Here is a 57,274-nt window from a genome sequence, read left to right on the forward strand (position 1 = left end):
CCACCACATCGACCCCACCAAGACCTACTGGCGCAACACACAAAGAACCCCGGGCCGATGGCCCGGGGCTCCTCAGTGACCCATGTCGCGACTCAGGCGAGACCCATGTCGCGACTCATCACACGGTGGAGCTGAGGGGATTCGAACCCCTGACCTTCTCATTGCGAACGAGACGCGCTACCAACTGCGCCACAGCCCCAACGCGCCGTCGTACGACGCGAGTGGAAAAGATAGCACCCGACCAGCGGGCGCTTCGAATCAGGAGCCGACGGCCTGCTGCTGCTCGCCCTCGTCGCGGTCGGCGCGGGCGGTGGCCTCGGCCTCGCGTGCGATCGACGCGGACTCCGCGGTGTGGCCGGAGGTCCAGGCACCGGGCTCGCCGAGCTCGATCGTGCGGACGGTACGGCGCGCGGCCGGGGCCTTGGTCACGTAGGTCGGGAGGGTCACCGGGAGCGGGTCCCAGAGCGCTCCGACCGCCGGCATCGTCGACGTCTCCGCGGCGGGCGCGACCTCGTCGAAGCCCTGCTCGTTGCGCTCGACGTCGTAGCCCTCGGGCGCCCTGTCGGTGTGGCCGGTGTGGCCCTTGTGGTCGTCCTGCACGGCGCTCACCAGCAGGTCCGGAGCGACGAGGCGGTCCAGGGCGGCGTGCTCGCCGCGCACCATCACCCGGCAGAGCACCAGCCAGACCACGACCAGGCCGGCCGGCACCGACTGCCAGATCCAGTCGATCGTGCCGGCCGCGGCGAGCCCGGCGACGACCGCGTTCGCGAGCATCAGGGTCCCGAGCACGTTGCGACGCCGGCCGGTGGCGCGTCGGGTGGCCTCGCGCCGCGCGCGGAGCTGGTCCGCTGTCGGGCGGGGCCCCTTGACGGTCACCTCGGAGGGGGTCGGACCCCGACCCGGGGTGAGGACCAGCCGGGCGTCGCCGCCGGAGACCGGCTCGCGGCGGGCGAGCACCCGCATCGTGGCGGAGAACCTGTCGACGGATCGGTTGCGGGCCACCTCGTCGTGGTGGCGCAGCGCCTTGGGCACGAGGTAGACGGCCCACGCGATGGCGAGGGCGACGAAGATGATTCCGGACAGGTCCACGTCTCAGAGGTTAGGAGCGCTAGCGCAGGTTGGGACGGATGTCCATAGGTGTGTCGCAGATGAACTCATGTGACTGATGAGATTTCGAGCTCGCCGACACAAGCGACGGGTCGGCGATCCCTGGGCCGACACAAGCGACGGGTCGGCGAACCGTGCGCCGACACAAACGACGGGTCGGGGTCAGGGCGGCGGGGGCAGGCGCCTCATCATGCCGCCGGGGGCCTGCTCGGTGGTGATCGCGAAGAGGGTGTGGTCGCGCCAGGCGCCGTCGATGTGCAGGAAGTACGGCGCGTGCCCGATCTCGGGGATCGCGAGCTTCTCCATCACCCGCAGGGAGTTGGTGTTCTCTGGCCGGATCGCGACCTCGATCCGGTGCAGGCCGGCGTTGGCGAAGCAGTGGTCGATCACCAGCGCCACCGCGAGCGGCATCACCCCGCGACCGGCGAAGCGCTGGTCCAGCCAGTAGCCGAGGGAGGCGAACTGCGCGGAGCCCCGGACGATGTTGTTGACCGTCACCTGGCCCGCGAACTCACCGTCGACGAGCAGCGCGAACGGCATCGCCTGGTCGTCGCGCGCCAGCCGGGAGAGCCGCTTGACCAGCCCCCGGAACGTCGCCGGACGGCCCGACGAGTGCGGCGGCACGGTCGCGTCCCACGGGCCGAGCCACGCCGAGTTCCGGATCCGGGCGTCGCGCCAGTCGCCGGCGTCGGAGAGCTCGAGCGGTCGTAGCGTGACCGAACCGTGCCGCAGCGTGACCGGCCACGAGGTCAATGGTCGCTCCCCACGATCTGCTCGACCGCGTGCCGGACCAGCGGCTCCAGCACCGCCAGTCCGTCCTTCACCCCGCCCTTGGAGCCGGGCAGGTTGACCACCAGGCAGGACCCGGACACCCCGGCCAGCCCGCGGGACAGGGCCGCGGTCGGGATCCCCTTCGCGACGCCGTGCGCGCGGATCGACTCCGCCACCCCCGGCACCTCCCGGTCCAGCAGCGGCCGGGTCGCCTCGGGGGTGAGGTCGGTCGGGGTCAGCCCGGTGCCACCGGTGGTCAGCACCACCCGGGCGCCGCCGTCCACGGCGTCGGCGATCGCGCGCCCGACCGGGTCGCCGTCGGGCACCACGACCGGCGCCTCGACCGCGAAGCCCCACGCGGTGAGCGCCTCGACGATCACCGGCCCGGTCGCGTCGTCGTACACCCCGGCGGCCGCCCGGTTGGAGGCGACCACGACCACCGCCCTCACCGGCGCCACTCCCCCGACCGGCCACCGGACTTCGCCTCGACCCGGACGTCGGTGATCACCGCGCCCTTGTCGACCGCCTTGACCATGTCGACCACGGTGAGGCCGGCGACGGCGACCGCGGTGAGCGCCTCCATCTCCACGCCGGTGCGGTCGGTGGTGCGCACGGTGGCGGTGATCTCGACCGCGTCGTCGGCGACCGCGAGGTCGACCGTGACGCCGGAGATCGCCAGCGGGTGGCAGAGCGGGATCAGCGCCGGGGTCTGCTTGGCACCCATGATCCCGGCCAGCCGGGCCACGGCCAGCGCGTCGCCCTTCGGCACCCCCTCGCCGCGCAGCAGCGCGACCACCTCGGGCGCGACCAGCACCCGGCCGGTGGCGGTGGCGGAGCGGGCCGTGACCGCCTTCTCGGAGACGTCGACCATCCGGGCCGCGCCGGTCTCGTCGACGTGGGTGAGCCGGTCCATCACACGTCCTCGTCGAGCAGCACCACGTGCACGGAGTCGCCGGGGGCCACCCGGGTGACCTCCCGCGGCAGCACGATGAAGGCGTTGGACTCGGCCAGGTCGCCGATCAGGTGCGACCCGTGCCCCCCGACCGGGGTGGCCACGGAGGCGTCGTACGACGCCCGCACGAACTGGGTCTTCCCCTCGATCGAGGTGAGGCCGTGGGTGATCCGGGCGGTCCGCGCCGGCCGGATGAACGGACGCCGTCCGGCGAGCTTGCGGATCGCCGGGAGCACGAACGTCATGAACGAGACGTACGCCGAGACCGGGTTGCCCGGCAGCGTGAAGATCGGGGTCTCGTCGTCACCGACCACGCCGAAGCCCTGGGGCTTGCCCGGCTGCATGGCGACGCCCCCGAACCAGACCGTGCCCAGCTTGGACAGCGCCTCCTTGACCACGTCGTAGTCGCCGGCGCTGACCCCGCCGCTGGTCACCACGATGTCGGCGCGCACCAGCTGGTCGCCGAGCGCCTCGACGAAGCTGTGCGCGTCGTCGGGCACGGAGGCGACCCGGTAGGCGATGCCGCCCGCGGCCTTGACGGCGGCGGCCAGCATGAAGGAGTTCGCGTCGTAGACCGAGTCGTGGCCCAGGGCGACACCGGGGTCGCGCAGCTCGGACCCGGTGGACATGACCACGACGCGGGGGCGGGGCCGCGACATCACGCCGGCCTTGCCGACGGCGGCCAGCAGGCCCAGGTGACGGGGACCGATGACCGTGCCCTCCGAGACCACCAGGTCACCGGTCTGCACGTCCTCGCCGGCCCGGCGGATGTGCTGGCCCGGCTTCGGGGCCTGGGTGATCCGCACCTGGGCGACCCCGCGGTCGGTCCACTCGTAGGGCACCACCGCGGTGCATCCCTGCGGGACCGGGGCGCCGGTCATGATCTTGACCGCGGTGCCGGGCGACATGGCCAGCAGGCGGGCCTGCCCGGCGCCGATCTCGCCGACCACCGGGAGGTGGATCGGCTGGTCCTCGCTCGCGGTCGCGACGTCCTGGGCGTCCACGGCGTAGCCGTCCATCGCGGAGTTGTCGAAGGCCGGCAGCGGCATCGGGGCCGCGACGTCCTCGGCGGCGGTGAGCCCGAGGGTCTCGATCAGTGCCTGCTCGTAGACGGGCAGCGGCTCGATCGCGTCCAGGATCCGGGCCAGGTGGTCGGAGACCGAGACGAGCTCGCTCATGCAAGCACCGTTCCGGCGGCGATCCGCTGCGCCGAGGACTGCTTCGCCAGGGTCACGTCGCCCTCGACCTTCACACCGTGCTGGAAGGTCCAGTCGCCCTCGACGGTCAGCGACGTCGCCTCCCGCAGCGACGGGGCGCCCTCGGGGAAGCGCTTGTCGAACTCGCGGACGGACCGGTAGACCTTCGGGTCCAGCGAGATCAGCGGCACCTGCTCGCTGGCCTGGTCGAGCACGAAGTCCGAGCCCAGGTCGTAGATGTCCGAGCGCAGCACGAGCAGGTCGTCGGTGGTCTTCACCGGCACGAACCGGTCCCGGCCGACCTCGATCGTGCGGGCGTCCTCGAACACCTCGATCGCCGCGCCCATGGCGGTCTCGATCTGGATCACCTCCGGCGAGGTGGGGTCGGCGGGGTCGACCGTCTTGGTGTTGCGGATCAGCGGGAGCCCGAGCACGCCCTCGCGCGCGACCAGCGTCTGCTTCATCGCCGCCAGGTCGAACCACAGGTTGTTGGTGGAGGTGTACTTGTGCCGGTCCAGGTCGGCCAGCGAGGCCTTGTCGGCGTCGAGGGTCTGCGCGGACTCACGGAGCACGATCCGGCCGTCGTTGGCCCGCCGGGCGAAGTGGCCGCCCTTGCGGTCGCTGGCGGTGCGCCGCACCGCCTCGATCGCGAACGGGGCGCCGGTGCCGGCGAACCAGCCGGCGACCCGGGCGTCGGGGACCGCGCCCAGGTTGTCGGAGTTGGACACGAACACCCGCGTGTAGCCCTGCTCGAGCAGCAGGTCGATCAGGCCGGTGCCGAGCATCGCCGTGTAGAGGTCGCCGTGCCCGGGCGGGCACCACTCCAGGTCCGGGTCCTTCGGCCACAGCACCGGGGAGAGGTCCTTGGCGAGGAGCTTGGGCTCCTTGTTCTGCAGGAACTCCAGCGGCAGGCCCTCGACCGGCAGGTCCTCGTAGCGGGCGAGCGCCGCCATCGTGTCGGCGGACGTGCGAAAGCTGTTCATGAAGATCAGCGGCAACCGCGCGTCGTACCGCTTCCGCATGTCCAGCACCTGGCGGGCGATGATGTCGAGGAAGGAGAGTCCGCGTCGCACGCAGAGCAGGGACTTGGCGCGGTCCATGCCCATCGAGGTGCCGAGGCCGCCGTTGAGCTTGATGACGGCGGTGGTCGCGATCGCCTCCGCGGCGGCGTCGTCGTCGACACTGACGTCGGCGAGGGCCTCCATGTCGAGCGGCTCGATCGCCGACTCGGGGATCATTCCGGTCTCGCCGTGCTCGAGCAGCCGGAAGTAGTGGGCGAAGACGTCGACGGCCACCGGGTCCACCCCGGCGTCGGTCATCTTGGCACGAGCCCGTTTGAGTGCGTCACTGGCCATGTCTCGATCGTAGGCCGCATCCGGTGCCAGGCGTGCACCCCCCACCCGGGCCGCCTAGCCTGATCCCCATGTCGGAGGCCAAGACCGCGCTGCGCGACCAGCTCCTCACCGCGCGCAACCGGCGCTCCCTGCTCGAGATCGGCGAGGCGGCGCGGGCGATCTCGGGCCACCTGCTCGCGCACGGGCCGGTACGCCGGGCGGCCACCGTGGCGGCGTACGTCTCGGTCGGCGGCGAGCCCGGCACCGGGGCACTGCTGGACGGGCTGCGGGCCGCCGGCAAGCGGGTGATCCTGCCGGTCCTACGCCCCGACCACGACCTGGACTGGGCAGTCCACGACGGCGACCTGCGACCGGCCGGTCGCGGGCTGCTGGAGCCGGCCGGGCCGCGGCTCGGCGTCGACGCGGTGGCTGGCGCGGACGTGGTGCTGGTGCCCGGGCTGGCGGTCGCCGCGGACGGCGTCCGCCTCGGCCGCGGCGGCGGCTCCTACGACCGGGCGCTGGCCAGGGTGCCGGCCGGCACCCCGGTGCTGGTGCTGCTCTACGACGACGAGCTGCTCCCCGGCGTCCCGCACGAGCCGCACGACCTCCCGGTCACCGCCGCCGTCACCCCCTCCGCCGGCCTCACCCCCTTCGCCCCCTCTCGATAGTCCACGAAGTTCGAGTCGCGTGAACGGCCGATCGACGACTCGAACTTCGTGGACTATCCGGAGCGGGGGGGAGAACAGGGAGTCTTGGGGGTCAGTCGGAGGGGACGAGGGTGAGGGTGTCCTCGGCGGCCTCGTCGACGGCCTCGCGGGAGAACGGCCAGGCGAGGGTGCGACCCTCGACGAACAGGTCGGTCTGGTCGGTGAAGTGGTCGTCGAAGGCGTGCCCGGAGACACCGCTGAGGTTCACCCAGCGGGACTCGTCGAGGTCGGCCATGGAGACCACCATCCGCATCGACGGTGCCGCGGTGACCTCGTACCCCTGCGCGGCATCCCACGAGGTGGCGTTGACGATCGAGCCGCCCCCACCGATCCGGTAGCCGTCCCGGTTGAAGAGCCACTCGACGGCACCGACGCCGGACTCGCCCAGGGTCTGGCTGCGCAGGTCCATCCGGTGCAGGCGGCCCCACGACCAGTCGCCCGGGTCGAGGGACTGCCGTCGCACCAGCTCGTCCCGGGCGTCCATCAGCGCCGTGCGCAGCACCTGGTCCCGGGTCTCGATGTTGGAGGTGCGCCGGTCGTCCCACCAGGTGCCGGCGGGCTCCCGGAGCAGCCCCGTGACCGCCAGCCACCACCGGTCGCCGCCGTCGGGCCACAGCGACTCCCGGATCTCGTCGTGGAAGGTCAGCCGCAGCAGGTTGCTCCAGACGACGTTGAAGTACGCCGCGGCCGCGGAGTCGGCGCCCTGGCGGAAGTCCCAGTCCGCAAGCAGCTCCTGGCCGGCGCTGTAGTAGCCGCGCGGCAGCCGGATGTCGAGCAGGTAGGGCACCAGCTCCTCGGCGAGCGAGTTGTGGTCGTCGAGCTGGAGCTCGAGCATCTCGTCCAGGGAGACGTCGGCCTCCGCCTGGATCAGCTCACGGATCCGCTGCGCGCGGTAGCCGGAGTCCCAGTCGTCGGTGAGGAAGTACGGGTAGTCCCGGCCGACCACTGCCTGGTTGGCGGTGACGATGAACCCCTCGTCGGGGTCGAGCACCATCGGGAGCGCGTCGAAGGGCACGTCCCGGTCGCTCCAGTCGTTCTCGGGCAGCCAGCCCGCGGACGGCACCGTCCCGTCGTTGCCGGACTTGCGGATCGGCACCCGTCCCGGCGCCTGGTAGCCGATGTGGCCCTCCCGGTCGGCGTAGACGAGGTTCTGCGCGGGCACCGAGAAGTCGGCCGCCGCGGCCCGGAACTCGTCCCAGTCCCCCGCCCGGTTGAGGGCGAGGATCGCGTCGGCGGTGGGCGCCGGGTCCAGCGCCGTCCACCGGAGCGCGACCGCGAACCCGTTGCCACGGTCCGGCGCCTTGGTGACCTCGGCGTTGGCGCCCACGGTGCTCAGCTCGGCCGACACGTCCGAGAGCAGCGGCCCGTGGTCGGTCTCGCGGATCGTCAGCTCGAAGTCCTCACCGTCGCGGACCTCGATCGTCTCGGTGCGGACCTTCAGCGGGCGGTACCGGTCGTCGTAGAGCCACTTGCCGTCCTCGACCCGCTCCAGGAACAGGTCGGTGACGTCCGGCCCGAGGTTCGTGAAGCCCCAGGCGATGTCCTGGTTGTGTCCGATCACGACCCCCGGGACCCCGGAGAACGAGAAGCCGGAGACGTCGTAGGGGCACTCGGCGGAGACGGTGGTGCAGTGCAGCCCGACCTGGTACCAGATGCCGGGCAGGCTGGTGCCGAGGTGCGGGTCGTTGGCGAGCAGCGGCTGGCCGGTCGCGGAGTGCTCGGGGCCGACCACCCAGCTGTTGCTGCCGATGCCGGAGCCCCGGCCGACCAGCTCGGGCATCCGCTCCAGCCCGCGCTGGAGGCCCTCGAGCGCCTCCACCACCTCGGCGCCGTACGCCGGTCGCGCGGGGTTGCGTGACCCGGGACCGCTGGCGTCGGGCTCGAACCGCCCGTCCACCACCGCACCGCGGCGCACGATCGGCGCGTGCCGGTCGTAGGGATAGCCCGGGTAGAGCGCGGCGACGTCCTGCTCGGGGTGGTTGACCGCGAGCAGCACCCGGGCGATCTCGTCCTCCATGTTGCCGCGCAGGTCCCAGGCCATCGCCTTGAGCCAGGCCAGCGAGTCGACGGGGGTCCACTCCTCGGGCTCGTACTCGAGACCGGTGAGCCCCAGGACGGTGTACTCCAGCGACAGCTGGGACAGCGACCGCTCGCCGAGGTAGGCGTTGACGCCCTCGCTGTAGGCCTCCATCGCGGCCCGGGTGTCCGACTCGAGCAGGGCCAGCTCCTGCTCGGCGACCCGGCGCCACCCCATGGTGCGGACGAACTTGTCCGTCTCCAGGGCCGGCTCACCGAACAGCTCGGCCATCCGGCCGGCCGTGATGTGCCGGCGGACGTCCATCTCGAAGAACCGGTCCTGCGCGTGCACGTACCCCTGGGCCCGCATCAGGTCGTCGGTGCTGTCGGCGTAGATCTGGGCGATCCCGTTCTCGTCGCGCAGCACCTGCACCTCGGCGTCCAGCCCGGCGAGGGTCTGCTCGCCGGAGGTCTGCGGCATCGAGCGGCGGACCACCACCACCGCGGTGACGGAGGCCGCGACCAGCACGAGCACCAGGCCGGCCGCGACGTACGACGCCCACCGGGCGACCCAGGGCCAGGACCGGAACGATCTCCACATCGCGCTCACCGGGTCATTGTGCAGGGCCGGCTCAGGACCCCGACGAGCCGGTGGACGAGGACGTGCCGGAGGAGCCCGACCCCGAGGAGCCCGAGCCCGACGACGTCGAGGGAGGCGTGGATGACGTGGAGGAGGACGACGTGGAGCCCGAGGAGGAGTCGGCCGTGGACGAGGAGGAGCCGGAGTCGCCCGACGAGCCCGAGTCGCCCGTGCCCCCGGAGCCCTTCGCGCCGGCGCGTGCGTCGCTGCGGGAGTCGGTGCGGTAGAAGCCGGAGCCCTTGAAGACGACGCCGACCGCGTTGAACACCTTGCGCAGCCGCCCGGAGCACACCGGGCAGGTGGTGAGGGCGTCGTCGCTGAAGCTCTGCACCTGCTCGAAGGCGTGGTGGCACTGGGTGCAGGCGTACTGGTAGGTGGGCACGGTCGGATCCTCCGGACGGGGCGGTTGAACGGCGGCTGGCACTCGGGCCTGCCGATTGCCAAGGATAGGGCACGGCCCGCGGCCGGCGGCCCCCTGTGGAGGACGCCCCCGCCGGTCGCCCGCACGGGCCTAGCCTCGGGTCGTGAGCCACGCCGACCCGCACCCCGACCGGGGGCCCGGCCCCTACCCCGACCCGGACCCCTACCCCGGCCCCGACCCGGGGACTTCCGGTCCCGGGTGGCCCGGTGCACCCGGCCGCTCGGCCACGGTCTCGGCACGGCTGGACCGGGCCCGCACGACGGTGCGCCGGGCCGTGCTGCGCCGCCGCCGACTGCTGGCCGCCCTCTGCCTGGCCGGGGCGGTGCTCACCGGCCTGCGGACGGTGGCTCCGGCACCTCCCGAGACGGTCCGGGTGCTGACCGCGGCCCGGGACCTGCCGGCCGGCACGGTCCTCGCCCCCGAGCACCTCGCCGAGTCGGGGTTCGCCGAGGGCACGGCACCCGAGGGCGGCACGTCGCGGGCCGAGGCCGTGGGCCGGACCCTGGCCGCGCCGCTGCGCCGAGGTGAGCCGTTGACCGACGTGCGGCTGGTCGGCCCCGGGCTGCTGGAGGGCTACCCGGGGCTGGTGGCCGCACCGGTGCCCGTCCCGGACGGCGCCGCGGTGTCTCTGCTGCGGGTGGGCGACCGGGTGGACCTGCTCGCCGCGGACCCGCGCGGCGGCGAGACGCTCACGCTGGCGGCCGCCGCCCCGGTCGTCGCGCTGCCACCGCCGGTCGAGTCCCTGGGCGCTGCGGGCGGGCGCCTCGCGGTGCTCGCGGTGCCGCGCGGGACCGCTGCCGAGATCGCGGCGGCCGCGGTGCAGCGCTATCTCAGTGTGACGATTTCACGCTAGCGTGACTCGCATCCGGGTGCCCGGAGGTCGTTCGGGGGCACCCACGTCGAGAGTGAGTGGAGCCATGCAGGGATTCAAGGAGTTCGTCCTCAAGGGGAACCTGGTCGAGCTCGCGGTCGCCTTCATCATGGGCACCGCGTTCGCGGCCGTCGTCACCGAGTTCGCGGCCGTGCTGATGGGCTTCGTGGGCAAGGCCGGTGGCCAGCCGGACTTCGCCGACGCCACGCTGGCCGAGGTGAACGTCGGCCTGTTCATCAACGCGCTGATCGCCTTCCTGGTGATCGCGGCCGTCATCTACTTCTTCGTCGTCACGCCGTACAACAAGGCGCTCGAGCACTTCAAGTCCCAGGACGAGGAGGAGGTCGTCAAGACCGACGACGTCCTGCTGCTCGAGGAGATCCGCGACCTGCTCGCGAGGCGCCCCCAGGTCTGACCGGCCGGCTCACCCGTGGTGCGGCGGCACCTGTCGCCGCAGCCACTCCTCCGCGCCGTCCCGCTCCTCCTCCGGGGCCCGCTCGTCCGCGGTCGTGTCGGGGAGGACGTCCCCGAAGACCGCCGCCAGTCGGCGCCGCCGCACCCAGTCCGGCTCCGCAGACGGCCCGCCGGGCTCCGGGACGCGCCCGGCGTCCTCGGGCTGCCCCTCTGCGGGCTCCGGCCGTACGTCGTCCTCGGCGCCGCTCATGCGCTCAGGCACACAGCCCGTTCTCGGCCGCGACCTTCGCGGGGTCCACGGGTGAGGCCGACGGCTCGTCGGACGGCTCCGGCGTGGGCGAGCTGGTGTCCTTCGGGTCCGGCGAGGCGGTGGACCCGGGTCGGCGGGCCGCGGTGATCACCTCGCTGCTGAGCTTGCTCCCCAGCGGCCGGTCGAAGCGGATGTTCTTCCACAGCTGGTTTGCGTCCTCGGCCCAGACGAGCCGGTTCGGGTCCGGCTCGTAGAAGTCGAACGGCACGGTGATGAACTTGATGTTGTCCAGGCCGATCCCCTGGAACTGCTGCGCCAGGTCGGCGACCTTCTTGACCGAGTCCAGCTCCTCGTCGAGGGTGAGCGACTTGGTCGCGGCGTTGAGGAAGCCCAGCAGCCGGTCGGGGCGGCCCAGCGTGTCCGCCGAGAGGACCTTGCCCGCCATCGACGCGATGAACGACTGCTGCCGCTTCATGCGCCCGATGTCGCCGTTGTTGGAGATGCCGTACCGCACCCGCACGTAGTCGAGGGCCTCCTGGCCCTGCACCTCGCGGGTGCCGGCCTCCAGGGTGATGTTCCCGGTCTCGTCGTCGACGTCCTCGGGGATGCACACCTCGACGCCGTCGATGGCGTCGACCATGTCCTTGAAGCCGTTGAAGTCCAGGACCACGAAGTGGTCGATGGCGACCCCGGTCAGCTGCTCGGCCTGGCGGATCGTGCACGCCGGGCCGCCCAGCGAGAAGGCCGCGTTCCACATGTCGAAGCCGCCGGCGATCTCGTCACCGTCGTCGTCGAAGCAGGTCGGCCGCTGCACCATCGCGTCGCGCGGCAGGCTCACGCCGTACGCGTTCTTCCGGTCGGCGGAGAGGTGGAAGAGGATCGTCGTGTCCGAGCGCTGACCTCCGCCGGCGAGGCCGTCGATGTTGTTGCCCTCGCCGTCGCGGCTGTCCGAGCCCATGACCAGCACGTTGAGCGGCTCGGCGGGGCCCTCGACGTCCATCTTGTCGGGGCGGTCCTTGCCGAGCTGCTGGGTCAGGTTGACGACGGTCAGGTTCTCGTTGAGGTGCCGGTAGGTGTAGGCCGCGAACAGGCCGAGGGCCACCGTGAGGGTGAGGATGCCGAAGCCGAAGCCCCGCAGGACCCGGTGCCGGTGCACCGACTCACCGCGGTGACGGCCGGTTGTTGCGTCACTCACGTGGACTCGCTGGTTGTCGTCGTCGAACAGAGGGCGGACATCGCCTCAGAAGGGTACGCGAGGCCTCCACATTGTCACCGGCGAGCACACTCGGCCCAAATCGGACCCCCGGCCGTAGTCACTTCGGGCCATTTCCCCAGACATGACCCCAGGGAAACCGTCGGTCGCCAACACTCCTCGGCATGGGAGAAGGTAACGGGAGGTCCACAAACCGCCCACGACCAGGACACGTGGCCGCACTGGCCACCGCCCTCGTCGTGGCGCTCTCCCTGCTCGGCGCGCCGGTCTCCGCGGCTCCTGGCCGGATCAGCGCCGAGTGGCCGGCGGCCACCGTCGAGCGCGGCGCCCGGGTCGCGGTCACCGGTGTCGCGACCGGGCTCGACGCCGACGCGACGGTCCAGCTCCAGCAGCGGGTGCTGGGCGGGTGGCGCACGGTGAAGCAGCGGCCCCTCGACAGCGAGGGCGGGTTCCGGGTGCGGATCCCCACCTGGTGGGTCGGCGAACGGTCCTACCGGGTGGCGGCGAGCGAGCCCGGCTCGACGGCGCTGCGGGCGACCACGGCCGAGTGGGCCGTCCGGGTCACCCCCGCCTACCGGCCGCCCGGAGCCGCGGACCAGCACAAGTACAGCCTCTCCTCGCCGACCCGGTGGAACCCGTGCCAGGTGATCGGCTACCGGGTCAACGCCCGCCAGGCCCGCCGCGGGTGGAAGAAGGACGTCCGGAAGGCGTTCAACAAGGTCGCGCGCGCGACCGGATACCGCTTCGCCTACCGCGGACGGTCCAGCCGGGTCCCGCAGAGCGGCACGAACGACTGGTTCCCCCGCGACACCGACATCGTGATCGCCTGGGCCAAGCCGTCCCAGTCCAGCCTGCTGCGCAAGTACCCGGGCGCCGCCGGCGTCGGCGCGGCGCTGTCCACCAGCGGATGGTTCAACGGGGACGGCAGCAGCACCTACCGGATCAAGCGCGGGATGGTCGTCATCGACTCCCGCATGCGGCGGCCGGGCGGCTTCGGCAAGGGCGTCACCCGCGGGGACGTCCTGCTGCACGAGATCGGGCACACGCTCGGGCTGACCCACGTCCCCAGCGACCGGCAGATCATGCACGCCTACCTGACCCGCCGGAAGGCGCAGCTCGGCAAGGGCGACCTGCGGGGCATGGAGAAGCGGGGCGCCGGCCTCGGCTGCCTGACCCAGACCCCACCCACCTCGGCCCGCGGCCGGCGCCTCGCGCCCGGAGCGGATCGGCTGTTCACGAGCGACTGACGCCCCGCTCCTGACACTGGCTGACACGGGGCTGCCAGGAACCGGCACCGGCCCGCCGCGTGCGAGGATGTACGCCGTCCACGGCGGCGTCGCCGTCGGGCACGCCCCAGTAGCTCAGCGGATAGAGCAGCCGCCTCCTAAGCGAAAGGTCGCAGGTTCGACTCCTGCCTGGGGCACTCGTCGCCCGGGGCACCCGCCGCCCGGGGAACCCGCCGCGGATCCGGGCACCGGGCGCGTGACCCGGCTCCGGGGTGACCTAGTCACAACGGGTCAGGGCCCCCGGGGCCGAACCCGCCTAGGCTTGCTGGATGGAGGCCGCCCGCAGGCACAACGTCGTGCTCTCCGGTCCTCCCGACCGGCGACCGATGGTCTTCGCCCACGGTTTCGGCTGCGACCAGAACATGTGGCGCTTCGTGGCCCCGGAGTTCGCCGACGACTTCCGGGTGGTCTGCTTCGACCACGCCGGCGCCGGCGGCGCGCACCCGGCGGCGTACGACCCGGAGCGACACGCGTCGCTGCAGGGGTACGCCGACGACGTGGTCGCCCTCTGTCGCGAGCTCGGACTCGAGGACGCGGTGTTCGTGGGCCACTCGGTCTCCGCGATGATCGGCGTGCTGGCCCACTTGGCGGCTCCCGGGCTGTTCTCGCAGATCGTGATGGTCTGCCCCTCGCCGCGCTACATCGACGACGACGACTACACCGGTGGCTTCGCCGAGGCGGAGATCCACGAGCTGCTGGACTCCCTCGACAGCAACTACCTCGGCTGGTCGAGCGCGATGGCGCCGGTGATCATGGGCAACCCGGACCGACCGCAGCTCGGGCACGAGCTCACCGCGAGCTTCTGCCGCACCGACCCCGACGTCGCCCGGCGCTTCGCCCGGGCCACGTTCCTCTCCGACCACCGCGCCGAGCTGCCGCGGGTCACCGTGCCCACGCTGGTGCTCCAGTGCACGCAGGACGCCATCGCACCCGTGGCCGTCGGCGAGTACGTCGCCCGGTCGCTGCCCGACGGCCGGCTGGCGATGCTCGACGCCAGCGGGCACTGCCCCAACCTCAGCGCCCCCGACGCGACCGTGCGGGCGATGCGGAGGTTCGTCGCGTGAGCGAGCGGCGGGTCGCCGTCCACCCCCGGCGCCCGGTCGAGGAGGACCAGGCGGCGGCCGCGGCCCGCGAGGCGAGCACCCTGTTCGAGCGGGCACCGTGCGGCTTCGTGCTGACCTCCCCCGACGGCGTGATCGGCCGGGTGAACCAGACCTTCGAGCGGTGGACCGGGCACCGCGGCTCGGCCCTCGTCGGGCAGACCCGGTTCGCGGACCTTCTCTCGGTCGGGGGGCGCATCTACTACGAGACCCACCTGGCGCCGCTCCTGCGGATGCAGGGCAGCGCCCGGGAGATCGCGCTGGAGCTCGTGCGCGCCGACGGGCAGCGGCTTCCGGTGCTCGCCAACCTCGAGCTGGACTCCGGGCACGGTCGCCCGGACACCGTGCAGATCGCACTCATGGACGCCACCGAGCGGCGCCAGTACGAGCGCGAGCTGATGCTCGAGAAGACCCGGGCCGAGGAGTCCGAGCGCCGCGCCCGGGAGCTGGCCCGCACGCTGCAGCGCACCCTGATCCCCCCGACTCCGGCGGAGATCCCGGGCCTCGACGTCGCCGCGGTCTACCGCCCGGCGGGTCTCGGCGACGAGGTCGGCGGGGACTTCTACGACGTCTTCCAGGTCGGCCCCGGCGACTGGATCGTGGCGCTGGGCGACATCTGCGGCAAGGGCGTGGAGGCGGCGGTCGTCTCCTCGTTCGTCCGGTTCACGCTGCGGGCCTCGGCGGCCCGGTTGCTCGACCCCGCCGAGATCCTCGCCGAGCTGAACCGCGCGCTGCTGGTGCACGAGTCCGAGCGGTTCGCCACCGTGCTCGTCGTCCGGCTGACCCGCTCCGGGGACGCGTGGGAGGTGACGACCGGCATCGGCGGCCACCCGCTGCCCGTCCTGCGCCCCGCCGAGGGGCCGGCTCGCACGTTCGGCACGCCGGGCACCCTGATCGGGGCCTTCGAGGGCCCCGACCTCGTCGACAGCCGGTCCAGGCTCGGGCCGGGCGACTCGATCGTGCTCTACACCGACGGGGTCACCGAGGGTCGTCGCGGTCGGACGATGTACGGCGACGAGCGGCTGCTGCGGCTGCTGGACCTACACCGGGACTCCGCGGCCGAGACCGCGCAGGGGCTCCTCGACGACGTGCTCGACTTCCAGGACGGGCGGCCCCGCGACGACATCGCCGTGGTCGCGCTCCGAGGCACCTCCTGAGCGGAGCGCCGCAGGGCCGGTTCAGTCCGCGACGACCTCGAACCTCATCCCGGCCTTCTGCAGCCGGGTCAGCAGGTTCTCGCCCATCGCCTGCGCCGTGGTGACCGACCCGCCGACCGCCGGGTTGGTGTCGAAGGCCAGGCACAGCGCCGACTCGGCGAGCATCTTCGCGGTCTCCGAGTAGCCGGGGTCACCGCCCGAGACCCGGGTCCGGACCGTCTCGCCACCGGCCTCGGCGACGAAGTCCACGGTGAACCAGGAGCGGCGACGCTTGGCCTCGTCCGGTCCGTCGCCCTGCTTGACCCGGTCCTTCAGCAGCCGGCGCAACGGACCCACCTGCGCGGCCACCGCCAGCGCCCCCGTGCCGGCGGCGCCGCCCACGGCGTACCGGAGCGTCTTGGTGCCGGCGTAGTGGCTGTAGCGGAAGTCCGGGCCGTAGGACTCAAGCGCGGCACCGCTGCGCTGCACCACCTGCGGGTCGATCGTCGGCAGCGGCAGCAGCCAGTAGCCCAGCACCGGGTCCCGGTGCGGCTTCCCGGCGACCGCCCTGCTGGACCGGCCCTCCGGCCGGCCCTCCGCGCTCCGCCTCGCCCCCAGGGCCTGCTTCATCTGCCGGGCCCGCGACATCGCGCCGAGCGCGGAGTGGAAGGTGCCGCCGGAGAACATGCCGTTGCTGCGGGCGACGCCGCGCACCGTCACCGGGCCGGAGGTGTCGACGTGCTTGAGCGTGTAGAACACGCCGAGGTCGTGCGGCACCGAGTCGAAGCCGCAGGCGTGGACGATCCGGGCACCGGTCTCGACCGCGGTCCGGTGGTGCGCGGTCCACATCCGGTCGACGAACTCAGGCTCCCCGGTCAGGTCGACGTAGTCGGTGCCCTCGGCGGCGCAGGCGGCCACCAGCGGCGCCCCGTGCTCGAGATAGGGGCCGACGGTGCTGGCGACGACCCGCGTGCGCGACGCCACGCCCCGCAGCGCGGCCTCGTGGGCGGCGTCGACGACCACGATCTCCATGACCTCCAGGCGGGGGTCGATCCCGGAGAGCCGGCTGCGGGTGGCCTCCAGCTTCGCCCGGTTCCGTCCGGCCAGCGCCCAGCGCATCCGGGCCGGCGCGTTCCGGGCGAGGTACTCCGCCGTGAGGCCGCCGGTGAAGCCGGTGGCGCCGAAGAGGACGAGGTCGAGATCGCGGTCAGCCATGGGCCCACTCTGCCCCACGACCGCGCACCCGGGAACCGATCCCGCCCCGTGGTCGTCCCACCCCCATGACCACACCGCACCGGCTCCTGCGCACTCCCCTGGGTCGCCTCGGCATCGGCGCCCTCTCCCTGCTCGCGCTCGGGGGCGCCTTCGCCGCCGGCCAGGCCTGGCCGGAGCAGGCCGCCACCTCGGGCCGCCTGCTCGCGGCCCCGCACCGGGATCCGATCCCCCCGGACGAGGGGTCCGGCCTGAGCCCGGCGGGCTCCTGCGACCAGCTGCTCGACCACTACGTCGACCACAGCCTCGACCAGGTCACGCCCTGGGGCTGGGACCACGGGCCGTGGTACGGCGTGCGTCGCGACCTCGGCATGCTCGACGGGGTCACCGAGCTGAAGGCCGCCGACTCCGCGCGCGCGAGCGGTCCGGCCTCCCCGCAGTCGGTCACCTCGAGCCCCACCGGCACCAACGTGCAGGAGGCCGGCGTCGACGAGCCGGACGTCGTGAAGACGAACGGCACGCTGCTGGTCCGGCTCGACGGCGACGACCTCACGACGTACGACGTCAGCGGCGCGCGGGTGCGTGAGCTGAGCCGACTGGACCTGCCCGGCCGGCCCCGCGGTGACAGCGAGCTGCTGCTGGTCGGCAACGAGGTCGTGGTGCTGAGCCCCGGCGGCGTGCTGCCGGCCGACGACTCTCCTGCGACCCTGGTCCGCCGGGTCGACCTCTCCGACCCGGCCGAGCCCGAGCTCCTCGATGAGCAGGAGTACTCCGCCACCCTGCTCTCGGCCCGGGCCCACGGCACCACGATCCGGCTGGTGCTCGGCACCGGGCTGCCCGCGCTCGACTTCGTGCAGCCGGGCGGGCGGTTCGGGGAGCAGCAGGCGCTGCGGGCCAACCGGGAGGTGGTCCGGCGCAGCAGCATCGAGGACTGGCTGCTCTCGGTCCGCGACGACGGCGGCGAGCCCGGTCAGCTGGCCGGCTGCGAGGCCATGCACCTGCCGGAGGACTTCTCCGGCGCCGGCAGCGTGAGCGTCGTGGGCTACGACGTCTCCTCCCCGTCGTCCCGCGACGTGGTGGGGGTGGCCGCGCAGACCTCGACCGCCTACTCCGCCACCGACCGGCTCTACCTCGCCACGTGGGCGGGCTGGGGCGGCTGGGGCGGCGGCTGGGACGGCTGGCCGGTCCCCGACCTCTGGGACCGCCCCTGCTGCCCGGGGATCGGCGGGCCGGTGGCCGAGCTCGGCGACGGGGTGAGCGACCTGCACGCGTTCGCGCTCTCCGGCACCGACGCCTCCTACGTCGGCTCCGGCGAGGTCGAGGGGGCGGTCGCGGACCGGTGGTCCATGGACTCCGCCGACGGGGTGCTCCGGGTCGCGGTCGGGCCGACGGCCGAGACCGGCAACTTCAACTCCGTGGTCACCTTCGCGGAGGAGGACGGAAGGCTCGTCGAGCGGGGCCGGGTCGACCGGCTCGGCGTCGACGAGGACATCAAGTCCGTCCGCTGGTTCGACGACCTGGCGATCGTGGTGACCTTCCGGCAGATCGACCCGCTGTACGCCATCGACCTCACCGACCCGCTGCGGCCGCGGCTGCTGGGCGAGCTCAAGATCCCGGGCTTCTCGGAGTACCTGCACCCGATCGGCGACGACCAGCTCCTCGGGCTGGGCACCGACGCCGACCGCCGCGGCCGGTCGCGGGGCGGCCAGGCGGCGGTCTTCGACATCTCCGACCTGTCCGCCCCGGAGCGGGTCTCGCAGCTCGGCTACGGCCGCACCCGGACGGCGCTGGCCGCCCAGGACCCGCGCCAGTTCACCTGGCTCGCCGACCGGCGCACCGCCCTCACCGTGGTCTCGTCCTGGGGCGGGCGCGGCGGGGGCACCGGCTGGGTGTCGGTGCTGGAGGTCGGCCCCGCGGGCGGGCTGAGCAACACGATGGTGCGGGCGGCGTACGGCTCGGGCGACATCGGCAGCGTGCGGACGCTGCCCCTCCCCGACGGCCGGGTGGTCCTCTCCGCCGAGGGCGACGCCCGGTTCCTCACCTGGTGACCGGGGTGGGCGGGGGTACTTTGGACGGCATGTGCCGCAACATCCGCCAGCTCCACAACTTCGAGCCGCCGGCCACCGGCGACGAGATCACCTCCGCAGCGCTGCAGTACGTCCGCAAGGTGAGCGGCTCGACCCGCCCCTCCCAGGCCAACCAGGCGGCGTTCGACCGGGCGGTCGCCGAGGTCGCCGAGGCGACCCGCACGCTGCTCGACCACCTGGTCACCACGGCGCCGCCACGCGACCGCGAGGTCGAGGCGGCCAAGGCGCGGGCCCGGGCCGCCGTCCGGTACGGGACGTGACCCTGACCCCACCGGCACACCGGGTGCCGGAGCACCCCGTGCCGCGGGCCACCCCGGCGGCGACCGCCGGGCCGGCGCCGGTGGCCGAGAGCGCAGCGGCCGAGGTGCTGGCGTTCCTCGCCGACCGGCCGATGGTCCTGCTCACCGGGGCCGGGCTGTCCACCGACTCCGGGATCCCGGACTACCGCGGCCCGGACGCACCCCCGCGCACCCCGATGACCTACGCCGAGTTCGTCTCGGGGCCCGCCGCCCGGCAGCGCTACTGGGCCCGCAGCCACGTCGGCTGGACCCGCATGGGCGACGCCCGGCCGAACCCCGGTCACCACGCGGCCGCGGCGCTCGAGGTCCGCGGCCGGATCGACCTGCTGATCACCCAGAACGTCGACGGCCTGCACGAGGCCGCCGGCGCCGACGCCCTCGCCCTGCACGGCCGGATCGCCGAGGTCGTCTGCCTCGGCTGCCGCGCGGTGTCCTCGCGGCGGGCACTGCAGGAGCGGCTGACCGACCTCAACCCCGGGTACGCCGCGGCGCACGGCGCGGCGCAGGTCCGCCCGGACGGGGACGTCGATCTCGACGACGTCGCCGGCTTCCGGGTGCCCGACTGCGACTGCGGCGGCGTGCTGAAGCCGCACGTGGTGTTCTTCGGGGAGAACGTGCCCGCTCCCCGGGTGCAGCGCTGCTACGACGCGGTGGAGGCGCTGGCCGACCGCGCCGGCGCGCTGGTGGTGGCGGGCTCGTCGCTGACGGTGATGTCCGGGCTGCGGTTCGTGAAGAGGGCGGCCCGGCTCGGCGTGCCCGTGGTGATCGCGAACCGCGGCGCCACCCGCGGCGACCCGCACGCGACGTACCGGCTCACCACCGGCTGCAGCGAGTTCCTCACCGCCCTCGCCGCCCACCCCGCCTGACGCGGGGCGCCGGCTCAGGCGCGGGTGACGAAGATGTGGCCGGCCGCCTCGGGGACGATCTCGGCGGTCTCGCCGCCGGAGCCGACCAGCACGCCGTCGTCGGTGACGGCCACCATCACCGACTTGCCGGGCAGGGCGCCGACCCGGCGGAGCGCGCCCATGAGGTGCTCGTCCTTCTGCATCTCCTCGGAGATCCTCCGCACGTGCACCAGGCCCTCCGCGCGCCCGGCGACCTCGGAGAGCTGCTCGACGCCGGACATGAACCGCTCCCCGACCTCGGACTCGCCCAGCTCGTCGAGGCCCGGGATCGGGTTCCCGTACGGCGACTCGGTGGGGTGGTCGAGCAGCTCGACCAGTCGACGCTCCACGGTCTCGGAGATCACGTGCTCCCACCGGCATGCCTCCGCGTGCACCAGCTCCCAGTCGAGGCCGATGACGTCGGTCAGGAGCCGCTCCGCGAGCCGGTGCTTGCGCATCACCCGGGTCGCGAGCCGCAGGCCCTCCGCGCTGAGCTGCAGGTGCCGGTCGCCCTCGACCGTGAGCAGGCCGTCGCGCTCCATGCGGGCCACGGTCTGCGAGACCGTCGGGCCGCTCTGGTGCAGCCGCTCCGCGATCCGGGCGCGCAGCGGGACGATGCCCTCCTCCTCGAGCTCGTAGATCGTGCGGAGGTACATCTCGGTGGTGTCGATCAGGTCGCTCACCGCGCCATTCTTACGCATCGTTGGTGCCGCTGGCAGAGTGGACGTCGATGACCCCGCCGACCCGCACCGTGATGTGGTTCCGCCGCGACCTGCGGCTGGCCGACAACCCCGCCCTCCTCGACGCCTGCGCCGCCGACGGCGTGCTGCCGCTGTACGTGCTCGACCCGGCCCTGTGGGACCCCGCCGGGCCGAGCCGGCGCGGCTACCTCGCCGCCTCGCTCCGGTCGCTGGACGCGGCGTTCCGGCAGCGGCAGACCCGGCTCAGCGTCCTGCGTGGCGACCCGGTCCGGCAGGTGCTCCGCGCCGCCCGGGCGGTGCGGGCCGAGCGGGTGCACGTCGCCGCCGACTTCGGGCCCTACGGCAGCCGACGCGACCGCGCGGTCGCCGAGGCGCTGGCCGAGCACGACATCGAGCTGGTGCGCACCGGGTCGCCCTACGCGGTCGCCCCCGGCCGGGTGCGCAACGGCTCGGGCGACCCCTACAAGGTCTACACGCCGTTCTCCAAGGCCTGGTCCGAGCACGGCTGGCGGGACCCGGTCGAGGCCCCCACCGGGGTCGGCTGGCTGGGCCCGGAGGACCTGGCGCAGGGGCCGCAGGGGGTCGAGGGGGTCGAGATCCCCGACCCGGCCCTGCCGGAGGGGCTCACGCTCCCCGAGGCCGGCGAGCGGGCCGCCCGGTCCCGCTGGCAGGAGTACCTCGACGAGGGGCTCGCCGACTACCGCGACCACCGCGACCGGCCCGACCTCGACGCCACCTCGCACATGTCCGTGCACCTGAAGTGGGGCGAGATCCATCCCCGCACGATGCTGGCCGACCTGCGCGACCGCGGCGGCCCCGGCACCGCGACGTACCGCAAGGAGCTGGCCTGGCGCGAGTTCTACGCCGACGTGCTGCACCACCGGCCCGAGACCGCACGGGAGTACCTCCGCCCGGAGTTCGCGGCCATGGAGTACGACGAGCCCGGCGCCGCGCTCACGGCCTGGCAGGAGGGCCGGACCGGCTACCCGGTCGTCGACGCCGGCATGCGCCAGCTGCGGGCCACCGGCTGGATGCACAACCGGGTCCGGATGATCGTGGCCAGCTTCCTGGTCAAGGACCTGCACGTGGAGTGGCAGCACGGCGCCCGGCACTTCATGCACTGGCTGGTCGACGGCGACCTCGCCTCCAACCAGCACGGCTGGCAGTGGGTGGCGGGCTCCGGCACCGACGCGTCGCCGTACTTCCGGGTCTTCAACCCGACCACGCAGGGCCGCAAGTTCGACCCCGACGGCGTCTACGTCCGCCGCTGGCTGCCGGAGCTCGCCGACCTCGGCCCCGACGTGGACCCGCACGAGCCCGGCGACGTGCCGGGATATCCTGCCCCGATCATCGACCACGCCACCGAACGGCGCGAGGCCCTCGCCCGCCTGGAGAAGATCAAGCAATGACGCGCTTCCCCGCCACCTCCCTCACCGTCTCCGAGCGGTTCTGCGGCCCACCGGACTCCGGCAACGGCGGCTGGACGGCGGGCGCCCTGGCCGGGCTCGCCGCGGCCACGCCGGAGGACCGCTGCCGGGCCTGGCCGACGATCGAGGCGACCCTGCGGATGCCGCCGCCGCTGGGGACGCCGCTGTCGGTCTCGCACCCGGACACCGCCGCCCCCGACGCGGCACCTGACTCGGCCGACACCGCCGCTCGGGCCCCGGGTGCGCGGCTGCACCGCGGCGAGGACCTGGTCGCGGAGGTGCGGGTGGTCGAGGAGGAGATCGCCCCGGTCGAGCCGGTGTCGGCCGAGGAGGCCCGGGCCGCGGTGGCGGGGTACCCGGGGCTGCGCTCGCACCCGTTCCCGACCTGCTTCGTGTGCGGGACCGCCCGCGAGGAGGGGGACGGTCTGCGGATCTTCCCCGGACCGGTCGCGCCGGCGGCCGACGGCTCGGTGCGGGTGGCGGCGCCCTGGACACCGCACCCGAGCACCGGCGAGGACTTCCACGAGTACGTCGACGAGGTGCCGCGGGCCAGCCTCGCGGTGACCTGGGCGGCGCTGGACTGCACCGGGGGCTGGGCCGGGGACCTCGAGGAGCGGCTGATGGTGCTGGGCCGGATGACGGCGGAGGTGGACGACCTGCCGGTCATCGGGGAGCCGCACGTCGTGGTCGGGCAGCGGCTCGGCTCGCAGGGCCGCAAGACCTTTACCGCGACCACCCTCTACGACGCCGACGACCGGGTCGTGGGCCGGGCCCGGCAGATCTGGATCGCGATCGACCCCACGACTTTCGGTTGAGCGGCCGCTTCTGGAACCATGTCCGGCATGGCTGATTTTATCGATCCAAAGAGCGAGTGGTGGCGCCAGGCCGTCTGCTACGAGGTCTACGTGCGCTCCTTCGCCGACGGCGACGGCGACGGCGTCGGCGACCTGCCCGGCATCACCGCCCGGCTCCCCTACCTGCGCGACCTCGGGGTCGACGCCCTCTGGATCACCCCCTTCTACCCCTCACCGCAGCACGACCACGGCTACGACGTGGCCGACTACACCGGGGTCGACCCGCTGTTCGGCGACCTGGCCGCGGCCGACGACCTCCTGGCAGGCGCCCACGAGCTCGGTCTGCGGGTGATCGTCGACCTGGTCCCCAACCACACCTCCTCCGAGCACGCCTGGTTCGCCGCCGCACTCGCGGCCGGCCCCGGCAGCCCCGAGCGGGCGCGGTACCTCTTCCGCCAGGGGCGTGGCCCGGAGGGCGACCTGCCGCCCAACAACTGGCAGTCGGTCTTCGGCGGCCCGGCCTGGACCCGGGTCGAGGACGGCGAGTGGTACCTCCACCTCTTCGACCCCACGCAGCCCGACCTCGACTGGCGCCACCCCGACGTCGGTGACCTGTTCGAGGACGTGCTCCGGTTCTGGCTGGACCGGGGCGTCGACGGCTTCCGGATCGACGTCGCGCACGGCCTCTACAAGGTCGAGGACCTGCGCGACCAGGTCGTCGGGCAGGACGAGCAGGCCGGCAGCGGCGCGGTGAACTCCACCCAGACCATGGTCGAGCGGGACGCGCTGCGCGACGAGCCGATGTGGGACCAGCCCGAGGTGCACGAGGTGTACCGCCGCTGGCGCAAGGTCCTGGACTTCTACGACGGGGACCGGATGGCCGTCGCCGAGGCCTGGACCCAGACCTCGGACTCGATGGCCCGCTTCGTGCGGTCCGACGAGCTGCACCAGTCCTTCAACTTCCACTGGCTGACCGCGCCGTGGTCGGCGGCCGCCTTCGCCGAGGTCGTCGAGCAGACCCTGTCGGCCATGGCGCTGGTCGACGCGTCGGCGACGTGGGTGCTGAGCAACCACGACGTCGAGCGGCACCCCAGCCGGTACGGCGGCGGCGAGCGTGGGCTGGCCCGCGCCCGGGCGGCGACGCTGGCGATGCTGGCACTGCCCGGCTCCGCCTACCTCTACCAGGGCGAGGAGCTCGGCCTGGAGCAGGTGGACGTGGCCCCCGAGCACCGGCAGGACCCGTCCTACCTGCGCACCGGCGAGCCCGGCCGCGACGGCTGCCGGGTCCCGATCCCATGGTCGGGCGACCACGCGCCGTACGGCTTCGGGCCGGGCAGCGGCCAGCCCTGGATCCCCCAGCCCGAGGGGTGGGGACCGCAGTCGGTGGCCGCCCAGACCGGCAACCAGGACTCGACGCTCGAGTTCTACCGCCGGGCCCTGGCCCTGCGCCGCTCGGTCGCGACCACCGCCGGCGACGAGGTGGCCGTCGAGGTCGTCGACACCGACCTGCTCGTGCTGCGCCGCGGCGACCTGACCGTCGTCGTCAACACCGGGTCCACACCGCGGGCGCTCCCCGCCGGCGAGGTCCTGATCGCAAGCGCCCCACTGCCGGACGACCCCGACGGCGACCCGGACGCCCCAGGCACCCCTGGCACCGGCACCCCTGGCACCGCTGGCACCGCTGGCACCCGACTGCTGCCGCCCGACACCGCCGCCTGGCTCGCCGACCCGTCGTGAGTGTCGGCCTCACACCCCTCGACCCGTCGTGAGTGTCGGCCTCACACCCCTCGACCCGTCGTGAGTGTCGGGCCGGCCCCGACACAAGCGACGGGTCGGCGGTGCGGGGGGCGACACAAGCGACGGGTCGGCGGGTCAGCGGTCGGGGGTCAGCGGTCGAGATCGCGGTTGTAGCGGGTCATCGCGGCGACGAGGGCCGAGAGCTCGTCGTCGCTCCACCCGGCCAGCCGGTCGACGTACGTCGCACGACGGGTCTCGGCGACCACCCGCAACCGGCGTCGGCCGGCCTCGGTGAGCGCCAGCTGGCGGGCGCGCCCGTCGGTGGGGTCCGCCAGCCGCTCGACGAGGCCGAGGTCGAGCAGCTGCTGCACCGACCGGGACACGGCGCCCTTGTCCGCCTGCAGCGAGCCCGCCAGGTCGACCTGACGGCACGAGCCCCCGTCGAGCAGCGACTGCAGGACGACGTACCCGATCGCCGGCAGCGAGGGGTCGATCGCGGTCGCCCGCTCCTGCACCGAGCGGCGCATGCGCCGACCCGCCACCCGCATCTGCTCCTCCAGCCGCGCCAGCACGGCGGGGTCCCCAGCGGCTGCGGCTCTCATGCCCGCCGCGCCTCCGGGTCGGGCGCCACGTCGTCGATCGACGTCCGCAGCGGCACCTCCTCGATCAGCACCACGCAGACCAGCGCGACGACCGCGAAGGGGACGGCGACCAGGAAGAGGTGACCGGTGGCGTCACCGTAGGCGGCCTCGAAGACCGCACGCACCGGGCCCGGCAGCGCGCCCATATCGGGGATCGAGCCGCTGCCACCGCCGCCGGAGACGCCGAGCCGGGCCAGACCGGTCGCGACGCTGTCCGAGGCCTGGTGGGCCAGGATCGCGCCCAGCACCGAGACGCCGATAGAGCCACCCATAGAGCGGAAGAAGGCGACGACCGAGCTGGCCGCCCCCATGTCGCGCTGGGCGGTGTTGTTCTGGACGGCCAGGATCAGGTTCTGAATGCTCATGCCCAGGCCGACGCCCAGCACCGCCATGAAGAGCCCCACCGCCACCAGTGAGGTCGTGGCGTCGATCGTGCCGAGGAGCGCGAGACCGACGACGACCAGCACCAGCCCGACGACGAGGTACTTCTTCCAGAAGCCGTGGGTGGTGATCCGTCGCCCGGAGACGATGCTCGACACGAGCAGGCCACCGACCATGGCGATCGACATCAGGCCGGCCTGGGTCGGGGTCATGCCGCGGGCGATCTGGAAGTACTGCGAGAGGTACACCGTCGACCCGAACATCGCCAGGCCCACCATCACCGAGGCCAGGGTCGCCAGCCGGGTGGTCCGGTCGGCGAAGAGACGCAGCGGGATCACCGGCTCCTCGGCGACCCGCGCCTCGACGTACACCGCGGCCACGAGCATGAGCACACCGCCCGCGACGGCGGCGGCTGTCACCCACGAGAGCCACGGGAACTGGTTGCCGGCCAGCGAGACCCAGGCCAGCAGCACCGAGACGCCTCCGGTCAGCAGCAGCGCGCCCAGGTAGTCGATCCGGACGTCGCGTCGTACGACGGGCAGGTGCAACGTCCTCTGCAGGACGACGAGCGCGACCACCGCGATCGGGATCGCGAGGAAGAAGGTCCAGCGCCAGCCGAGGCCGGGAGTGTCGACGATGACGCCGCCGATGAGCGGGCCGCTGACGGTGGCCATGGCGAAGACGGCGCCGATGTAGCCGGCGTACCGGCCGCGCTCCCGGGGGGAGACCATCGAGGCGATCACCACTTGGACCAGCGCGGTGATCCCGCCGACGCCCAGGCCCTGGACGGCGCGGGCGCCGATCAGGGCCTCCATGCTGGGGGCGAAGCCGGCCGCGAGCGAGCCGAGGACGTAGATGCCGAGCGAGGTCTGCACCAGCATCTTCTTGCTGAACAGGTCCGCCAGCTTGCCCCAGATCGGAGTGGAGGCGGTCATGGTGAGCAGCGTCGCCACGACCACCCACGTGTACCCGGAGGCGCTGCCGTCGAGATCGGCGACGATCCGCGGCAGGGCGTTGGTGACCACGGTCGAGGAGAGCATCGCGACGAACAGGGCGAGCAGCAGGCCGGACAGCGCCTCGAGCACCTCGCGGTGGGTCATGGGGGCGCCCGGATCCGACGGCCGGGCCGGGGCGGCGGCCGGGGCGGCGGATGTGGCGGCAGGCGGGGTCGGGCCTGGAGCGGAGCTGGTCGCGGACACGGGTTCCTTCGGCGGTGAGATTGATTGCGCATGCCAACCTTCTCAAAGAAGGTTGTCTTTTGCAACTACTGGGTCCCGCCCAGAAACAGGGTGGCCCGGCCGGCGTCGGCGACGTAGCGTGGTGGCACACGGGAAAGGAGGTGGTCCGAACAGTGAATTCTTTCGGGACTCGTGAGGTGGCTGCCCGCTAGCAGCACGCTGCCCTCGCTTGCGGCACGCGCTGTGAGCGAATCCACCGGCAGTCACCCGACCCGCAGGCGCTCCGGATCTCGTCCCCCGGAGGCGCGCCACCGAGGCGCACGCCTGCGGGTCGCCCCATTTCCCGCAGTACGCCCCCCCCCCGGCCGCGATAGTCCCGGACGTTCGGACCCCCGACACGCCGCCCACAGGGGCTCGAACGTCCGGGACTATCCCCCGACACAAGCGACGGGTCGAGGGTCTGGGGCCCGACACGAGCGACGGGTCAGGGGGCCAGGCGGGTGACGGTCCAGCTCTCCGGAGGCGGTCCCGACCGGTCCGCGGACGGGGTTCCGTCGGGGCGGCGGTAGCACCAGCGGTCGTGCATCCGGTTGCGGCGGCCCTGCCAGAACTCGACGACCTCGGGCGCCACGACGTACCCGCCCCAGAACTCCGGCACCGGCACCTCGGCCGGCATCCGGGCCTCGGCCGCGGCGTACCGGGCGGCCAGCTCCTCGGCGGTGATCGGCTCCGACTGCGGCGAGGCCCAGGCCCCGAGCTGCGAGCCCCGCGGCCGGGACCCGAAGTACGCCGCCACCTCGTCGCGGGGCAGCTCGGAGGCGGTCCCCTCGACCCGGACCTGACGCTCGAGGGCGTACCAGCCGAACAGCAGGGCGCAGGCCGGGGTCGCGGCCAGCTCCCTGCCCTTGCGCGAGCCGAGGTTGGTGAAGAACACGAAGCCGCGCTCGTCGAGGCCCTTCAGCAGGACCGTCCGGGAGGACGGGCGGCCGTCGGCCGAGACCGTGGAGAGCACCATCGCGTTCGGCTCCCGCACCGCTCGGGCCTGCTCCAGCCACCGGTCGAACAGGTCGAGCGGGTCGGCGGTCAGGTCGTTCTCGGCCAGGCCGGCGTCGGCGTACTCCTCCCGGAGGCGGGCCAGCTCGTCGCGCATGCGTGCGACCCTAGCCCGCCGCCCGCCCGTGGGCCTCGCGTGCACTCCGGGCCGTGGCGGGGCACAATGCCCGAGATCAGTCCCACGAGCCGAGGAGCGGCACCCATGAGCGAGGTCCACCACGGACTGGAAGGCGTCGTCGCCTTCGAGACGGAGATCGCCGAGCCCGACAAGGAAGGGTCCGCCCTCCGCTACCGCGGTGTCGACATCGAGGAGATCGTCGGCCGGGTGCCGTTCGAGAACGTCTGGGGCCTGCTCATCGACGGCGCCTACACCCCCGGCCTGGCGCCGGCCGAGCCCTTCAACCTGCCCGTGCACACGGGTGACGTCCGGGTCGACGTGCAGGCCGCGGTGGCGATGCTCGCCCCCGCCTTCGGGTTCGGGCAGACCTACGACATCAGCGACGAGCAGGCCCGCGAGGACATCGGCCGGCTCGCCGTCATGGTGCTCTCGTACGCCGCCCAGTCGGCGCGCGGACTCCGGCAGGCCATCGTGCCCCAGAAGGAGGTCGACGAGGGCTCGACCCTGGCGGAGAAGTTCCTGATCCGCTGGAAGGGCGAGGCGGATCCCAAGCACGTCAAGGCGATCGACGCCTACTGGTCCAGCGCGGCCGAGCACGGCATGAACGCCTCCACGTTCACCGCCCGGGTGATCACCTCCACCGGCGCCGACGTGGCCGCCGCGTTCTCGGGAGCCATCGGCGCGATGAGCGGCCCGCTGCACGGCGGCGCCCCCAGCCGGGTGCTGGGCATGATCGCCGACGTGGAGAGCTCGGGCGACGCGACGGCGTACGTCAAGGGCCTGCTCGACCGCGGCAAGCGGCTCATGGGGTTCGGCCACCGCGTCTACCGCGCCGAGGACCCGCGGGCCCGGGTGCTGCGGCGCACCGCCCGCGAGCTGGACGCCCCCCGCTACCAGGTCGCCGAGGCCCTGGAGCAGGCAGCGCTCAAGGAGCTTCGGGAGCGTCGGCCGGACCGGGTGCTGGAGACCAACGTCGAGTTCTGGGCCGCGATCGTGCTCGACTTCGCGGAGGTGCCGGCGCACATGTTCACCTCGATGTTCACCTGCGCCCGGACCGGCGGCTGGTCGGCCCACATCCTCGAGCAGAAGCGCACCGGCCGGCTGATCCGTCCGTCGGCGGTCTACGCGGGGCCGCCCGAGCGGCCGGCCACCGAGATCGCCGGCTGGGACGACGCCTGGTCCGCCTGAGGAGGCCGAAGGCAGACCCGGGCCGCCCTCACCACATCGTCGTGGTGTCGTCGGCCGCGAGCGCCGGCGGGTCGTAGGTCGGCTGGAAGAGCATGAGGCTGCCCGCACCGGGCACCACCAGTCGCACTGTGGACCCCCACGGCTGCTCGTCGACGTCGCCGTCGAAGGTGGCGCCGCGCCCCGACAGCTCGGCCATCGTGGCGGCAAGGTCGTCGCACATCAACGAGACGTCGAACCGCTGGTCGGTGCCGCCGGCCCGACCCTCGTGCTCCCAGGAGGAGGGGTGCACGCCGAGCTCGCTGGGCCCGGAGCGGAAGATCAGCCACCCGCCGCCGGTGTCGACCCCGGGCAGCCCGACCACGTCCCGCAGGAACGCCCGGGCGGCGTCCGGGTCCTCGGCGTAGAGCAGCAGGTGCGCAGCGGTGATCATCCTCCGACCCTAGACCTCGCGGCCGGCCCGGTCGACGGTCCGAGCGGCCTCAGGCGCGACCGACGACGAGGTAGCGCTCGTCGTCGATCGGGCGGCCCCAGTACACCGGATCCGGCAGCGGCCGGACCTCCGCGGTGCCGCCGGCCAGCTCCACCAGCCGCCGGCACTCCCCGGGCCCGATGCCGGCGCCGGTGCCCCACCGGCCCTCGACCAGCACGAGCCGACCGCCGGGTGCGAGCAGGTCGAACCACCCGCGCAGCGCCGCCACCGGATCCGGAAGCGCCCACAGGACGTGCCGGCACAGCACCGCGTCGTACGCCGCGGGCTCGAGGCCGGGCGCGGCGGCGTCCGCCACGGTGAGGTCGACGTCGAGGCCGGCGTCCTGCGCCTTGCGGCGGGCCCGCTCGACCATGGCCGGGGCGAAGTCGACGCCGTGCACCCGGTGCCCCTCCTCGGCCAGCAGCACCGTGAGCGTCCCGGTGCCGCAGCCGAGGTCGGCGATCCTGGCCGGGGCCGCCGGCAGCGCGGCCCGCAGGAGCGAGCGCCACGCCTCCCGGGTCGCGGGATCGGTGAGCCCATGGTCGGGCTCGTCGTCGAACGTCGACGCCTCGGCGTCCCAGTCGGCGGGATGGTGGCTCATGCGCCCACGGTAGGCGGCGGTCAGTCGCCGCTCCGGGCGAGGTACCAGCTGGTCTTCCCCCGGCCGCCCTTGCGACTCAGGGAGATGTGCATGTGGTCGCGGTGCCGCAGCGACTTCGAGCAGGTCCGCTTCCGGCGGCAGCTGGAGCTGAGGTAGTCGTCCTTCTCGAACTCCCGGTACGAGCGGTACATGTGGTCGTTCCAGATGATGTACATGATCCCCATCCGGCGGGCCTTGGCGTGCGGCTCCCCGGCGCCGTTGGTGCGGAAGAGCAGGTTCAGGAGCTTCTTCGCCTTCTCCCGCTGCCGCGGCTTGGTGGCGTCCAGGACCCAGTCGAAGGCGCGCCCCTCCTTGTGCTCGGAGACCCCGCCGGAGCTGCAGACGCGCGAGATCGGGCCACGGGCGCCGCCGCGCTTGTTGACCAGCCAGCGGGCCAGCATCTTGGTGCCGGGCTTGGCCTTGGGCCGGCAGTTCTCCTGCGGGTCGTACGACGCGTACCCCTCGATCGGCACCGCCTGGGCGGGGGCGACGGTGGTCACGAGCAGGGCGCAGAGGAGCGCGACCAGCAGGGCGGTCGCGCGCGGGATCAGTGGAAGTCGTCCGAGCATCCGTCGAGGGTAGGCGTCCGTCCCGCCCCCTGTCCCGGGAACGGGTCTAGTCCACCCGATCGACGAGGCGCACCGCGAGGCAGCGGGAGAGCTCGGAGTCCCGGTAGTGGCCGAAGCCGGGGATCGGCCGGTAGCCCGACGAGGCGTACAGCGCCAGGGCCTCCGGCTGCCGCGCCCCGGTCTCCAGGACCATCACCTCGGCGCCGTGGGATCGGGCCACCGCTTCGAGGTGGGCCAGCATGCGGCGGGCCAGACCGGCGCCCCGCGCCGACGGGACGACGTACATCCGCTTGATCTCGGCGGTGGCCCGGCTCCCCCAGACCTCGAGGTCCGCGCGGAACCGGAGCCCGCCGGTCGCGACCGGCGCGCTGCCGCGGTAGCCCACGAAGAAGGCGCCGGCCGGCGGCTCGAACATGGCCGGGTCGACCGGGGTGTCGTCGCGGCCGCCGTAGCGCGCGACGTACTCCTGCTGGACCTCCTCGACGAGTCGCCGCGCGTCCGGGTGCCCGAGCCCGCGGCGTACGACGTGCAGCGCGGCGCCGGTCGGGTCAGGCAAGGCCCTGGCCGCACCCGTCGCAGAAGCGGGCGTCGGTGTCGTTCCGGGTGCCGCAACCGCGGCAGTAGGGGCCGTCGGCGGGCTCGGCCCGGCCGAGGTTGCCCAGCCCCTGCCCGCGGGTGAGGTACTCCATCGAGTCGCGTGCCACGGGCATGGTCTCCCCGGCCGCGAAGCGGCTGGCCGCGCCGAGGAACCCCGCCTGCAGGCAGGCCGCCCCCGCCACGAAGAACGGCAGGGCGAGGAAGAACATCCAGAACTTCGTGGGCTCGGCGGACATGGCCTCGTCCGAGAACGGGTCGGCGAAGCCGCTGTCGAAGGTGAAGAAGTCGAGCAGCGCGATCGTGGTCAGGGCCAGGGCGATCGTCATGGCGACCACGCCCACGACCCGCAGGACGAGGCGCTTGCTGCGCTGGTCGGCGTACCCGGGATTCGCCACCATGGCTCGGACTCCGTTCGTGCGGACTGTTGTCGGGTGACACAATAGGTCTCCGCTGACAGCGCCGTCAGGGAACGCGCCCGCCCCCTCGAGAAGGTTGCCCATGACCGACGCCGCGCCCGCCCCGATCACGATCCCGGCGGACCTCCTGCCCGCCGACGGCCGGTTCGGCGCCGGCCCGTCCAAGATCCAGACCGGGCACCTCGACGCGCTCGCCGCGACCGGCTCGTCGCTGCTCGGCACCTCGCACCGGCAGGCCCCGGTCCGCGACACGGTGGGGCGGGTCCGCGAGGGGCTGGCCGAGCTGTTCTCGCTCCCGGAGGGGCACGAGATCGTGCTCGGCAACGGCGGCGCCACCGCGTTCTGGGACGTCGCGACCTACGGGCTGGTCCGGGTGCGCAGCCAGCACCTGTCCTTCGGGGAGTTCTCCGCGAAGTTCGCGCAGGCCGCGGCCGCCGCTCCGTGGCTGGAGGAGCCGTCGGTGATCGCCAGCGACCCCGGCTCGCGGCCGGACCCGGTCGCCGAGGACGGCGTGGACACCTACGCCTGGGCGCACAACGAGACCTCGACCGCGGTGATGGCACCGGTGCGCCGCCCGTCCGGGATCGACGACGACGCGCTGGTGCTGGTCGACGCCACCTCCGGCGCCGGCGGGCTGCCGGTCGACCTCGCCGAGGTCGACGCCTACTACTTCGCGCCCCAGAAGTGCTTCGCCTCGGACGGCGGGCTGTGGCTGGCGGCGATGTCGCCGCGGGCGCTCGCCAGGGTGGACGAGATCGCCGCCTCGGGGCGGCACGTTCCGGCGTTCTTCGACCTGCCGACCGCGATCGACAACTCCCGCAAGAACCAGACCTACAACACCCCGTCGGTCGCCACGCTGTTCCTCATGGCCGAGCAGCTGGACTGGATGAACGCCCACGGCCGGCTGGCCGGGATGGTGGAGCGGACCACCGCGTCCTCGGAGGTGCTGTACGGCTGGGCGGAGCGGACGCCCTTCACCGCGCCGTACGTCGTGGAGCCGGGGCACCGGTCGCTGGTCATCGGCACCATCGACTTCGACGACGCGGTCGACGCCTCCGTCGTGGCGAAGGTGCTCCGCGCGAACGGCATCGTCGACACCGAGCCGTACCGCAAGCTGGGCCGCAACCAGCTGCGGATCGCGATGTACCCCGCGATCGACCCCGCCGACGTCGAGGCCCTCACCGCCTGCATCGACCACGTGGTCGAGCGGCTCTGAGCCGGGGCCCGGGTCAGGACCCGGGCCGACCGGACAGGGCTGCGCCGATCTCGGCGTGCGCAGCGGCGTCGAAGGCGACCAGCCGGGCCTCGACCACCGACGTGGGGGTCGAGCCCAGCGCCTCGAGCGCGGCGGCGATCGCGTCCGCGCGCGGCCAGCCGTAAACGCCGGCGCTGACCAGCGGGAAGGCCACGGTGCCCGCACCCAGCTCGTCGGCGACCGCGAGCGCACCGGAGTAGCAGGAGAGCAGCAGCGACCGGTCGGTCTCACCGGCCCGGTGGTTCGGGCCGACGACGTGGATGACCCACCGGGCCGGCATCAGCCCCGCGGTGGTCCAGCCGGCGGCCCCGGTGGCGAGGCCGTGGGGGAACCGGCGGACGCAGTCGGCCAGCACCTCGGGGCCGCCGGCGGCGTGGATCGCGCCGTCGACGCCGCCCCCGCCGCGCATCCCCCGGTTCGCCGCGTTCACCACCGCATCGACCCGCTGCTCTGTGATGTCCCCCTGCACGACCGTGATCCGGATCCCCATCCCCCCATCCTCCCCGATAGTCCACGAAGTTCGAGTCGCGGATCTGGCCCCAGGACGACTCGAACTTCGTGGACTATCCAGAAGGCGCGGGGGTCAGCGGGGGCGGAGGGAGAGGATCAGGAGGAGAAAGGCGACGACGAAGACCAGGCCACCGGCGGCCCACTGCCAGGGGTCGCGCTGGAAGTCCGAGGCGGAGGTCGGGGGCACCGGCGGGCCGGGCTCGGGCTCCGGGGAGGCGGTCGGCGGCGTCGGCGGTGCCGCCGCGGCCGCCATCGCCTCGCGTACGTCGTCGGGCAGGGCGAGCCGCAGGATCGGCGACCGGGCGCCCTCGGAGGAGAGGTAGAGCCGCTCGTCCGCTCCCACGGCGAGCCCCTCCCCCTGCTCCTGGTCGGGCAGCCGGAAGTCGCCGACCGACTCCAGCTCCGGGAAGGTCAGCACGAACGCCTGGCTGTAGTTGCGCAGCACCAGGTGCTCCCCGTCGGGCAGGAAGGCGCCGTCGGTGACCAGCCCCGGCGCCGGGCCGAGCAGGTCCATCCGGTTCGTGCCCTCCGGCCGCAGGTCGCTGGGGGCGGCGTAGACGCTGCCCCCGACCACCCCCTTGGTGACCACGTACAGCCGACCCGTGACCGGATGCCGCAGCAGGGCCTCGGCGTCGGCCGCCCGCCCGCCCGGATAGGTGAGCGTGAACGCGTCGTCCGGGGCGCTGGAGGAACCGGTGCCGTAGGGCACCCGGGTGACCGTCACCGCGTCCCGGGCCCGGCGGTTGTCGCCGATGTCGGCGACCCACACCCGGTCCGGGCCGGCCGGCGCCAGCGCCTCGTTGTCGACCGACTCCCCCGGCCAGGTCGTGGTGCCGACGGTCTCGCCGGTCCCCAGGTCGACGGTGAAGATCCGGGAGCCGTCGCCGGAGTCGTTCACGGTCACCGCCAGGTCGCCGTCGACGACCAGGCCGCTGGACTCCAGGATCTCGGGGTCCGCGAGCCGCACGACCAGCTCGGGCTCCTCGGCGGTCGGTGTCGCCGCCGCGCCCAGCGCGAAGGTCAGGCCCACCGCTCCGAGCGCGAGCAGCTCACGCATCGGCCCGTCCCGAGGGGTCGGCGAGCAGCTCCCCCAGCCGGGGCCGGACCTGCCAGGCGGCGACCAGGTCGTCGTACTCCGAGGCCACCGAGCCGCCGGTCACCCGGCGACCGGTCCGGACCGCCCGCAGCAGCGTGTTGCGCGGCGTGTGCGCGCTCTCGACGAACTCGACCACGTCGACCCGGTACCCCTCCCGCCGCAGCAGCGCCGCGCGCAGGGCGTCGGTGAGGGTGTCGGCGAAGCGCTCCCGCAGGATGCCGTGCCGGGTCAGCAGCGAGTACGGCGCCGGGGTGGGGCTGCGCCGCAGCTGGGCGGCGATGTCGTGGTGGCAGCAGGGGGCGGCCAGGACCACCGGCGCCTCCCAGCGCAGGGCGCGGGCGAGGGCGTCGTCCGTGGCGGTGTCGCAGGCGTGCAGCGCCAGCACCACCTCGGGCGCCGGGTCGAGCTCGGCGGTGCCGATGGAGCCGACCGCGAACCGGGTGCTCCGCTCCACCCCGAGCCCCGCGGCCACCTCCTCGTTGTGCCGGCGCGACTGCTCCTTGACGTCGACGCCGGTCAGCTCGACAGGCAGGCCGCGCACGGTGCCCAGGAAGCGGTGCGCGGCGAAGGTCAGGTAGGCGTTGCCGCACCCGAGGTCGACGATCCTCAGCGGGTCCTCCGCCGTGGGGCGGCGCAGGTGTCCCTTGTCGATCGCGTCGGTGACCGAGGCGTCGAGGAGCCGAAGGAACTCCTCGACCTGGCGGTACTTCGCCTGCCGGCTGGGCAGGATCCGGCCCTCGTCCGAGGCGATGCCGAGCGCCCGCAGCACCGGGTCGTCCTCGGGCAGCAGCCGGTCCTTGGCCTGGTCGTGGCCGCGCTGCGCGGCGACCGCCTCGGGCCGCCGGGTGGTGTGCACCAGCGCCTCGAGCCTCTTGGTCACCCGCAGCTGGTGCTGCTCGGTGCTGGTCTCGACGTGCCAGTTGCCGAACGGCTCCTCGAGCAGGTCGTCGACGGCGTCCCGGGCGGCCGCGCCCAGCGCGTGGTTCGCGGTGTGCGCCTGGGTGGCGTCGTAGGACGTGACCTGGAGGTGCCGGCCCGCCTTCAGGTCGACGTAGCGCAGCTCGACCCGCTTCCACCGCGGCTGCTCGCCCCGCCGGCGGCCGGAGGCCACCGCCCGCACCAGCACCTGGTCGTCGAGGACCAGGCCACGCAGTCGGTTCAGTGCCCGGAGGAGAGGCTCGGCAGCCACTACTTGACCAGGGCGGCGACGACGACGAGGACCAGCAGCCCGCCCAGCGCCACGGGGATCACGAGTCGGCGGTAGCGCGGGTTCATGCCTGAAGTCTAGAGGCGAGCAGTTGCGCGAGGTGGATGGCGGGGACGCCCTCGAGGTCCTCCAGCTGGGTGCGGCAGGACAGCCCGTCCGCGAGCACCACGGCGTCGGTCCCGGCGGCGCGGACCGCGGGGAGCAGGTCGTGCTCGGCCACCGCGACCGAGACCTCGTAGTGCCCCTTCTCCACCCCGAAGTTGCCGGCCAGCCCACAGCAGCCGCCGACCCGGGTCACCTGCGCACCGGCCCGTCGCAGCAGCGCCGCGTCGGCCTCCCAGCCGAGCACGGAGGCGTGGTGGCAGTGCGGCTGGGCCACCACCTCGACCCCGCTGAGGTCCGGCGGCGTCCACCCGTCCAGCCCGGTCAGCACCTCGGCCAGCGTGCGCAGCCCCGCCGCCACCTCGGCGGCGCGCGGGTCGTCGACGAGCTCGACGGCGTCGCTGCGCATGGTCGCCAGGCACGAGGGCTCCAGCCCGATGACCGGGGTGCCGTCGACGACGTACGGGTGCAGGGTGGCCACGGTGCGGGCCACGATCCGTCGGGCCTGGGTGAGCTGGCCGGTGGTGATCCAGGTGAGGCCGCAGCAGGCGGTCTCGGGGATCACGCCGACCCGCAGCCCGGCGGCCTCCAGCAGCCGGATCGCGGCCTGCCCCGACTCGACGGCGAAGTGGTCGGTGAAGGTGTCGGCCCACAGCCACACGTCCGGCCGGTCGAGGTCCCGGACCGGAGCCGAGGGGGCCCGGACGGTCCGGCGCAGGGTGCGCGAGGAGAAGCGGGGCACCCCTCGGCGCTGGTCGATGCCGGCGCCGGCCCGGGCCAGCCGCAGCACCGGGCCGAGCCGAAGGGCGGCGTTCAGGGCCGGAGCCACCGGCGCGGACAGCCGGGCCCACAGCGGCAGCCTCCCCAGGGCCAGGTGCGACCGAGGTCGTTTGAGGGCGCCCCACCGGCCGCCGTAGGTCTGGTGCAGCACCTCGGACTTGTACGTCGCCATGTCCACGCCCGTGGGGCAGTCCCGGGCGCAGCCCTTGCAGGACAGGCACAGGTCCAGCGCCTCGTGCACCGCCGGGTCCCGGAGCCCGTCGACGAGGTCCCCGTCGAGGGCCTCCTGCAGCACCCGGGCCCGACCCCGGGTGGAGTCCTTCTCGTCCCGGGTCGCGGTGTAGGAGGGGCACATGACCCCACCCGGCCCGGTGTTGTCGGCCAAGCACTTGCCGACCCCCGTGCAGCGGTGCGCGGCGCGGCCGAGCGAGCCGCCGTCGTGGGTGAGCCTCAGCAGCGGCCGCACGCCCGCGACCGGCCGGGCCGGGCGCAGCGCTCCGTCGAGCGGGTCGGGGTCGACCAGCACGCCGGGGTTGAGCAGGCCGTCGGGGTCGCAGATCGCCTTGGCCGCGGCGAAGAGCCGCAGCGAGTCCGCGTCGTACATCCGCGGCAGCAGCTCGGAGCGGGCCCGACCGTCGCCGTGCTCGCCGGACAGCGAGCCGCCGTACGCCGCGACCCGGTCGGCCGCCTCGGTGAGGAAGGTGCGGAACCGCTGTCCGCCGTCGTCGAACTCGAAGTCGATCCGCACGTGCACGCAGCCGTCGCCGAAGTGGCCGTAGGGCACCCCGTCGAGGCGGTGCTCGCGGAGCAGTGCGTCGAAGTCGCGCAGCCACTCGCCCAGGTGTTCCGGCGGGACGGCCGCGTCCTCCCAGCCCGAGTACGCCGGCCGGCCCAGGCTGCGTGCGGCCAGTCCGGCGCCGTCCTCGCGGATCCGCCAGAGCGCGGCCTGCTCGGCGGCGCCGGTGACGACCCGGGCCTCCGTCGCCCCCGCCAGCGCGACCACCCGGCCGGCCCGGGCCTCGGCCTCCGCGGCGGTGTCGGCGCTGACCTCGACGAACAGCCAGCCGGCGCCGCGCGGCAGGTCAGGCACGCTCTTCCCTGCCGCCCGCACGACGTCGACGATCCGGGCGTCCAGACCCTCGCACGCCACCAGCGGGTCGCCCGCGAGCAGCCCGGGCACGTCGTCGGCCGCGTCGGCCATCGAGGGGTAGCCGAGCACCGCGAGCGCCGTCGCGCCGGGCTCGGGCACCAGCTCGACGGTCGCCTCGAGCACTACCGCCAGCGTCCCCTCGGAGCCCACCAGGAACCGGTCCAGGCGCCGGCCGTTCTCGGGGAGGAGGTGCTCCAGCGAGTAGCCGCTGACCTGCCGGCCGAAGCGGCCGAAGCTGGTGCGCACGTGCTCGAGGTGGTCGTCGACGAGCCGGGTCAGCGGCCCCTCCCCCGACCCGGCGTCCAGGACCGTGCCGTCGCCGAGCACGACCCGCAGCCCGGCCACGTTGTCGGCGGTGCGCCCGTAGCCGAGGGCTCGGGAGCCGCACGCGTTGTTGCCGATCATCCCGCCGATCGTGCAGCGGGTGTGGGTCGAGGGGTCGGGGCCGAAGCGCAGCCCGTGCGGCGCGACCCGGCGCTGCAGGCCGGCGTGCACGATGCCCGGCTGCACGGTCGCGGTGCGGGCCTCGGGGTCGACCGCGAGCACCCGGTTGAGGTGCCGGCTGGTGTCGAGCACCAGCCCGGGGCCGACCGCGTTGCCGGCGATCGAGGTCCCGGCCCCGCGCATCGTGACCGGCACGCCGGCCTCCCGGGCCACCTGCACGGCCGCCAGCAGCTCGTCGGTGCTGCGCGGTCGGGCCACCGCCTGCGGCACGATCCGGTAGAGCGAGGAGTCGGAGGAGTAGAGCGCCCGGTCGAGGGTGGCGGCGGAGGCGTCGCCCACACCGGCCCGGGCGAGGTCCCGGAGCAGCTGGTCGGTCACCACAGCTGCAGGGACTCCCCGAACACGCCGGCGAGGTCCTCGGCGGTGACCTCGCGCGGCGCGGTCGCCAGCAGCCGCTGCTGCTGCAGCGAGCCGGCCACGAGGTCGTCCACGTCGTCCTCCCCGTAGCCGACCTCGCCCAGCCCGTTCGGCAGGCCGATGTCGCGCATCAGCGCACCCAGCACCGTCGGGAGCAGGTCGGGGCCATCGGTCTCCGAGGTGTCCGGGGCCAGGAGTCGCGCCGCCCGCAGGTGTCGGTCGGGGCCGGCCTCGAAGGTGAACCGGAACGCCGCGGGGGCCGTCAGCGAGACGGCCATCCCGTGCGGCACGATCGGCTCGTCCTGCGGGTAGCCGGCCGGCCGGTAGTCCCGGACCCGGCCCGCCACCGGGTAGGCGTTGGCGTGCGGGATGTGCACGCCGGCGTTGCCGAAGCCCATCCCGGCGAAGGTCGCGGCCAGGGCCATCTGCTCGCGGGCCGCCCGGTCCCCGCCGTCGGCGACCGCGGCCCGGAACGCCCCGGCGAGCAGCGACAGCGCCTTCTCCGACCACATGTCGGCGATCGGGTTCGCCCCGCAGTACGGCACCCGCTGCTCGGCGCTCTTCGCGGGGAACCCGGCGAACCAGCGGGCGGTGTAGGACTCGAGGGCGTGGCAGAGGATGTCCATCCCCGAGGCCGCGGTGACCATGGTCGGCTGGCTCATGGTCAGGTCCGGGTCGACCACGGCCAGCGTGGGCCGCAGCCGCGGGTGGCTGATCCCGGTCTTCACGTGCTGGTCGAGCACGTCGAGGACGCAGATCGTGGTGCTCTCGCTGCCGGTGCCGGTGGTGGTCGGGACCGCCACCAGGGGCTTCAGCGGTCGGGTCGGCGCCCGGCCCTTCCCGACCGGGGCGTTGACGTAGTCCAGCAGCTCCCCGTCGTTGCTGCCGAGCAGGTTGACCGCCTTCGCGGTGTCGATCGCCGACCCGCCGCCCACGGCCACGTAGGCGTCGAAGGGGCCCTCGCCGCGGCCGAACTCGACGGCCTCGACCAGCGAGGCGTCGGTCGGCTCCACCCGGGCCCGGTCGAACACCACGACCTCGATCCCGGCGGCCCGGACCTGCTCGGCGATCCGCTCGGGGTGCCCCGTGCCGGCCACGCCGGGGTCGGTCACCAGCAGCACCCGGCGGGCGTCGTACTGCTGGAGGTCGAAGCCGATCTCCGCCGAGGCGCCGGCGCCGAACTTCAGCGCAGGCGCGCCGTAGGTGAACACCGTCTCCGTGGTGGGGGCAGTCATGGCCACAACCTATCCGGCGCTCACAGTCCCAGCGCGTGCCTGACCACGTCGAGGACCGCGACCCGGCCCTCCACCACGTCGTCGACCGGCACCCAGGCCGCGGCGTCCGTGGTGCCGCCGACCTCGTCCACCCGGGGTACGGCGTCGGGGGGCGCGGTGCCGGCGAAGATCAGGTGCACGCCGTGGTAGTCCTGCGTCTGTCCGGACGGGGCGGTGCCGACCAGGTGCACGTCGTGCACGTCGAGCAGGTCGCCGACCTCCACGTCGAGACCGCACTCCTCCCGGACCTCCCGGGCGAGGGCCGCGGCCGGGGTCTCCCCGTGGTCGACACCACCACCGGGCAGCGTCCAGGCGCCGGGCTGGTGACCACGCGCCGAGACCCGGGTGAGCAGCAGGTCCGTGCCGCGCCGGACCACGGCGTAGGCCGCGACCCGCTGCAGCCGCGCGTGCCGGTGCTCGGCCAGCGCCTCGGCGACCAGCGCGGTGACCGGCACCGTGCCGTCGAGCACGTCGGCCAGCGGCAGCCAGGCGGCCTCGGCCGTCGACCCGTCCACCTCCACGACGTGCGGGTCCGGGGAGTCGGCCGGGACCCAGCCCTCGTAGACGATCTGGAGCGCGTGGTAGTCCGCCGGCCGCTGGCCCTGGGTGGCCCGCGGGTTGTGCCGGGAGTAGACCCGCGCCTGCGCCGCCACCGTGGCCCGCAGCCCGGTCTCCTCGTGCACCTCGCGCACCACCGCGACCGCCGGGTTCTCGCCGTGGTCGAGACCGCCGCCGGGCAGGGTCCACAGCGGCGTGCTGGAGATCCGTGGGGCCAGCCGCGAGAGCAGGATCGCGTCGTCCCGGATGATGACGGCGTACGCCGCCACCCGCTGACGTCTCGGCAGTCGACCCATGCCACCGGAGTCTAGGAGGACCCCGCGAACCGGCTGCGCTACCGTGTCGCGGTGCCTCGCGACCCCTGGCTGGACAACGTCAAGATGGCCCTGGTGACGTTCGTCGTCGTCGGCCACATGTGGGGGCAGCTGGCGCTGGGCGGCGCGAGCGACCACGCCTACGACTTCCTCTACGTCTGGCACATCCCGGCGTTCGTGCTGGTCACCGGGCACCTCTCCCGGAGCTTCGAGTGGACCCGCCGGCACCTGACCGCGCTGGTGACCACGCTGCTGGTGCCGTACCTGATCTTCGAGCCGGCGCTCTACTACTTCCGGGTGGCGTTCGGCCAGCGCGAGGACGGCCCGCTGCTCCTGCAGCCGCACTGGACGATGTGGTACCTCCTCACGGTCGCCGTCTGGCGCCTGGCGACCCCGGTCCTGAAGCGGCACTGGGTGTTCGTCCCGCTGTCGGTGCCGATCAGCCTGCTCGCCGGCAGCCTCGAGTTCGACCTGCTCGCCGTGCCCCGGATCCTCGGGCTGCTGCCGTTCTTCGTGATCGGGCTGCACCTCGAGCGCCGGCACCTGGCCGCGCTCACGACCTGGTGGGCCCGCGCCGTCGGCGTCGCCGGGCTGGCCTGGCTGTGGGTGCTGGCCGGCCACACCGACGACCTGGCCCGCTCGGCCTTCCTCTACTACGACCGGCCCTACTCCGAGCTCGGCTTCTCCGACGAGGCCGGCCTGGCGGTCCGGCTGGCGGTGCTCGGCGCCGGCGTCATCGGGACCGTGGGGGCGCTGTCGCTGATCCCGACGGCGGCGTCGTGGTTCACCCGGCTCGGCTCGGCGTCGATCGTGGTCTACCTGTTCCACGGCTTCGTGGTCCGCGGCCTGGAGTTCGCCGGCTGGGTCGGCTTCTCCGAGAGGTATCCGAACCTCTCGTTCGCGGTGCTGAGCGTCCTGGGTGTCGCGGTGGCGCTGGTGCTGGCCTGGCCACCGGTCTCGGACCGGCTCCGGAACGTCGTCGACCCGGTCGGCTGGCTCAGGCGTCGGCGGGAAGCGGCCCCCACGTCGGCGTGACCGCGCTGCGCGGCACGCTGTCGAGCTCACGCGCCGCCAGCCGCGTGGGGGCGTCGCCGCCGAGGTGGGCGGGGTACCACGGCGCGTGCTCACCCGGCCGGGGCCGGTGCCGCGGCCGGGTCTGGAGGTCCTCCAGCATCCCGGTCAGGACGGCACCGAGGTGTCGGGTGGTGGCGGTCAGGTCGTCGGTCGCGGCGACCGGGATCGGCTCGCCGAAGGCCAGGTCGACCGGCCGGCCGCGGGTCCAGTCGGGGCCGGGCGGTCGACCGTCGACCTCGGCGCCGACGGTGTAGATCCGCTGGGACCCCCACACGGCGGCCGGCACGATCGGGACGCCGGTCTCCCGGGCCAGGGCCGCGACGCCGGGCATCAGTGAGCGCACCGTCCAGGACCACGAGATCCCGGCCTCGGGGAAGACGCACACCGCGTCCCCGGACCGCAGCCGGCTCCGGGCGGTGAGGTAGGCGCCGGCCGGAGCCGCACGGTCCACCGGGACGTGGCCCATCCGGTCCATGGCCCAGCCGACCGGTCCGGGGGCGTCCCAGACGTCGTGGCGGCACAGGAAGCGCACGAAGCGCCCGCGCTCGACGGCCGCCCGCTCCAGCAGGACGAAGTCGAGGTAGCCGACGTGGTTGGACGCCAGCAGGACCGGCCCGGTGCGGGGGATGTTGCCGATGCCGGCACCGTGCAGGTCCACGTCGAGGGCGGCGAGCAGGCCGCGACCGAGGCCGTTGACGGCCCGGTAGACGCCCTCTGAGGGGTGAGTCGAGTGCTCAGGCGGCCGCCTGGGCGACCGCCTGAGCACTCGATCGTGGTGGATCAGTTCTGGTACGACCCGAAGTCGAAGTCGTCCAGGGCCACGGCCTGACCACCGGCGCTGCCGAAGTCGTAGTCGTAGGAGTCGTAGCCGGTGACGGAGTACGCCGCCGCGCGGGCCTCCTCGGTGGGCTCCACCCGGATGTTGCGGTACCGCTCGAGGCCGGTGCCCGCCGGGATCAGCTTGCCGATGATCACGTTCTCCTTCAGGCCCCGCAGCGAGTCGCTGCGGCCGTGGATCGCCGCGTCGGTGAGCACCCGGGTGGTCTCCTGGAACGAGGCGGCGGAGAGCCACGACTCGGTCGCCAGGGAGGCCTTGGTGATGCCCATCAGCTCGGGACGACCCGAGGCCGGCTTGCCGCCCTCGGAGAGCACCCGGCGGTTCTCCTCCTCGAAGCGCACCCGGTCGACCAGGTCGGAGGGGAGCAGGTTGGTCTCGCCCGACTCGATGACCGTCACCCGGCGCAGCATCTGCCGGACGATGATCTCGATGTGCTTGTCGTGGATCGACACGCCCTGGCTGCGGTACACGTTCTGTACCTCGTCCACCAGGTGCTGCTGCGCCTTGCGGACACCCAGGATGCGCAGGACCTCCTTGGGGTCCGGCGTGCCCTGCGTGAACTGCTCGCCGACCTCGACGTGGTCGCCGTCGGCGACCTGGAGGCGGGAGCGCCGCGAGACCGGGTACTCCATGACCTCGGAGCCGTCGTCGGGGGTGACCAGGATCTTGCGGGCCTTGTCACCCTCCTCGATCTCCACCCGACCGGCGACCTCCGAGATCGGCGCCAGACCCTTGGGCTGACGCGCCTCGAAGAGCTCCACCACGCGGGGCAGACCCTGGGTGATGTCGTCCGCGGAGGCCACACCACCGGTGTGGAAGGTCCGCATCGTCAGCTGCGTGCCGGGCTCACCGATGGACTGGGCGGCGATGATGCCGACCGCCTCACCGATGTCGACCAGCAGGCCGGTGGCCAGCGAGCGGCCGTAGCACTTGGCGCAGGTGCCGGTGCGGGCGTCACAGGTCAGGACCGAGCGGACCTTGACCTCGGTGATCCCGGCGGCGACGAGCTCGGCGATCTTGACGTCGCCCAGGTCCTCGCCGGCGGCCGCGAGCACCTCACCCGTCTCCGGGTGGGTGACCTCGGTGGCCGCGGTCCGGGCGTACGCCGCGGTCTCGGCGTTGTCGTCCTTGGTGACCAGACCGCTCTCGCTGCGCACGCCGATGGTCTTCGGCATGCCCCGCTCGGTGCCGCAGTCGTCCTCTCGGATGATGACGTCCTGCGAGACGTCCACCAGGCGCCGGGTGAGGTACCCGGAGTCGGCGGTCCGCAGCGCGGTGTCGGCCAGACCCTTGCGGGCACCGTGGGTGGAGATGAAGTACTCCAGCACGGAGAGACCCTCGCGGAAGTTCGCCTTGATCGGCCGCGGGATGATCTCGCCCTTGGGGTTGGCCACCAGGCCACGCATGGCGCCGACCTGACGGATCTGGTTCATGTTTCCGGAGGCGCCGGAGACGACCATCATGTAGATCGGGTTCGTCCGGTCGAAGGTCTCCTCCATGGCGTCGCCGACCTTCTTGGAGGCCTCGGTCCAGATCTCGATGAGCTCCTGGCGACGCTCGTCGTCGGTGACCAGGCCGCGCTCGAACTGCTTCTGGATCTTGGCGGCCTTCTCCTCGTACTCGGCGAGCAGGCCGACCTTGTTGGCCGGCGTGGTCACGTCGTCGATCGAGACCGTGACCCCGGACCGGGTGGCCCAGTGGAAGCCGGTGTCCTTCAGGGCGTCCAGCGAGGCGGCCACCTCGACCTTGGTGTAGCGCTCGGCCAGGTCGTTGACGATCGTGCCGAGCTGCTTCTTGCCCACCTCGAAGTTGACGTAGGGGTAGTTCGCCGGCAGGGCATCGTTGAACAGCGAGCGGCCCAGCGTGGTCTCGAGGGTCTCCCCGTCGACGCGCAGCGAGATCTTCGACTGCAGGGTGATCTCGCGGTGGTCGAAGGCCATGATCGCCTCGGCCTGCGACCCGAACCCGCGGCCCTCGCCGGGCTCGCCGTCGCGGTCGGTGGTGAGGAAGAACAGGCCGATGATCATGTCCTGGGTGGGCATGGTCACGGGACGGCCGTCCGACGGCTTCAGGATGTTGTTCGTCGACAGCATCAGGATCCGGGCCTCGGCCTGCGCCTCCGCGGAGAGCGGCAGGTGGACGGCCATCTGGTCGCCGTCGAAGTCGGCGTTGAACGCCGAGCAGACGAGCGGGTGGATCTGGATGGCCTTGCCCTCGATCAGCTGGGGCTCGAACGCCTGGATGCCGAGCCGGTGCAGCGTGGGTGCCCGGTTCAGCAGCACCGGGTGCTCGGTGATGACCTCCTCGAGGACGTCCCACACGACCGGGCGCGCGCGCTCGACCATCCGCTTGGCGGACTTGATGTTCTGCGCGTGCGAGAGGTCGACCAGGCGCTTCATCACGAACGGCTTGAAGAGCTCCAGCGCCATCTGCTTGGGCAGGCCGCACTGGTGCAGCTTCAGCTGCGGACCCGAGACGATCACCGAGCGGCCCGAGTAGTCGACGCGCTTGCCGAGCAGGTTCTGACGGAACCGGCCCTGCTTGCCCTTCAGCATGTCCGAGAGCGACTTCAGCGGCCGGTTGCCCGGTCCGGTGACCGGACGGCCGCGACGGCCGTTGTCGAACAGCGAGTCGACGGCCTCCTGGAGCATCCGCTTCTCGTTGTTGACGATGATCTCGGGCGCGCCGAGGTCGAGCAGCCGCTTGAGCCGGTTGTTCCGGTTGATCACGCGCCGGTACAGGTCGTTGAGGTCGGAGGTCGCGAACCGGCCACCGTCGAGCTGCACCATCGGGCGCAGGTCCGGCGGGATGACCGGGACCGCGTCCAGGACCATGCCCTGGGGCTGGTTGCCCGTCTTGCGGAACGCGTCGACGACCTTGAGCCGCTTGAGGGCACGGACCTTGCGCTGGCCCTTGCCGGTCGCGATCGTCTCGCGGAGCGACTCGACCTCGGCCTCGACGTCGAAGCCCTGGAGGCGCTTCTGGATCGCCGCGGCGCCCATGTGGCCCTCGAAGTACTTGCCGAACCACATCTTCATCTCGCGGTAGAGCATCTCGTCGCCGAGGAGGTCCTGGATCTTGAGCGACTTGAAGGTGCTCCAGACCTCGTCGAGCCGGTCGATCTCGCGCTGCGCGCGGTCGCGCAGCTGCTTCATCTCCCGCTCGGCGCCGTCCTTGACCTTGCGGCGCTGGTCGGCCTTGGCGCCCTCGGCCTCGAGCGTGGCGAGGTCCTCCTCGAGCTTCTTGGCGCGGTCCTCGATGGAGGTGTCGCGACGGCCCTCGAGGCGCTTGCGCTCCAGGTCGACCTTGCCCTCGAGCGAGGACAGGTCCCGGTGCCGGGCGTCCTCGTCGACGGCGGTGATCATGTAGGCGGCGAAGTAGATGACCTTCTCGAGGTCCTTCGGCGCCAGGTCCAGCAGATAGCCGAGCCGGCTCGGCACACCCTTGAAGTACCAGATGTGGGTCACCGGCGCGGCCAGCTCGATGTGGCCCATGCGCTCACGGCGCACCTTGGACCGGGTCACCTCGACGCCGCAGCGCTCGCAGATGATGCCCTTGAAGCGGACCCGCTTGTACTTCCCGCAGTAGCACTCCCAGTCCCGGGTGGGACCGAAGATCTTCTCGCAGAAGAGGCCGTCACGCTCCGGCTTGAGCGTGCGGTAGTTGATGGTCTCCGGCTTCTTGACCTCGCCGTGGCTCCACCCGCGGATGTCCTCCGCGGTGGCCAGGCCGATCTGAAGCTGGTCGAAGAAGTTCACGTCAAGCACGTTGGCTTCAATTCCTTCGGTTCGTTTGCTGCTAGAGGCGGGGGACCGGGGCGGCCCGGTGGTCGAGGAGGTCGCACTGCGACCGGCTCTCGACCACCGGGCTCGACCTCAGACTTCTTCGACCGAGCTCGGCTCGCGCCGGGACAGGTCGATGCCGAGCTCCTCGGCGGCACGGAAGACGTCCTCCTCCGCGTCACGCATCTCGATGGCGGAGCCGTCCTGCGACAGCACCTCCACGTTGAGGCAGAGCGACTGCATCTCCTTGACGAGCACCTTGAACGACTCGGGGATGCCGGAGTCGGGGATGTTCTCGCCCTTCACGATCGCCTCGTAGACCTTCACCCGGCCGGGGACGTCGTCGGACTTGATCGTCAGCAGCTCCTGGAGGGCGTAGGCGGCGCCGTACGCCTCCATCGCCCAGACCTCCATCTCGCCGAACCGCTGGCCGCCGAACTGGGCCTTACCGCCCAGGGGCTGCTGCGTGATCATCGAGTAGGGCCCGGTGGAGCGGGCGTGGATCTTGTCGTCGACGAGGTGGTGGAGCTTGAGGATGTACATGTAGCCCACCGAGACCGGGTCCGGGAACGGCTCGCCGGAGCGGCCGTCGAACAGGTCGGCCTTGCCGTCGTCGCCGATCATCCGCACACCGTCGCGGTTGGGGTGCGTGGACCCCAGCAGCCCGGTGATCTCGTCCTCGCGAGCACCGTCGAAGACCGGGGTGGCGACCTTGGTGTCCGCCTCGGCCTTGTCGACGTGGATCGACATGAGCCGCTGCTTCCAGTCGGCGTCGTCCTTGTCCTCGTGGAGGTTGATGTCCCAGCCCTGCTTGGCCAGCCAGCCCAGGTGCAGCTCGAGGATCTGGCCGATGTTCATCCGTCGCGGCACACCCAGCGGGTTGAGCACGACGTCGACCGGGGTGCCGTCCTCCATGAACGGCATGTCCTCGACGGGCAGGATCTTCGCGATGACGCCCTTGTTGCCGTGCCGGCCGGCGAGCTTGTCACCCACGGAGATCTTGCGCTTCTGCGCGACGTACACGCGCACCAGCTGGTTGACGCCCGGGGGCAGCTCGTCGCCGTCCTCGCGGTCGAAGACCCGGACGCCGATGACGGTGCCGGACTCGCCGTGCGGGACCTTCATCGAGGTGTCGCGGACCTCACGGGCCTTCTCGCCGAAGATCGCGCGCAGCAGCCGCTCCTCGGGGGTCAGCTCGGTCTCGCCCTTGGGCGTGACCTTGCCGACCAGGATGTCGCCGGTGGTGACCTCGGCGCCGATGCGGATGATGCCCCGCTCGTCGAGGTCGGCGAGCATCTCCTCGGAGACGTTCGGGATGTCCCGGGTGATCTCCTCGGGGCCGAGCTTGGTGTCGCGGGCGTCGACCTCGTGCTCCTCGATGTGGATCGAGGTGAGAACGTCCTCCTGGACCAGGCGCTGGCTCAGGATGATCGCGTCCTCGTAGTTGTGGCCCTGCCACGGCATGAAGGCCACGAGGAGGTTGGTGCCCAGCGCCATCTCGGCGTCGTCGGTGCACGGCCCGTCGGCGATCGGCGAGCCGACCTCCACCCGGGCGCCCTCGGCGACCAGCGGACGCTGGTTGATGCAGGTGCCCTGGTTGGACCGGCGGAACTTCGCCATCCGGTAGGAGGTGTAGGTGCCGTCGTCGTTCATGACCTCGACCAGGTCGGCCGAGACGTCCTTGACCACGCCGGCGCTGGTCGCGGTGACCACGTCACCGGCGTCGACGGCGGCGCGGTACTCCATGCCGGTGCCCACCAGCGGCGAGTCGCTCTTGATGAGCGGCACGGCCTGGCGCTGCATGTTGGCGCCCATGAGCGCTCGGTTGGCGTCGTCGTGCTCGAGGAACGGGATCAGCGCGGTCGCCACCGACACCATCTGGCGCGGCGAGACGTCCATGTAGTCGACCTCTTCGGCGAGGATCTCGGAGACCTCGCCGTGCCGCTGGCGGACCAGCACCCGCTCCTCGACGAAGCGGTTGTTCTTGTCGAGGGCGGCGTTGGCCTGCGCGATGACGTACTTGTCCTCGTCGTCGGCGGTGAGGTAGTCGACCCGGTCGGTCACCTTGCCCTTGCTCACCCGGCGGTACGGCGTCTCGACGAAGCCGAACGGGTTGATCCGGCCGTACGAGGCCAGCGACCCGATCAGGCCGATGTTCGGGCCCTCCGGGGTCTCGATCGGGCACATCCGGCCGTAGTGCGAGGTGTGGACGTCGCGGACCTCCATGCCGGCGCGGTCGCGGGAGAGACCCCCGGGGCCGAGCGCGGAGAGGCGGCGCTTGTGGGTGAGCCCGGCGATCGGGTTCGTCTGGTCCATGAACTGCGAGAGCTGGGAGGTCCCGAAGAACTCCTTCAGCGCCGCCACCACGGGCCGGATGTTGATCAGCGACTGCGGCGTGATCGCCTCGACGTCCTGGGTGGTCATCCGCTCGCGGACCACCCGCTCCATGCGGGCCAGGCCGGTGCGGAGCTGGTTCTGGATCAGCTCGCCGACCGTGCGCATGCGCCGGTTGCCGAAGTGGTCGATGTCGTCGGCGCGGACCTCCATGTCCTTGCCGTCGCCGTCCTTGAGCACCGTGCCCTCACGGTCGGTGAGCAGGTCGTCACCGTTGTGCAGCCGGACGATGTAGCGGATGCTCGCGACGATGTCGGCGATCGTCAGCGTCTGCTGGTCGAAGGCCTCGTGCACGCCGAGCTTCTTGTTGATCTTGTACCGGCCGACCTTGGCCAGGTCGTAGCGCTTGGGGTTGAAGTAGTAGTTCTTCAACAGCGTCAGCGCGGCCTCACGCGTGGGCGGTTCGCCCGGGCGGAGCTTGCGGTAGATGTCCAGCAGCGCGTCGTCCGGCCCCTGGGTGTTGTCCTTCTCCTCGGTGATCTGGATCGACTCGTAGGTGCGCAGCTCGGCCATCACCGCGTCGTAGTCGAACTCCTCGCCGATCTCCTCGGCCACGGCCTGGAGCGCCTTGAGCAGGACGGTGACGTTCTGCTTGCGCTTGCGGTCGAGGCGGACGCCGACCAGGTCGCGCTTGTCGATCTCGAACTCGAGCCAGGCGCCGCGCGAGGGGATCACCTTGGCGGTGTAGATGTCCTTGTCGGAGGTCTTGTCCGCGGACCGCTCGAAGTAGACGCCCGGGGAGCGCACCAGCTGGGAGACCACGACCCGCTCGGTGCCGTTGATGATGAAGGTGCCCTTGTCGGTCATGAGCGGGAACTCGCCCATGAACACGGTCTGGCCCTTGATCTCACCGGTGTCGTTGTTGGTGAACTCGGCCGAGACGTACAGCGGGGCGGAGTAGGTGAAGTCCTTCTCCTTGCACTCCTCCGCGGTGTACTTGGGGTCGTAGAAGAGGGGGTTCTCGAACGAGAGCGACATCGTCTCGGAGAAGTCCTCGATGGGGGAGATCTCCTCGAAGATCTCGGTGAGCCCCGACTTGCTCGAGACGTCCTCGCCGGCGTCGGTCCTGCGCTGGACCTCGGCCTCCCACTTCTCGTTGCCCACCAGCCAGTCGAAGCTGTCGGTCTGGAGGGCGAGGAGCTTGGGTACTTCGAGGGGTTCGGTGATCTTCGCGAACGAGATGCGACGGGAGTTTCCAGCGGTGCTGCGCGCGGCCAAGAGGTGTCCTTCTTCAGGGTTCGCTCTGGAGGAGTCGTCGACCCACCACAAACCAGCCACCGGGCAGGCAGGAAGCATTTGAGGGCGGACGCAAAGAAGGAGCCTAGCGGAAATAGGCGCGCGGCTCAAACCCGCGGCCCGGGTTTCTCGAACGCGAAGCCCGTCGCTGGCGACGATCATGAACCCCGCGGGGGCGCAGGTCAAGCACCGCACCCGCCCGGGCGTGGCCCCGGCGGTGGGCTCAGGGAGTCTCCGCGTCCTCCGACGGGTCGTCCTGGGTGTCCTTCTCGGGGCCCTCCGTGGGGTCCCCAGTGGGGTCCTCAGTGGGGTCCTCGGCACCCTCGCCCGCCACCTCGGGGTCCCAGCCGTCGATCTTCTCGATCAGCCAGTCGCCCTCGCGCTCGACCATCGTCACCGTCAGGCCCAGCGTGACCTGCTGCTCCTGGTTGGCGTTGGAGGTGACCGTGTTGAGGACGACCAGGATCTCGGCCCGGTCGCCCTCGCCGGACGTGCGGACGGCGCCGCTCCCGACCACCTCGGAGGTCGCGGTGCCCTTGGTGCGCTCGAGGTTGGGCCCGATCGCGTCGTCCCAGAGGTCCTCGTAGTCGGTGCGCAGGTCCCCCGTCAGCACCCGGGCCGCCTGGTCCCGGTCCCGGTCGGGGAAGCGGTAGTCGTAGGTGAAGACCTTCGGCAGGCCGGCCTCGGCGGCCTCCCGGGCGTCGGACAGCGACGCCTCGACCGCCTCGGAGTCCACCGTGGTCAGCTGCAGCCAGGTCGCGGCGCCGAGCACGAGCGCGACCAGCACCGCGAGCGCGACCAGAGCCCGCACGGGCAGGGCCGCGGCACGCGGCACCCGGCGGGCGAGCCGACCCAGCCGACCGGACCGGTCCCCGGCCGCGGGGGCAGCCCCGACGGCGGTGGTCTGGTCGGGTGCCGGTCCGTCCGGTGCAGGCTCGTCGGCAGCGGGCTCGTCGACGGCGGGCTCCGCGGCCGCCGGCTCGTCGACGGCAGCGGCGGGTGCGCCGGGCGCGGCAGCGACCGACCCGGCGTCGTACGCCGCCCGCCGGTCGGGGTCCAGCAGCACCCCGGCCGCCTCGTTGTAGAGCGCGAACCGACGGTCGGTCGGGTCGAGGTCGGAGATCGAGGCCTTCCACGCCGCGCGGATCTCCTCGGACCCGGCGTCGGGGGCGACGCCGAGCACGTCGTACCAGCTCGCGCTCATCGGCCCTCCCCCTGGTATCCGTCGAGGTCGGCGACCAGCCAGGTGCCGTCGACCTTCTCGAGGTCCAGCAGCCAGAAGAACGGCGTCGGCCGGACCGAGTTCTCCTCCTGCGACTCGGTGATCTCGCCGTTGACGATCACCTGGGCGGAGTCCGCGTCGATGCTCTCCACGCCGAGGTGGTCGACGGTGGTCTGGCGGGCGAAGCCCTGCTCGGCGACCAGCTGGTCGAGCACCGGCGCCGACTTCTCGAACTCGGTGCGGAAGGTGGTCGTGATCAGCGGCGTGACCCGCTCGCGGTAGGAGGTGAGCACCTGGTCGTCGTCGAGGTCCGAGGTGCCGTAGTTCCAGGCGGCGGCGACGTACTCCCGGGCCCGGAGCATCACGGCGTCCCGGTCCTGCTGCCGCTGCGAGGCGGCCGGGTCGCCGGCCCGGGCGGCGATGCCGACGGCCAGCCAGACCAGCCCGGCCACCAGGGCGAGGGCCAGGACGATCGTGAGGACGGCGCGCAGCGGGGCCCGCCGGGCGTCGGTGCCGCCCGGTCCGGTCTCGTTCATGGCCCCCTGGTCCGCCCCGCTCACTTCGGCGCCGCGGTCAGGGGCTGGAGCAGTGCCCACTTCCACGACTCCTCCCGGTCCAGTGCCACCCCGGTCGAGGTGCGCGGCGCGACGCTACCCGGCACCTGCAAGCCCGGCATGGAGTCCAGCCAGGAGACCTCGCCGGTCTCCCGGTCGACGTAGGCCACCGGTGCGTCGTAGTCCGCGGCGGCCCGGGGAGCGTTCTGGGCACCTCGCGGGTTGGACTCGGCCGGCGACTCCGCGCAGCGCACGTCGGTCGGCAGCGGTCGGTCGCCGAGGTTCTGCGGGCCGCGCTTGTCGGCGTTCTCGTCGTAGCCGCGGTGGCAGAGCTCGTGGGCGGTGTCGATGAGGCCGAAGTGGGCGTCGAACTTCCCGGTCTGCGGGTCCTTGGAGACGACGGTGAAGCCGCCCTCGACCACGTAGGGGTAGAGCACCAGCAGCTGCTCGATGCCGTCGAGGTGCTCGACCACGATCTCGCCGGTGGTCACCAGGTTGTTGATCAGCGAGGCCAGCTCGACGTCGTTGTCGTCGATGAACCGGCGCAGCTCGTTGGCGGCCGGGGAGCCGGCGTCGATGACCTTGCGGATGTCCTTGTCCGAGGCGGCCACCGTGGTGCTGAACTTCGCCAGCTGGGTGGAGAAGTTGCGGATCGCGGACGCCTTGTCGAGCTGCGTGCGCAGCACGACGTTGCCGTCGCGGATCAGCGACCTGGTGACGTCGAAGTTCTCGTTCGCGGTCTCGATGAACGAGTTGGAGGTGTCGATGATCTGGCCGAGGCTCTCGCCGGTGCCGTCGAAGGCGAGCCCGAACTCGCTCACGACCGTGCGCAGTGCGTCCTTGTCGACGTCGGCCACCGTGGTGGAGATGTCCTCGAGCAGCTTGGCGGTCGGGATCGGGATCCGGGTGTCGACCTGCTCGATCTCGGAGTCGTCGTCGAGGAACGGGCCCTCGTCGACCTTGGGCTGCAGGTCGACGTACTGCTCGCCGACGGCCGACTTGTTCGCGACCAGCGCCACCGTCTCGGCCGGGATCTCGTCCCAGTCGTTCTCGATGTCGAGGTGCACGTCGACGCCCTGGTCGGTCAGGTCCATGCGGCTGACCTGACCGATCGTGACGCCCCGGTAGGTGACCCCGGCGCCGGTGAAGATGCCGCCGGAGTCCGGGAAGTGGGCCACCACCGTGTAGCTGTTGTCCAGCACCAGCCGGTCGAGCCGCGCGTAGCGGGCACCGACGTAGCTGACGCCGATCAGCGTGATCAACACGAAGAACAGCAGCTGGACCTTGGTACGACGCGTGATCATTCGGCCACCCCCGGCAGCAGCAGACCCACGAGCACCGGGTCGTAGTCGTCCATCAGGTCGGCGAGGTCGGTGGTCGGGCCGAAGCCGGGCCTACCGAGCCCGGGGAGGTCCGGGAGGTCGGGGAGGCCGCCCCCGCCACCGCCGCCGCCACCGCCGCCACCGCCGCCGTCCCCGCAGAGACCGGGCAGGTTCACGGCGTTCTTGCAGACGTCCTTCACCAGGTCACCAGGCAGGTTGCCGCAGTTCTTGACGTTGGGGTTGTCGAAGCACTTGTTGATCTTGTCGATCGCGCCCTCGCAGAGGTTCTCGAGGTCGGTGTCGGCGATCGGCCCCGTGTCGGGGAGGTCGCCGAGCCGCACGCACTCGTCCGCCGGGTCGGGGATCGGGCCCCCGCCGCCGCCACCACCCTCGAGCTTGACGTCCATCTTCACCGAGAGGTTCGTGTAGTCGCCGAAGTGCAGGTTGCGGGCGACGTTCGGGTCGCGGCCGACCACCTCGTCCACGAACGGGTAGGTGAGGAAGACGTTGAACGCGTTGACGAAGTCGTCGCCCGAGGCGGCGAGCTGCGTCAGCACCGGCTGGAGCCGGGTCAGCGCCTCGATGGTGGCCTCCTTCGACGCGCCGATGACCTCGGTGCCGACGTCGCCCAGACGGTTGAGCGACTTCAGCATCCGCACCAGGTCGGCGCGCTGGCCGTCCAGCGAGTCGAGCGCCTGCGGGAGCTCGTCGAGCGCGGACTCGATGGCGCCGCTCTGCTTGTTGGCGGTGACCGAGAGCCGGTTCACCCGCTCGATCGCGGTGACGATCCCGGCTTTGTTGTCGTCCAGCTCCTTGGTGAAGATCCGGAGCTGGTTGAGCACCGACCGGGCGCTGCCCTCGCGCCCCTCGAGGGCCAGGTTCAGCTCCGCGGCGATCGTCTTGAGCTGCCCGACGCCGCCGCCGTTGAGGAGCAGGCTCAGCGCACCGAGCACCTCCTCGACCTCCGGGTTGCGGTTGGTGCTCTCCAGACCGATCCGGGCGCCGTCCTCCAGCGGCTCGGAGCTGGGCTGCTCCGGCTCGCTGAGCGAGACGAACTTCTCGCCGAGGAGGCTGGTCTGACGGATCTCGGCGAGCGTGTTCGCCGGCAGCCCCACGTCGTTGCGGATGGTCAGCTCGACCTCGGCCTGGTAGTCGGTGAGGACGATGTCGGTGACCTTGCCGACCGTGACGTCGTCGACCTTGACCGTCGACTGCGGCACCAGGTCGAGCACGTCCGGGAACTCGACGGTCACCACCATCGGGTCCTCCCCCGTGTCCGCGCCGCCGGGCAGCGGCAGCTTGTAGACGGAGAAGTCACAGGCGCTCAGGAGCAGCACCGCGCAGAGCGCCACGATCGTACGCACGGCCTTCATCGGGCCACCCCCAGGAGCATGCGGAAGGTCTCGTCCTCGACGGTCGGCGACCCGAAGGGCGAGGTGCGGGGCAGCGCCGTCTGGATGGCGTCGCAGACCTCGCCCGAGCTGTCGGTCGAGCCGACCACGCCGCACAGCAGCAGCCCGGGGTCGCTCACGAGCAGGTCCGCCCCGTTGTCGATGTTGGAGGCCGTGTCGAGCGTGCCGGCCTGCGGGTTGTAGGTCAGGGCCAGGTTGTTGAGGGCCAGCGGGGCGACGTTCAGGATCTCCTTGAGCTCCCCGCGCCGCTTGACCAGTGTCTTGGTCACCCGGTTCAGGCCCTTGATGTTCTTGCTCAGCAGTGCCTTGTTGTCCTCGACGAACCGCTTGACCTCGCCGAGCGCGGTCCCCAGGTTGTCCAGTGAGGCGGCCAGCTCCTGGCGCTCCCCCGCCAGCAGGTCCGAGACCGACGACATCGCGTCGTTGAAGTCGCGCACGACCTTGTCGTTGTTGGCCAGCGTGCCGACGAACCGGTCCAGCTCCCGGGCGGTGCCGAAGAGCTCCTCCTTGTTGTTGTCGAGCGTGCCGGTGAGCTTGCCGAGGTTCTTCAGGGTGGTGTTGAACTGCTCACCCTGACCGCCGAAGTTGTCCGCGGTGCTGATCAGCAGGTCGCTCAGCGCGCCCTCGCTGTTGGCGCCGTCCGGCCCGACCGCGACGGTGAGGTCGTCGAGGCTCTGGTAGATCTCGTCGAGCTCGAGCGGCGTCGAGGTCCGGTCGGTGTCCAGCGTGGCGCCGTCCTCCAGCACCGGGCCGCCGGAGTAGGCCGGGGTCAGCTGCACGAAGCGGTCGCCCACGACGCTCGGGCTGATGATGACCGCCTTCGCCTCCTCGGGGACCTGCACCTCGGCGTCGTAGGACATCGTCACCGTCACGGTGGTGCCGTTCGGCTCGACGGTGTCGATCTGACCCACGGGCACGCCGAGGATCCGCACCTCCGAGCCCTCGTAGACCGACACGGTCCGTGGGAACGACGCGGTCAGCTGCTTGCGGTCCTCGCCTCCGAACATCGTGAAGGCGGCCGCGACCAGCAGCGCCCCGATGACCAGGGGGACGACGAGCTTCCTCAGGAGGGACATCTCAGTTCACCTCCGGGGCCGGCGGGAAGTTGATGATGTAGGTGTCGAACCACGGACCGTTGCCGAGGGTGTTGGCGAAGACCCGGTAGAACGGCGCCATCAGCCGCAGGCTCTCGTCGAGGTTGTCCTGGTTCTTCAGCAGGGTGTTCACCACCGTGTCGAGCTCGGTGAGCGCCGGCTTGAGGTCGGACCGGGTGCCGCGGATCAGGGCGGTCAGCTCCTTGGACATCTGGCTGGTCGAGACCAGCAGGTCGTGGATCGAGTCCCGCCGGGCGACCAGCGCCCGGAACAGCACGTCGGCGTCCTTCATGAGCCGGATGATGTCGTCGTCCCGGTCCCCGAGGACGCTGGAGACCTTCTGCAGGTTCCCGAGGAGGGTGTTGATCTGCTCGTCGCGGGCGGCGAGGTTCGCCGAGAGCGCCGAGACGCCCTTGAGCGCCTTGCGGAACTCCTCCGGGGTGTCCCGGGTCAGGTCCGCCATCGTCCGCAGAGACTCGGCGAGCTGGTCGGTGTCGATGCTGTCGGAGGTCTCCGCGAGACCCTCGAACGCCTCCACGACGTCGTACGGCGAGGAGGTGCGCGAGACGGGGATCACCGACTCCTCCTCGAGCTGGCCGCCCCCGGCCGGCACCAGCGCCAGGAACATCGACCCCAGCAGGGTCTTGACCTTGATCTCGGCGCGGGTGTCGGGGCCGAAGTCGACCTTGCCGTCGACCTTGAACGTGACCTTCACCTGGTCGCCGTCGAGCTCGACGGCGTTGACCTTGCCGACCCGGACGCCGGCCACCCGGACCTCGTCGTTGGCCTTGAGGCCGCCGGCCTCGCTGAACGCCGCGTAGTAGGTGTCGCCGCCGCCGATGACCGGCAGGTCGTCGGCCCGGAAGGCGGTCAGGATCAGCGCCGCGATCGCGGCCAGGCTGACCGCCCCGATGATGACCGGGTTGCGCTCTCGGAAGGGAAGACTCATGGCAGCGAACACCTGTCCGATCCGGGCTGGTAGTCGATCTTCTGCTGCGGCAGGTCGCCCACCTGGACGGTCCCCGTGAAGTTGCACAGGTAGAAGTTGAACCACGAGCCGTAGATCGCGGTCCGGCCGACCTTGTTGAGCTTGATCGGCAGCACCTGGAGGGCCCGGTCCAGCTCTCCGCGGTTGTCGGCGACGTTGCCGGCGACCTTCCGCAGCTGCTTGACGTCGTTGATCAGCGGCTTCCGGATCCCCTTGAGCAGCCCGGCGGTCTCCACCGAGAGGTCGGAGATCGAGTCGAGCGAGTCGAGGATCGGGTCGCGATCGTCGGCGAGGCCCCCGACGAGGTCGCGCAGGCTGATGATCAGCTCCGACAGCTCCTCGTCGCGGTCGCCGATGGTCTCCAGCACCTCGTTGAGGTTGTCGATCAGGTCGCCGATGACCTGGTCCCGCTCGGCGAGCGTCGAGGTGACCGACGCGGTGTGCCC

51 protein-coding genes and 2 tRNA genes (1 of these 53 cut by a window edge) are annotated in these 57,274 nt (G+C 72.5%); 16 read left to right on the plus strand and 37 right to left on the minus strand.

Translation table 11 applies throughout. The annotated features are described in order from the left end of the window. Positions 1-126: 126 nt before the first annotated feature. The 7 genes from IE331_RS13725 to IE331_RS13755 all read right to left on the minus strand — a co-directional run bounded on the left by IE331_RS13725 (position 127) and on the right by IE331_RS13755 (position 5,381). Positions 127-199, minus strand: a tRNA-Ala gene (locus tag IE331_RS13725). Positions 200-258: 59 nt separating this feature from the next. Next, entirely contained in the window at positions 259-1,089 is an 831-nt protein-coding gene (gene sepX / locus IE331_RS13730) for a divisome protein SepX/GlpR (protein WP_192144041.1), read from the minus strand. A gap of 180 nt (positions 1,090-1,269) precedes the next feature. Beyond that, positions 1,270-1,860 carry a GNAT family N-acetyltransferase gene (locus IE331_RS13735; RefSeq protein WP_192144042.1) on the minus strand — a complete coding sequence of 197 codons (591 nt, stop codon included), beginning with the start codon at positions 1,858-1,860 and terminating at the stop codon, positions 1,270-1,272. After that, entirely contained in the window at positions 1,857-2,327 is a 471-nt protein-coding gene (locus tag IE331_RS13740) for a MogA/MoaB family molybdenum cofactor biosynthesis protein (protein WP_192144043.1), read from the minus strand. Before IE331_RS13740 ends, IE331_RS13735 begins: the two co-directional genes overlap by 4 nt. After that, entirely contained in the window at positions 2,324-2,791 is a 468-nt protein-coding gene (gene moaC, locus IE331_RS13745; RefSeq protein ID WP_192144044.1) for a cyclic pyranopterin monophosphate synthase MoaC, read from the minus strand. Before moaC ends, IE331_RS13740 begins: the two co-directional genes overlap by 4 nt. Then, positions 2,791-4,008 carry a molybdotransferase-like divisome protein Glp gene (glp, locus tag IE331_RS13750; RefSeq protein ID WP_192144045.1) on the minus strand — a complete coding sequence of 406 codons (1,218 nt, stop codon included), beginning with the start codon at positions 4,006-4,008 and terminating at the stop codon, positions 2,791-2,793. The genes moaC and glp overlap by 1 nt, the downstream gene beginning before the upstream one ends. After that, positions 4,005-5,381, minus strand: a complete 1,377-nt coding sequence (locus IE331_RS13755; RefSeq protein ID WP_192144046.1) for a UTP--glucose-1-phosphate uridylyltransferase — start codon at positions 5,379-5,381, stop codon at positions 4,005-4,007. The genes glp and IE331_RS13755 overlap by 4 nt, the downstream gene beginning before the upstream one ends. Positions 5,382-5,449: 68 nt before the next feature. On the opposite strand from IE331_RS13755, the gene IE331_RS13760 reads away from it, so the two are divergent. Next, the gene (locus tag IE331_RS13760) at positions 5,450-6,028 is read left to right on the plus strand and encodes a 5-formyltetrahydrofolate cyclo-ligase (RefSeq protein WP_192144047.1); all 579 of its coding nucleotides are present in this window, start codon (positions 5,450-5,452) and stop codon (positions 6,026-6,028) included. Positions 6,029-6,119: 91 nt separating this feature from the next. Here the strand turns inward: IE331_RS13760 and IE331_RS13765 are convergent, their stop codons facing one another. Continuing rightward, complete coding sequence (locus IE331_RS13765; protein WP_192144299.1) at positions 6,120-8,684, minus strand: penicillin acylase family protein; 2,565 nt, start codon at positions 8,682-8,684, stop codon at positions 6,120-6,122. 31 nt (positions 8,685-8,715) lie between these two features. Beyond that, positions 8,716-9,105: an FmdB family zinc ribbon protein gene (locus tag IE331_RS13770; protein WP_192144048.1), complete on the minus strand. Its 390-nt coding sequence runs from the start codon at positions 9,103-9,105 to the stop codon at positions 8,716-8,718. 142 nt (positions 9,106-9,247) lie between these two features. Between IE331_RS13770 and IE331_RS17025 the strand changes: the two genes are divergently transcribed. Both IE331_RS17025 and IE331_RS13780 read left to right on the plus strand, forming a co-directional pair. Then, positions 9,248-9,997, plus strand: coding sequence for an SAF domain-containing protein (locus IE331_RS17025; RefSeq protein ID WP_192144049.1), 750 nt, complete (start codon positions 9,248-9,250; stop codon positions 9,995-9,997). Positions 9,998-10,061: 64 nt separating this feature from the next. After that, positions 10,062-10,430, plus strand: a complete 369-nt coding sequence (locus IE331_RS13780) for an MscL family protein (protein ID WP_192144050.1) — start codon at positions 10,062-10,064, stop codon at positions 10,428-10,430. A gap of 9 nt (positions 10,431-10,439) precedes the next feature. Here IE331_RS13780 and IE331_RS13785 read toward each other — a convergent pair whose 3' ends face one another. Further along, complete coding sequence (locus IE331_RS13785) at positions 10,440-10,691, minus strand: hypothetical protein (protein ID WP_192144322.1); 252 nt, start codon at positions 10,689-10,691, stop codon at positions 10,440-10,442. Beyond that, positions 10,684-11,874 carry an LCP family protein gene (locus IE331_RS13790; protein WP_201931801.1) on the minus strand — a complete coding sequence of 397 codons (1,191 nt, stop codon included), beginning with the start codon at positions 11,872-11,874 and terminating at the stop codon, positions 10,684-10,686. Before IE331_RS13790 ends, IE331_RS13785 begins: the two co-directional genes overlap by 8 nt. Positions 11,875-12,104: 230 nt before the next feature. Here IE331_RS13790 and IE331_RS13795 point away from each other — a divergent pair, with 230 nt between their 5' ends. From IE331_RS13795 to IE331_RS13810, 4 genes are all read left to right on the plus strand, one after another. After that, the gene (locus IE331_RS13795) at positions 12,105-13,139 is read left to right on the plus strand and encodes a matrixin family metalloprotease (protein WP_192144051.1); all 1,035 of its coding nucleotides are present in this window, start codon (positions 12,105-12,107) and stop codon (positions 13,137-13,139) included. 103 nt (positions 13,140-13,242) lie between these two features. Beyond that, a tRNA-Arg gene (locus tag IE331_RS13800) sits at positions 13,243-13,315 on the plus strand. A 132-nt stretch (positions 13,316-13,447) separates the two neighbouring features. Next, positions 13,448-14,242 carry an alpha/beta fold hydrolase gene (locus IE331_RS13805; protein ID WP_192144052.1) on the plus strand — a complete coding sequence of 265 codons (795 nt, stop codon included), beginning with the start codon at positions 13,448-13,450 and terminating at the stop codon, positions 14,240-14,242. Continuing rightward, entirely contained in the window at positions 14,239-15,435 is a 1,197-nt protein-coding gene (locus IE331_RS13810; RefSeq protein WP_192144053.1) for a PP2C family protein-serine/threonine phosphatase, read from the plus strand. The genes IE331_RS13805 and IE331_RS13810 overlap by 4 nt, the downstream gene beginning before the upstream one ends. Positions 15,436-15,456: 21 nt before the next feature. Here the strand turns inward: IE331_RS13810 and IE331_RS13815 are convergent, their stop codons facing one another. After that, positions 15,457-16,629, minus strand: coding sequence for a saccharopine dehydrogenase family protein (locus IE331_RS13815; protein WP_192144054.1), 1,173 nt, complete (start codon positions 16,627-16,629; stop codon positions 15,457-15,459). 65 nt (positions 16,630-16,694) lie between these two features. Between IE331_RS13815 and IE331_RS13820 the strand changes: the two genes are divergently transcribed. From IE331_RS13820 to IE331_RS13830, 3 genes are read left to right on the plus strand one after another with little or no spacing between them, the layout of a single operon-like run. Further along, positions 16,695-18,674 carry a beta-propeller domain-containing protein gene (locus IE331_RS13820; protein ID WP_192144055.1) on the plus strand — a complete coding sequence of 660 codons (1,980 nt, stop codon included), beginning with the start codon at positions 16,695-16,697 and terminating at the stop codon, positions 18,672-18,674. Between the two features lie 29 nt (positions 18,675-18,703). Then, on the plus strand, positions 18,704-18,973 hold the full coding sequence (locus tag IE331_RS13825) for a DUF2277 domain-containing protein (protein WP_192144056.1): 270 nt from the start codon (positions 18,704-18,706) through the stop codon (positions 18,971-18,973). Next, positions 18,970-19,878, plus strand: a complete 909-nt coding sequence (locus IE331_RS13830; protein ID WP_201931802.1) for a Sir2 family NAD-dependent protein deacetylase — start codon at positions 18,970-18,972, stop codon at positions 19,876-19,878. Before IE331_RS13825 ends, IE331_RS13830 begins: the two co-directional genes overlap by 4 nt. A 14-nt stretch (positions 19,879-19,892) precedes the next feature. Here IE331_RS13830 and IE331_RS13835 read toward each other — a convergent pair whose 3' ends face one another. Further along, positions 19,893-20,579 carry a metal-dependent transcriptional regulator gene (locus tag IE331_RS13835; RefSeq protein ID WP_192144057.1) on the minus strand — a complete coding sequence of 229 codons (687 nt, stop codon included), beginning with the start codon at positions 20,577-20,579 and terminating at the stop codon, positions 19,893-19,895. 47 nt (positions 20,580-20,626) lie between these two features. On the opposite strand from IE331_RS13835, the gene IE331_RS13840 reads away from it, so the two are divergent. From IE331_RS13840 to IE331_RS13850, 3 genes are read left to right on the plus strand one after another with little or no spacing between them, the layout of a single operon-like run. Beyond that, the gene (locus IE331_RS13840) at positions 20,627-22,006 is read left to right on the plus strand and encodes a cryptochrome/photolyase family protein (protein WP_192144058.1); all 1,380 of its coding nucleotides are present in this window, start codon (positions 20,627-20,629) and stop codon (positions 22,004-22,006) included. Next, on the plus strand, positions 22,003-22,839 hold the full coding sequence (locus IE331_RS13845) for a hypothetical protein (RefSeq protein ID WP_192144059.1): 837 nt from the start codon (positions 22,003-22,005) through the stop codon (positions 22,837-22,839). The genes IE331_RS13840 and IE331_RS13845 overlap by 4 nt, the downstream gene beginning before the upstream one ends. A gap of 27 nt (positions 22,840-22,866) precedes the next feature. Further along, entirely contained in the window at positions 22,867-24,555 is a 1,689-nt protein-coding gene (locus tag IE331_RS13850; RefSeq protein WP_201931803.1) for a glycoside hydrolase family 13 protein, read from the plus strand. Positions 24,556-24,704: 149 nt separating this feature from the next. Here IE331_RS13850 and IE331_RS13855 read toward each other — a convergent pair whose 3' ends face one another. The 3 genes from IE331_RS13855 to pdxH form a co-directional block, all read right to left on the minus strand. Then, complete coding sequence (locus tag IE331_RS13855) at positions 24,705-25,157, minus strand: MarR family winged helix-turn-helix transcriptional regulator (RefSeq protein ID WP_192144061.1); 453 nt, start codon at positions 25,155-25,157, stop codon at positions 24,705-24,707. After that, on the minus strand, positions 25,154-26,677 hold the full coding sequence (locus IE331_RS13860; protein ID WP_192144062.1) for an MDR family MFS transporter: 1,524 nt from the start codon (positions 26,675-26,677) through the stop codon (positions 25,154-25,156). The genes IE331_RS13855 and IE331_RS13860 overlap by 4 nt, the downstream gene beginning before the upstream one ends. A gap of 562 nt (positions 26,678-27,239) precedes the next feature. After that, the gene (gene pdxH / locus IE331_RS13865; protein ID WP_192144063.1) at positions 27,240-27,905 is read right to left on the minus strand and encodes a pyridoxamine 5'-phosphate oxidase; all 666 of its coding nucleotides are present in this window, start codon (positions 27,903-27,905) and stop codon (positions 27,240-27,242) included. A 105-nt stretch (positions 27,906-28,010) separates the two neighbouring features. Between pdxH and IE331_RS13870 the strand changes: the two genes are divergently transcribed. Further along, on the plus strand, positions 28,011-29,114 hold the full coding sequence (locus tag IE331_RS13870; RefSeq protein ID WP_192144064.1) for a citrate synthase 2: 1,104 nt from the start codon (positions 28,011-28,013) through the stop codon (positions 29,112-29,114). Positions 29,115-29,142: 28 nt separating this feature from the next. Here IE331_RS13870 and IE331_RS13875 read toward each other — a convergent pair whose 3' ends face one another. From IE331_RS13875 to IE331_RS13895, 5 genes are read right to left on the minus strand one after another with little or no spacing between them, the layout of a single operon-like run. Further along, on the minus strand, positions 29,143-29,544 hold the full coding sequence (locus IE331_RS13875; protein WP_192144065.1) for a VOC family protein: 402 nt from the start codon (positions 29,542-29,544) through the stop codon (positions 29,143-29,145). 49 nt (positions 29,545-29,593) lie between these two features. Beyond that, entirely contained in the window at positions 29,594-30,184 is a 591-nt protein-coding gene (locus IE331_RS13880; RefSeq protein ID WP_192144066.1) for a class I SAM-dependent methyltransferase, read from the minus strand. 20 nt (positions 30,185-30,204) lie between these two features. Next, positions 30,205-30,792, minus strand: coding sequence for a hypothetical protein (locus IE331_RS13885; protein WP_192144067.1), 588 nt, complete (start codon positions 30,790-30,792; stop codon positions 30,205-30,207). A 46-nt stretch (positions 30,793-30,838) separates the two neighbouring features. Continuing rightward, a complete protein-coding gene (locus tag IE331_RS13890; RefSeq protein ID WP_225580158.1) occupies positions 30,839-31,348 on the minus strand; it encodes a GNAT family N-acetyltransferase in 510 nt (169 codons plus the stop codon). Then, positions 31,341-31,787, minus strand: a complete 447-nt coding sequence (locus IE331_RS13895; RefSeq protein ID WP_192144068.1) for a zinc ribbon domain-containing protein — start codon at positions 31,785-31,787, stop codon at positions 31,341-31,343. Before IE331_RS13895 ends, IE331_RS13890 begins: the two co-directional genes overlap by 8 nt. A gap of 100 nt (positions 31,788-31,887) precedes the next feature. Here IE331_RS13895 and serC point away from each other — a divergent pair, with 100 nt between their 5' ends. Further along, positions 31,888-33,021 (plus strand): phosphoserine transaminase, encoded by a 1,134-nt coding sequence (gene serC, locus IE331_RS13900; protein WP_192144069.1) that lies wholly within the window; start codon positions 31,888-31,890, stop codon positions 33,019-33,021. Between the two features lie 13 nt (positions 33,022-33,034). Here the strand turns inward: serC and IE331_RS13905 are convergent, their stop codons facing one another. The 6 genes from IE331_RS13905 to IE331_RS13930 form a co-directional block, all read right to left on the minus strand. Next, on the minus strand, positions 33,035-33,550 hold the full coding sequence (locus tag IE331_RS13905; protein ID WP_192144070.1) for a macro domain-containing protein: 516 nt from the start codon (positions 33,548-33,550) through the stop codon (positions 33,035-33,037). Positions 33,551-33,643: 93 nt separating this feature from the next. Then, a complete protein-coding gene (locus tag IE331_RS13910; RefSeq protein ID WP_192144071.1) occupies positions 33,644-34,627 on the minus strand; it encodes a hypothetical protein in 984 nt (327 codons plus the stop codon). Further along, positions 34,620-35,855: a class I SAM-dependent methyltransferase gene (locus IE331_RS13915; protein ID WP_192144072.1), complete on the minus strand. Its 1,236-nt coding sequence runs from the start codon at positions 35,853-35,855 to the stop codon at positions 34,620-34,622. Before IE331_RS13915 ends, IE331_RS13910 begins: the two co-directional genes overlap by 8 nt. A gap of 82 nt (positions 35,856-35,937) precedes the next feature. Continuing rightward, a complete protein-coding gene (locus IE331_RS13920; protein WP_201931804.1) occupies positions 35,938-38,727 on the minus strand; it encodes an FAD-binding and (Fe-S)-binding domain-containing protein in 2,790 nt (929 codons plus the stop codon). After that, the gene (locus tag IE331_RS13925) at positions 38,724-40,001 is read right to left on the minus strand and encodes a hydroxyacid-oxoacid transhydrogenase (protein WP_192144074.1); all 1,278 of its coding nucleotides are present in this window, start codon (positions 39,999-40,001) and stop codon (positions 38,724-38,726) included. The genes IE331_RS13920 and IE331_RS13925 overlap by 4 nt, the downstream gene beginning before the upstream one ends. Before the next feature lie 20 nt (positions 40,002-40,021). Then, the gene (locus tag IE331_RS13930; RefSeq protein WP_192144075.1) at positions 40,022-40,894 is read right to left on the minus strand and encodes an NUDIX domain-containing protein; all 873 of its coding nucleotides are present in this window, start codon (positions 40,892-40,894) and stop codon (positions 40,022-40,024) included. A 51-nt stretch (positions 40,895-40,945) separates the two neighbouring features. On the opposite strand from IE331_RS13930, the gene IE331_RS13935 reads away from it, so the two are divergent. Continuing rightward, a complete protein-coding gene (locus IE331_RS13935) occupies positions 40,946-41,947 on the plus strand; it encodes an acyltransferase family protein (RefSeq protein ID WP_192144076.1) in 1,002 nt (333 codons plus the stop codon). Here IE331_RS13935 and IE331_RS13940 read toward each other — a convergent pair. The 10 genes from IE331_RS13940 to IE331_RS13985 form a co-directional block, all read right to left on the minus strand. Continuing rightward, a complete protein-coding gene (locus tag IE331_RS13940) occupies positions 41,910-42,752 on the minus strand; it encodes a lysophospholipid acyltransferase family protein (protein ID WP_192144077.1) in 843 nt (280 codons plus the stop codon). The genes IE331_RS13935 and IE331_RS13940 overlap by 38 nt on opposite strands. Positions 42,753-42,766: 14 nt before the next feature. Continuing rightward, on the minus strand, positions 42,767-46,591 hold the full coding sequence (locus IE331_RS13945) for a DNA-directed RNA polymerase subunit beta' (RefSeq protein ID WP_192144078.1): 3,825 nt from the start codon (positions 46,589-46,591) through the stop codon (positions 42,767-42,769). Positions 46,592-46,699: 108 nt separating this feature from the next. Next, a complete protein-coding gene (rpoB, locus tag IE331_RS13950) occupies positions 46,700-50,218 on the minus strand; it encodes a DNA-directed RNA polymerase subunit beta (RefSeq protein ID WP_225580159.1) in 3,519 nt (1,172 codons plus the stop codon). A gap of 241 nt (positions 50,219-50,459) precedes the next feature. Then, on the minus strand, positions 50,460-51,440 hold the full coding sequence (locus IE331_RS13955; RefSeq protein WP_192144080.1) for a J domain-containing protein: 981 nt from the start codon (positions 51,438-51,440) through the stop codon (positions 50,460-50,462). Beyond that, on the minus strand, positions 51,437-51,994 hold the full coding sequence (locus tag IE331_RS13960) for a hypothetical protein (RefSeq protein ID WP_192144081.1): 558 nt from the start codon (positions 51,992-51,994) through the stop codon (positions 51,437-51,439). The genes IE331_RS13955 and IE331_RS13960 overlap by 4 nt, the downstream gene beginning before the upstream one ends. 20 nt (positions 51,995-52,014) lie before the next feature. After that, positions 52,015-53,316, minus strand: coding sequence for an MCE family protein (locus IE331_RS13965; protein WP_192144082.1), 1,302 nt, complete (start codon positions 53,314-53,316; stop codon positions 52,015-52,017). Then, positions 53,313-54,707: an MCE family protein gene (locus IE331_RS13970; RefSeq protein ID WP_192144083.1), complete on the minus strand. Its 1,395-nt coding sequence runs from the start codon at positions 54,705-54,707 to the stop codon at positions 53,313-53,315. The genes IE331_RS13965 and IE331_RS13970 overlap by 4 nt, the downstream gene beginning before the upstream one ends. Continuing rightward, a complete protein-coding gene (locus IE331_RS13975) occupies positions 54,704-55,822 on the minus strand; it encodes an MCE family protein (protein ID WP_192144084.1) in 1,119 nt (372 codons plus the stop codon). The genes IE331_RS13970 and IE331_RS13975 overlap by 4 nt, the downstream gene beginning before the upstream one ends. Before the next feature lies 1 nt (position 55,823). Further along, positions 55,824-56,789 (minus strand): MCE family protein, encoded by a 966-nt coding sequence (locus IE331_RS13980; RefSeq protein WP_192144085.1) that lies wholly within the window; start codon positions 56,787-56,789, stop codon positions 55,824-55,826. Continuing rightward, positions 56,786-57,274 carry the final stretch of an MCE family protein gene (locus IE331_RS13985; protein ID WP_192144086.1) on the minus strand. 546 nt of this gene lie beyond the right edge of the window, so the window shows 489 of its 1,035 coding nt (coding positions 547-1,035); its start codon lies off the right edge, out of view; it ends in the stop codon at positions 56,786-56,788. Before IE331_RS13985 ends, IE331_RS13980 begins: the two co-directional genes overlap by 4 nt.

The sequence above is a fragment of the Nocardioides donggukensis genome (genome assembly GCF_014842875.1).
GTDB lineage: Bacteria > Actinomycetota > Actinomycetes > Propionibacteriales > Nocardioidaceae > Nocardioides > Nocardioides donggukensis.

Coding starts and splice junctions, on each gene's coding strand:
- moaC (WP_192144044.1), bottom strand. CDS start 2,791: ATGGACCGGCTCACCCACGTCGACGAGACCGGCGCGGCCCGGATGGTC.
- glp (WP_192144045.1), bottom strand. CDS start 4,008: ATGAGCGAGCTCGTCTCGGTCTCCGACCACCTGGCCCGGATCCTGGAC.
- IE331_RS13755 (WP_192144046.1), bottom strand. CDS start 5,381: ATGGCCAGTGACGCACTCAAACGGGCTCGTGCCAAGATGACCGACGCC.
- IE331_RS13760 (WP_192144047.1), top strand. CDS start 5,450: ATGTCGGAGGCCAAGACCGCGCTGCGCGACCAGCTCCTCACCGCGCGC.
- IE331_RS13765 (WP_192144299.1), bottom strand. CDS start 8,684: ATGTGGAGATCGTTCCGGTCCTGGCCCTGGGTCGCCCGGTGGGCGTCG.
- IE331_RS13780 (WP_192144050.1), top strand. CDS start 10,062: ATGCAGGGATTCAAGGAGTTCGTCCTCAAGGGGAACCTGGTCGAGCTC.
- IE331_RS13805 (WP_192144052.1), top strand. CDS start 13,448: ATGGAGGCCGCCCGCAGGCACAACGTCGTGCTCTCCGGTCCTCCCGAC.
- IE331_RS13815 (WP_192144054.1), bottom strand. CDS start 16,629: ATGGCTGACCGCGATCTCGACCTCGTCCTCTTCGGCGCCACCGGCTTC.
- IE331_RS13820 (WP_192144055.1), top strand. CDS start 16,695: ATGACCACACCGCACCGGCTCCTGCGCACTCCCCTGGGTCGCCTCGGC.
- IE331_RS13825 (WP_192144056.1), top strand. CDS start 18,704: ATGTGCCGCAACATCCGCCAGCTCCACAACTTCGAGCCGCCGGCCACC.
- IE331_RS13840 (WP_192144058.1), top strand. CDS start 20,627: ATGACCCCGCCGACCCGCACCGTGATGTGGTTCCGCCGCGACCTGCGG.
- IE331_RS13845 (WP_192144059.1), top strand. CDS start 22,003: ATGACGCGCTTCCCCGCCACCTCCCTCACCGTCTCCGAGCGGTTCTGC.
- IE331_RS13850 (WP_201931803.1), top strand. CDS start 22,867: ATGGCTGATTTTATCGATCCAAAGAGCGAGTGGTGGCGCCAGGCCGTC.
- IE331_RS13855 (WP_192144061.1), bottom strand. CDS start 25,157: ATGAGAGCCGCAGCCGCTGGGGACCCCGCCGTGCTGGCGCGGCTGGAG.
- IE331_RS13860 (WP_192144062.1), bottom strand. CDS start 26,677: ATGACCCACCGCGAGGTGCTCGAGGCGCTGTCCGGCCTGCTGCTCGCC.
- pdxH (WP_192144063.1), bottom strand. CDS start 27,905: ATGCGCGACGAGCTGGCCCGCCTCCGGGAGGAGTACGCCGACGCCGGC.
- IE331_RS13870 (WP_192144064.1), top strand. CDS start 28,011: ATGAGCGAGGTCCACCACGGACTGGAAGGCGTCGTCGCCTTCGAGACG.
- IE331_RS13875 (WP_192144065.1), bottom strand. CDS start 29,544: ATGATCACCGCTGCGCACCTGCTGCTCTACGCCGAGGACCCGGACGCC.
- IE331_RS13880 (WP_192144066.1), bottom strand. CDS start 30,184: ATGAGCCACCATCCCGCCGACTGGGACGCCGAGGCGTCGACGTTCGAC.
- IE331_RS13885 (WP_192144067.1), bottom strand. CDS start 30,792: ATGCTCGGACGACTTCCACTGATCCCGCGCGCGACCGCCCTGCTGGTC.
- IE331_RS13895 (WP_192144068.1), bottom strand. CDS start 31,787: ATGGTGGCGAATCCCGGGTACGCCGACCAGCGCAGCAAGCGCCTCGTC.
- serC (WP_192144069.1), top strand. CDS start 31,888: ATGACCGACGCCGCGCCCGCCCCGATCACGATCCCGGCGGACCTCCTG.
- IE331_RS13905 (WP_192144070.1), bottom strand. CDS start 33,550: ATGGGGATCCGGATCACGGTCGTGCAGGGGGACATCACAGAGCAGCGG.
- IE331_RS13910 (WP_192144071.1), bottom strand. CDS start 34,627: ATGCGTGAGCTGCTCGCGCTCGGAGCGGTGGGCCTGACCTTCGCGCTG.
- IE331_RS13925 (WP_192144074.1), bottom strand. CDS start 40,001: ATGACTGCCCCCACCACGGAGACGGTGTTCACCTACGGCGCGCCTGCG.
- IE331_RS13930 (WP_192144075.1), bottom strand. CDS start 40,894: ATGGGTCGACTGCCGAGACGTCAGCGGGTGGCGGCGTACGCCGTCATC.
- IE331_RS13955 (WP_192144080.1), bottom strand. CDS start 51,440: ATGAGCGCGAGCTGGTACGACGTGCTCGGCGTCGCCCCCGACGCCGGG.
- IE331_RS13960 (WP_192144081.1), bottom strand. CDS start 51,994: ATGAACGAGACCGGACCGGGCGGCACCGACGCCCGGCGGGCCCCGCTG.
- IE331_RS13965 (WP_192144082.1), bottom strand. CDS start 53,316: ATGATCACGCGTCGTACCAAGGTCCAGCTGCTGTTCTTCGTGTTGATC.
- IE331_RS13970 (WP_192144083.1), bottom strand. CDS start 54,707: ATGAAGGCCGTGCGTACGATCGTGGCGCTCTGCGCGGTGCTGCTCCTG.
- IE331_RS13975 (WP_192144084.1), bottom strand. CDS start 55,822: ATGTCCCTCCTGAGGAAGCTCGTCGTCCCCCTGGTCATCGGGGCGCTG.
- IE331_RS13980 (WP_192144085.1), bottom strand. CDS start 56,789: ATGAGTCTTCCCTTCCGAGAGCGCAACCCGGTCATCATCGGGGCGGTC.